The sequence below is a fragment of the Tardiphaga robiniae genome, assembly GCF_013359755.1.
Lineage (GTDB): Bacteria > Pseudomonadota > Alphaproteobacteria > Rhizobiales > Xanthobacteraceae > Tardiphaga > Tardiphaga robiniae.
The window spans coordinates 114651-172321 of record NZ_JABMCJ010000083.1; the positions used below are offsets into that span (position 1 = coordinate 114651).

A 57671-nucleotide genomic window follows, 5' to 3' on the forward strand; every position below is an offset into this window, starting at 1 on the left:
CTCATCAAGCGACTGACACGACCGTTACCATCCGGAAAAGGATGGATGTAATTGAAGCGATGATGGGCGGCGGCAATCGCCATGATGCGGCCCGCAGTCTTCAAAGATTTGAACGCATAACGCTGCTCGAAATATTTCATGAAGTCATCGACGCGCGCGCTTGATGGCGGCACATGCCGTCCAACTGCCACGTCGTGCCCCGGCTTCGAGCGCCACGCACCCGGCATCATGATGAATTCGGAATCCTTGCCGCTGATGCGCAACATATCTTCCGGCGCATCGCGATAGAATTCGAGGTGGAGCCATTTGATGAATTCGATTGAGGCCGGCTCGCCGAGTTTGCCGTCGGAGACAAGACGGTCGATCTCGGTTTGCACGCGCACATGCGCGGCAGCCTCAAGCTGAAGGTTCCTGCGGCCCTCGTCCTGGTCGAGCTTGCCTTCCAGTGCACGGGCAATATCTTTCGGGCGCGTGTTATGGCCTTCAATCAGGTTGCTGTAATAGGTGTTCATCAGCCGCACGAGGTCGGCGAGGTTCGCAGCCGTGCGCGGATGCAACCCGACGCCGAGTTTCGTGGAGGCAACAGACAGATCGGCGATCACGTCCGCGATGGCCTCGGATGTCTCTTCCAGCCTCGCAGGCTCAATGCGCTGTGGGGTTTCTTCTGTCATTTTGGCCGATCACACGATATTGCAAGATATTGATAATTCGTACAAAATACGAAATTATTATTAATATTGGCCGATTTCTTGGCCGATCTTGAAGTTAGATTACTAACCGCTCTTCCGATACCTTAAGCAACTGATTTTACATTATAAATTTATTTTCCGAGTAGATTTTGGCCGATCCTGTGCAAGGCGGGAAATACGATGAGGTCCTTTCCCTAACTCACTTTTCTCGAAAGCGGGTTTGCGGAGCAAAACTACGGCGCAATATCGTCCTTCGGGAACGTCGCCACCTCGATGCGATTACCATCGGCATCGGCGATGAAAGTCGCATAGTAGCGCACGCGATCATGCGGCCGCAGCGAGGGCACGCTTTCCGAGACGCCGCCAGCGGCCATGGCTGCCGCATAAAACGCATCAACCTCATCCATCGTCCTCGCACGCAGACAAAGATGCACACCGCTATCAAGCGGTAGCGGCGCCATGCCTGCACGCAGATTGAGCCAGACTTCCGGATAGGTCTTGCCGAACCCGACCATTGCCGGACGTGTCACCAGTCGGGTCATGCCAAGCGGCGCGAAGCTGCGCTCGTAGAATGCTACGGCCCGTTCGAGATTGCTGACCGCGATGGAGATGTGATCGATCATCGGTCTTCCTCCCCCGCCTTCGTCATTCGATTTACGACGCCCCGGATTCGCCCAGCGTCTTCTGCATCGTGGTGTTGGCAAGCCACTCGTCATTCAGCGGCACGCTGTTGCGCTGTGTCGGGATATATCCGCGTTTCTTGAAGAAGGGCTCGGCGGTGTCGCTGGCATCGACGGTCAGCAGCTTGGCGCCGCGTGCACCTGCCAGCTTCTCGATCGCATCGATCAGCAGCGATGCCACACCCTGGAGGGCCGCATTCGGATGCACGTAAAGCAGATCGATGTGATTGGCGCCTTTCAGCGATGCAAAGCCGACCGGAACGCCGTCCAGCGTCGCAATCAGTGTGAGTTGCGACGCCAGCCGCTTGCCGAAGGCCACTTCGTCGTCGACCGTTGCAGCCCAGGCTTCCTGCTGCGCTTCGCTGTAGTCGTCGCCCGTCAATTCCTCGATGCTGGCCACGAAGATCGCAGCCGCAATTGCGGTGTCATCCGGCAGGAACGGTCGCAATGCCGGTTTCGCCTCGCCCATCGCGCTCACCAGAAATCCACCAGCTTCAGCGCCAGCGCGATGGCGCCGATGATCAATGCCCACTTGAGGGCGATGTAATATTTCCAGTGCTTTGGAAACGGTGTGTCGGGTCGGCTCATCGCGCGATCTCCCAGGTGGTGCCTTCCTTCGAGTCCTTGATGACGACGCCCATGGCGGCAAGTTCGTCGCGAATACGATCCGACTCCTTGAAGTCCTTGCGGGCCCGCGCGGCTGTGCGATCCGCAATCAAACCATCGACCTTTGCTGCATCGATCCCGCTGGCCTGTTGTTTGCGTCCATTCCATGCAGCAGCCGTTTCCGACAGGAAACCGAGCGCACGCAACGACGCTGCAAACTGGCTACGATCGCCGTCATTGCCTGCGGCCGCACTGTTGCGAAGACCGTGCAGCGCTGCAACAGCCAGCGACGTGTTCAGATCGTCGAACATCGGCTCCATCACCTTGTCGGAGACGTCGCCACCTGTTGCATCCGCCGCGACCCAATACCAGTCATCGAGCGTCTTGGCGCTCTCTTCCAAACCCTTCACGGTCCAGTCGATCGGCGAGCGATAATGAGTCTTCAGCATGTTCAGGCGCAACACTTCGCCTGGCCAGTCATTCAGCAATTCCCGGATAGTGAAGAAATTGCCGAGGCTCTTCGACATCTTCTCGCCTTCAACCTGCAGGAAGCCGTTATGCATCCAGTAATTCGCCATCGCATGCGTACCGTGCGCGCAGCGCGACTGGGCGATTTCGTTTTCATGATGCGGGAAGATCAGGTCGAGGCCGCCGCCATGAATGTCGAAGATCGTGCCGAGATAGGCCTCCGCCATCGCCGAGCACTCGATGTGCCAGCCCGGACGGCCCCTGCCCCACGGACTGTCCCAGCCGGGCTCTTCCGCGGATGACTGCTTCCACAACACGAAGTCGGTCGGATGCTTCTTGTGCGCATCGACTGCGACGCGCGCACCGGCCTGCTGGTCTTCCAGTTTGCGGCCGGAGAGTGCGCCATAGTCGGCCATCGACTGGGTGTCGAACAACACTTCGCCCGCAGCCTCATACGCATGGCCGCGCGCGATCAATTCCTTGATCAGCGTCACCATGTCGGTTTTGCCGTCGGCCCGCGGCAGCACGAAGTCCGTCGCCCGCGGCTGCACCGTCGGCGACAGGCAACCCAGCGCTTCGACGTCGGCCTGAAACTGATTGGCCGTGGTCTCGGTGACCCGGCGGATCGCCTCGTTCAGCGGCAGGCCCGGAAAGTCGCGCAACGCGCGATCGTTTATCTTGTCATCGACGTCGGTGATGTTGCGGACATAGGTGACTTTATCAGTGCCGTAGATGTACCGCAGCAGCCGGTACAGCACGTCGAACACGATCACCGGACGCGCATTGCCGATATGGGCGAAGTCGTAGACCGTCGGCCCGCAGACATACATCCGGACGTTGTCGGCATCGATCGGCGTGAAGACGCGCTTCTCGCGGGTCAGGGTGTCGTAAAGGCGCAGTTCCATGGATGTCCGTCCCTAGCGGCCGGGCGTCCTCTCATCCCTCTTGAGATTGATCTCGTGTGAGAAAAGACGGCCTCAGCCAGCGAATCGCTAGCTCTTAATCTCGCGGCAAATGCCACAAATGGCGAGAGAACCGTTCATCGGGGCACCATGGGGCAACCCCAGGTGGCCCGTCAAGGGTGTGGAACTATGCCGCAAAGGGCTGATTTCGGCCTCAATCCATCGCTACCCCGCCCATGGTTAATGATTGTTAATCTTTGGGGCGTATCGAATGAGGGCGAATTTCCTCATTCATTCGGTGAGTTATGAAATCCATTTCAGTCGTTCTGACGGCGGCATTTGTTCTGGCCGCTTCCTCGGCCTTTGCCGATTCCCGCGTCTTCATCATCGCCAACCAGTCTGACGGTTATGGTATCGACCAGTGCCTCGCCCGCGGCGAGAAGTGCGGCGCGCATGCCGCCCTGTCCTATTGCAAATCACGCGCCTTCGACCAGGCGGTGGCCTATCGCCGCGTCGATCCCGATGAAGTGACCGGCTCGGTCCCGACGTCAGGCAGCGCCTGCCATCACGGCAAATGCGACGAATTCGTTGCGATTACCTGCCAGCGCTGACATCCCGCGGCCTGCGACTTTCTCGCGTCGCGCTTGCGGCCACAGTGAGGCCCCGGAAACGACGTGACCCTGCCGCGAGAAGCAGCTATGGAAAGCCGCGTTCGCCGCCGCATTTTCATCGCGCGCGTCTGGCAACGTCGGCGAGAGGTTGGCGGCGGTATCGACGCGCGATGCCGCACCACTCCGCTTGTTTCTGTCTCGCTCGCTTCTGACTCGCGCATTGGCCGGATATGTCTGACACTGTGACTGCTTCCCTTTCTCGCTGGGCTTTCGTTGGTGCCGCACTGGTTGGTGCGCTGTCGCTGGGCACTCCTGCATCGGCGCAGAACGGACCGCCCCCGGCCTATCCCGCGCAGCAGGTCTATCCGCCGAGTCAGGCGCAGCAGCAGGGCTCCGCCAATCCGATGTGCGGGCGCCTCGAGGCGCAGCTTGCGACCATCGATCGCGGCAACGGCCTCGATCCCGCGCGCGCCGAGCAGCTTCGCCGCTATGAGGACGCCGCGTCCAAGCAGCAGAGCGAGCTCGATCGCGTTTCGGCGCAGGCCAAGCGGATGGGCTGCGACAGTTCCGGCTTCTTCTCGCTGTTCAATGGCCAGTCGCAGCAGTGCGGCCCGGTCAACAACCAGATCCAGCAGATGCGCGGCAATCTGGATCAGATCACCAGCAATCTCGAACGCCTGCGCGTCGGCACGCCCGGCAGTTCGGACCGTGATACCCAGCGCCGCTCGGTGCTGCTGGCCCTCGCGCAGAACAATTGCGGCCCGCAATACGCCGCCGCTGCGCAGCGCGCGGCGCCGCAGAACTCAGGCCCCGGCGGTTTCCTGAGCAACCTGTTCGGCAACAACGAGCCAAGCCCCGGCGCGGCGCCGCTGGACGGCAATATGTCGCCCGTTCCGTCCGGCACCTATCGGACCGTCTGCGTGCGCACCTGCGATGGCTTCTATTTCCCGATCTCGTTCGCGACGATCCCGGCGCGTTTCGGCGATGACGAGCGGACCTGCAAGAATCTCTGCCCGGCCTCCGACGCCAACCTGTTCACCTATCGCAATCCCGGCGAGGATATGAACTCGGCTGTCTCGGTGTCGGGTCAGCCCTATTCGTCGTCGCCGAACGCTTTCAAGTATCGCACCGAATTCAACCCGTCGTGCTCCTGCAAGGCGCAGGGCCAGACATGGTCCGAGGCGTTGAAGAATGTCGACGACAAATCGGCAGCGGAGAATGGCGACATCATCGTCACCGAGGAACGTGCCAAGCGGATGTCGCAGCCGCAAAAGGGCACGCCTGCCGCCTTGAAGAAGGGCGCAGCACCGGAGGCGCCTGCAGCAGCAGTTCCCGCGCAACCGACGGCGCCGTCGACTCCTGGCCAGATCCGGACCGTCGGCCCGCAATTCCTGCCAAATAACGCGCCGCGTTAAGCCTCGTGTCCTCGCCCGGCCAGGCAGAGCGACGACGGCCCAGCCCTAGCGTCCAGCTTCGGACAACCTCCGAACGGTAGGCTCACGCCAAACCGCGAGGGTGTTCGGATGGTCTCGACTTATCTCAACTATAATATCGTCTCCCGCAATCTCACCCAATCGCTGACGCGGATCTCGCAACAGGCCACCGTCTCGCGGGATACGGCCTATTACAAGGAGAACATCGGCAAGGTGAAAACCGTCGATGATCTCCTGAACGACTATCGGCTCTATACCTATGCAACGACGGCCTATGGTCTGGAGGACATGGCCTATGCCAAGGCCTTCCTGCGCAAGGTGCTGGAAAGCGATCTCTCCGACGCCAACAGTTTTGCCAACAAGCTGAGCGACAAGCGTTACCGGGATTTCGCAGCGGCCTTCCCTTTCGGGACCACCAGCAGCAGCACCAACACCGCCCAGTCCGAGAACCAGGCCGACGACATGATCGGTCTGTACACGGCCGTAGCGCAGCGCGGGGTCGATGCCATCGACGCGAACAAGAACTACTACAATCTCACGATCGGAAAGATCACCAACGTCAATGGCCTGCTCGCCGACGACAAGCTGCGGGATTATGTTTTCTCGGCCTTCGGCATCGACAAGAATCGCTGGTCCCACGACACGATCAGCAAGGTGCTGAGCAGCGACCCGTCCGATCCGAACAGCTATGTCAATTCCGTTTGGGTGTCGCAGAAGGACGACATCAATGCGAATATCACCAAGGCCCAGGCAGCGATGCTCGATGCCGCCGGCAAGATCGACACATACATGGCGGCATTGAAACAGCCGGGCGCCGATATGGCCGATCTGCGCCGGAAGATCGATCTGGAGCGCACGCGCGGATCGATGAATGAGGTCAGTATCCTCAGCTATAAGGATGCGCTCAAGACGATCGACAGCTATGTGGCGCTTGCCGGCGCTTTCGAGTTCTCGCCCGACGGCACATTGCCCACCGGAACGTCTGCCCAGACAGCCGCGCAGCTGAGCGACACCCATACCAAATATGTCAACAGCCAGGGCGCGGCCTATCTCGCAGCGGATGAAAATTACGCGGCATCGCTGATCAAGCAGTATCGCGCGGGCATCGCCAATGTGACTACGGTCGATGCCTTTCTCAAGACGCCAAACGTCTATAATTTTGCTCTGAAATCATTTGGCCTCGATCCCGAAGAGGTTTCGCCGACGATCATCAAAAACGTGCTCAAAAGCGATCCGGACGATCCGAAGAGCTACGTGAACAAGCTGCACGACGAGCGATACGTTCAGCTCGCTCGGGCATTTAATTTCGACAGCAGCGGAAATATCACGACGCCTGTGGTGGCGCAGGACGCGGCGGAAGTCACCCAGGTGATGAAGGACTACATCATCGCCAAGACACGCTTCACGAAGGACAAGGAACAGGCCGAGCTGCGCAAGGCGGCCGACAAGGACGCGGTCTATTATCAGAAGAACATCGCCAATATCGAGAGCGTGAAGGATCTGCTTGCCGACAGGAAGCTCATCGACATCGCGCTCGTCGCCAAGGACCTCGACCCCGCCAAGGTGACCACCGCCGATCTGCGCAAGATGTTCGATTCCGACCTGAACGACCCCAAGAGCTTCGTCAACACGCAGAAGGATCCGCGTTTCGCGGAGCTGGTGGCCTCGTTCAATTTCGACGACGACGGCGAGATCGCGCGGCTGCCGAAATTCGGGCCGCAGACCCGCGACCAGTTCATGGAAATCCAGCACAAATATCTGCAGCAGACGCTGGAGACGCAGCAGGGCGAAAGCAATCCCGGCGTGCGGCTCGCGCTCTACTTCGAGCGCAAGGCGCCGAGCATCACCTCGGCCTATGACCTGCTTGCGGACAAGGCGCTGGCGGAAGTGTTCCGCACCATCTTCAGCCTGCCGGACGAGGTGGGCGCGATGGATATCGATCAGCAGGCCAAGGTGGTGGAGAAACACCTCAATCTGAAGGACCTCGCCGATCCCGCCAAGCTGGCCAAACTGCTGAACCGTTTCTCGGCGCTGTATGACATCAAGAACAGCACCAGCGCCGCATCCTCACCCGTCGTCACCCTGTTTCAGGGCGGTGGCGTCCTGAGCGATTCAACCTTTGCGGCGGTGGCCAAAACGGCGCGGTGACGGGATCACGCGCAGATACACGACGGGTTTGTAGGGCGTCATTCGCCCTACAGCTTCACTCAAACGCTTCGCTGGTGCCCCTGCCGGGCCGCGTCACCAGGTCCTCATCGGGCTTCGGCAACGGATTGGCCAGATCGCGAAACTTGTTGGTGATCGGATAGCGGCGATCCCTGCCAAAGTTCTTCCGCGTCACTTTCACGCCCGGCGCCGCCTGCCGGCGCTTGTATTCGGCGATGTTGAGCAGCCGATCGATGCGCGTCACGACGTCCTTCTCAAAACCGGCAGCGACGATCTCTGACAGCGGTTCCTCACGCTCGACCAGACGTTCGAGAATGCCATCAAGAATATCGTATGGAGGTAGCGAGTCCTGATCGGTCTGGTTCTCGCGCAATTCGGCCGTGGGCGGACGGATAATGATGTTGTTGGGGATCACTTCGCCATCAGGACCGAGCGCGCCTTCGGGCTTCCAAGAATTGCGCAGGGTCGAGATGCGGAACACCTGGGTCTTGTAGAGATCCTTGATGGGATTGAAGCCGCCATTCATGTCGCCATACAGCGTGGCATAGCCCACCGACATTTCCGACTTGTTGCCTGTGGTCACGACCATGGCACCGGTCTTGTTGGAGACGGCCATCAACAACGTGCCACGGGTGCGGGCCTGGAGGTTCTCTTCGGTGATGTCGCGCGCGAGACCCTTGAAGGTATCGGCGAGGATTTTCTCGAAACCATTCACCGCGCCCGCAATGGGCAGGACCTCGTAACGGAAACCCAGCGCCTTCGCGAGCTTGTCGGCATCGTCGAGCGACACCTGCGCGGTGTAGCGGAATGGCAGCATGATGCCGCGCACGCGGTCGGCGCCGAGCGCATCCACGGCGATCGCGGCGCAAAGCGCGGAGTCGATACCGCCGGAGATGCCCATCAGTACGCCGGGGAAGCCGTTCTTGTTGACGTAATCGCGCAAGCCAAGCACACAGGCGGCGTAGTCGCCCTCGTCGCCTTCCGGCACCGGTGCGATCGGTCCGTCGCAGCGCCAGTGGCCGTCGATCTTCTCGAATGTCAGCGTCGTGATGCTCTCGGTGAAGGACGGCAATTGTGCCCCCAGCGAGCGGTCGGCATTGAGCACAAAGCTCGCGCCGTCGAACACCAGTTCGTCCTGACCGCCGACCTGATTGAGGTAGACCATCGGCAGATGGCTCTCGGTAACGCGGGCGACCTGCACCGACAAGCGCAGATCCGTCTTGCCGCGGGCATATGGCGAACCGTTCGGCACGATCAGGATTTCGGCGCCGGTCTCGGTCAGCGTCTCGACCACGTCTTCGTAGTCGGCGGACTCTTCCATCCAGGTGTCTTCGCAGATCGGCACGCCGACGCGCAGACCGCGGATGGTGACGGGTCCCGAGACCGAGCCGCGCGCGAAGACGCGCTTCTCGTCGAACACACCGTAATTCGGCAGATTGACCTTGAAACGGATCGCGCTGATGCGGCCGTCGTCGAGCAGCGCGCAGGCATTGTAGAGCTTGCCGCCATCGACCCAGGGCGAGCCGATCAACACAGCCGGACCCCCGTCCGCGGTCTCGCGCGCCAGCTCCTCGATGGCCGCACGGCAGGCCGCCTGAAATGCCGGTTTCAGCACCAGATCTTCCGGTGGGTAGCCGGCGATGAACAATTCAGGAAACACGATCAGCGTCGCGCCGTCGGCTTTGGCCTGCGCCCGCGCAGCGCGCGCCTTGGCGGCATTGCCGGTGATGTCACCGACGATGGGATTGAGCTGGGCGAGTGTGACGGTGAAGCGCGTCAATTCTGTCATGGAAACATCCAAGCCTACCGGCTCACCCTTCGCAACTGCAGGATTAGAAGATGCCTATGCGCTCACCGAGCGCATACAGCCAGGTCATGCCGGCGATCACAAGTGCGACGCCGACGGCCGCCGATCCCATATCCTTCACACGCCCGATCTGCGGATCGTGTTCGGTGGTGAGCCGGTCGGCCAGTTTCTCGATGGCGGTGTTGAGCAGTTCGACGGTGAGCAGCAGCAAAACCACCGCCACCAGCTCGAGCCGACGCGCTGCGGTGGTGCCGATGAGAAATGACAGCGGCACCGCGAGGAGCAGTGCAAACAGCTCCTCGCGAATGGCCTGCTCCGATCGCGTCGCGAAGGTCAGGCCATTCCAGGTATTGATGCAGGCCCGCCAGAGGCGCGACAAGTTTAGAGACCCGATGCCACCGGCAGCGGCTCCGCCCTGTCGACGCGGGACGTCTTCAGCAATTCGGCGATCAGGAACGCCATGTCGATGGATTGCTCGGCATTCAGACGGGGATCGCAGACCGTGTGGTAGCGGTCGTTGAGGTCCTCGTCCGAAATGGCGCGCGCGCCACCGGTGCATTCCGTCACGTTCTGGCCGGTCATCTCCAGATGCACGCCGCCCGGATGGGTGCCTTCGGCGGCATGGATCTGGAAGAACGACTTCACCTCGGACAGGATACGATCGAATGGACGGGTCTTGTAGCCGGAATTCGACGTGATGGTGTTGCCGTGCATCGGATCGCACGACCATACCACCGAGCGCCCTTCCTTCTGCACCGCGCGGATGAAGCCCGGCAGATGCTCCCCAACCTTCTCGTGGCCGAAGCGGTTGATCAGCGTCAGGCGGCCGGGCTCATTGTCCGGATTGAGGACGTCGATCAGCTTCAGCAGTTCATCCGGCTTCAGCGACGGGCCGCACTTCAGGCCGATCGGATTCTTGATGCCGCGGAAGTATTCCACATGGGCATGATCGAGCTGCCGCGTACGGTCGCCGATCCAGATCATGTGGCCGGAGGTCGCGTACCAGTCGCCCGTCGTGGAATCGACGCGCGTGAAGGCCTGCTCATAGCCGAGCAACAGCGCTTCGTGGCTGGTGTAGAAATCCGTCGACCGCAGTTCCGGGTGGCTTTCCAGATTGAGGCCGCAGGCGCGCATGAAGTTCAGCGCGTCCGAGATGCGGTCGGCCAGTTCCTTGTAACGGCGCGACTGCTGCGAATCCTTCAGGAAGCCGAGCATCCACTGGTGCACGCTGCCGAGATTGGCGAAGCCGCCGGTCGCGAAAGCGCGCAGCAGATTCAGCGTCGCCGCCGACTGGCGATAGGCCATCAGCTGGCGCTGCGGATCGGGCACGCGGGATTCTGGCGTGAAGGCGATGTCATTGATGATGTCGCCGCGATAGCTCGGCAGCTCGACGCCGTTGAGCTTCTCCATCGGCGACGACCGCGGCTTGGCGAACTGGCCGGCGATACGGCCGATCTTCACCACGGGCAGCGCGCCGGCATAGGTCAGCACCACCGACATCTGCAGGAAGGCGCGGAAGAAATCGCGGATATTGTTGGCGCCATGCTCAGCAAAGCTCTCGGCGCAATCGCCGCCCTGCAGCAGGAAGGCCTCGCCGGCAGCCACGCGGGCGAGCGACTTCTTCAGATTGCGGGCCTCGCCTGCAAAAACCAGCGGCGGAAACGTGGCAAGCTGCGCCTCGACATCGCCAAGGGCCTTGAGATCCGGGTATTCCGGCATTTGCAGCACGGGCTTGCCGCGCCAGCTATCGGGCGTCCACCGCTCGGACATCACTTCTCTCCTGAAAACCGCGCTTTATGGCTGCGGAGGCCGCGTTATACACAGCACAGATGGGGATCGCCAGTTCGAAATCCACATTGCGCCCCAAGCCCTTGCAGCCAAAGCCGAATTCGCATTTGCTAGGCCCGGGTAAGGAACATATGGGACACCATGGGAGAAACTGCGGTGTCGGAGGCTGCACTGGACGACGCTTTTGCCGATGACATCACCTTCCAGGCGACCGACGGCTATTCGTTGGGCGCGACGCTATACCTGCCCCGCGGCGCCCGTACCCACGCGGTTCTGATCAATTCCGCAACCGCCGTTCCCCGCAAAATCTACAGAGGCTTCGCCAGCTACCTCGCCAGCCGCGGCTGCGCCGTGCTGACCTATGACTACCGCGGCACCGGGGATTCGCGGCCCAAGGCCGATCCCCTGTCCGACCGGTCGAACGCGCTGGTGGGCTTCAAGGCGTCCATGACCGACTGGGCTGCGCTCGATGTTACCGCCGCGGTGACCTGGATGCGCGAGCGCTACAAGACGATGCCGCTCGCCTTTGTCGGCCATTCCTTCGGCGGTCAGGCGCTCGGCCTGATCCCCAACAATTCCGAAGTGTCGCGCGCCCTGCTCATCGCGGCACAAGCCGGCACCTGGCGACTGATGACGCCGCCGGAGGGCTACCGCATCTATGCGCTGATGAAATTCGTCGGCGCGCCGCTGGCGCGCGTCATCGGCTATGCGCCCGGCAGGATAGGCCTTGGCTACGATCTGCCACGCGACGTGTTTCTGGAATGGGCCAATTGGGTGACCAGCGACCGCTATTTCTTCGACGACAGCAAATTGCGGGCACTCGTGAATTTTCCACGTTACCGCGGCGAGATGCGGGCCCTGAGCTTTTCGGACGATCCATGGGCGACACGCGCCGCCGTCGAAATGCTCTGCGCCGGCTTCACGTCGATCAAGCCGGAGATCGACAGTATCCGCCCCATCGAGGCCGGCTCGAAAAAGGTCGGCCATTTCGGCTTCTTCCGGCCGGAGCACCGCGACACACTGTGGCGCGGCGCGGCTGAGTGGATCCAGATGCAAGATTAGGGGCACATCATTGAAGCCGCAGATCATCGATCCGCCCTCATCCTGAGGAGCGGTCGTCTTCGACCGCGTCTCGAAGGATGGCCACAAACACCGATACGTTGCATCTCATGGTTCGAGACGCGCGCAAGGGCGCGCTCCTCACCATGAGGGCTGGTGTTACTCCGCGGCTTCGCGCACGTAGCGCGCGGTCGGCGTGCGCATCGTCACGAGTTCCTCGGCCGCACTCGGATGCACGGCCACGGTGGCATCGAAATCAGCCTTGGTGGCCTTCAGCTTCACGCAGATGCCCAGCACCTGGATGAGTTCGGCCGATTCCGGTCCGACGATATGGGCGCCGACCACGATATCCGTCGCGCCGTCGACCACCAGCTTCATCAATACACGGCTTTCGCTGCCGGAAATCGTCGATTTGATCGACCGGAAATTGGTCTTGTAGATATCGACGTGGCTGAAGGTGGCGCGCGCCTCTTCTTCGCTCATGCCGACAGTGCCGACTTCCGGCTGGGTGAACACCGCGGTCGGGATATTGCTGTGATCGACCTTCACGGTCTTCTTGCCGAAGACCGTATCGGCAAAGGCGTGGCCTTCGCGGATCGCCACCGGCGTGAGGTTGACCCGATTGGTGACGTCACCGACCGCGTAGATATGCGGCACATTGGTCTGCGAGAACTCATTGACGATGATGCCGCCATGGGCGGGCTTGAGTGCAACGCCAGCCTTCTCGAGACCGAGATTGGCGGTGTTCGGATTGCGGCCGATCGCGAACAACACCTGATCGGATGCGATGCTTGCGCCGCTGGACAGATGCGTCGTGAATTCGTGCCGGTGTTTCTCGACCTTGGTCACCGTGCAGCCGGTCAGGATGGTGATGCCATCCTTTTCCATCTCGCTGCGGACATGGGCGCGCACGTCTTCATCGAAGCCGCGCAGGATGTTGTCGCCGCGATAGATCACCGTCACGTCGGAGCCCAATCCTGCAAAGATGCAGGCAAATTCGAGCGCGATATAGCCGCCGCCCTGGATCACGATGCGCCTCGGCAGTTCGGGCAGATGAAACACCTCGTTGGAGGAAATCACATGCTCGATGCCGGGAATCGCCGGCCCATGATTGGGCGCGCCGCCGGTCGCAATCAAGATATGCTTGGCGTTCACCGTCTCGCCGGTGCCGAGGCGCAGCGTGTGCGGATCCTCGAACACTGCGCGGGTCTTGACGGTCGTCGCGCCGGTCTTCTCCACATTGGACTGATAGATGCCCTCGAGCCGGGCGATCTCCTTGTCCTTGTTGGCGATGAAGGTCGACCAGTCGAACGTCGCCGTCGGGATGGTCCAACCGAAACCGGCGGCATCGTCGATCTCGCGCTGGACATGCGAGGCATAGACCATCAGCTTCTTCGGCACGCAGCCGCGGATCACGCAGGTGCCGCCGAAGCGATATTCCTCGGCCACCATGACCTTCGCGCCGTAGCCGGCCGCGATACGGGCGGCGCGCACGCCGCCAGAACCACCACCAATGACAAACAGATCGACGTCGACGTCAGCCATGATCGCTCCGAACTGGGGGCTGAGACCCGGGATGACGGGCCTCAGCTTACGCCCTTAGATTTCCTTGCCGCGCTTGCGCATTTCAGCGCGGAACAGGCCGTTGACCTGCTCCGAAAACTGCTGCGCCCACTGCTGCATATAGGTCATGCTGGCGGAAATCGACTGGGGCTCCTGCACCAGAAGTTTCTGGCCGAGCGGCGACTTGTAGAAAGTCGCAAGGTCCTTCAACTCCGCCTCGGTGAAGTCGCTGGCATAGATCTTCGCCATCTGCTCGGTGATCTCCTTGTCGCGCCCGGCCATCGTCTGCGCGATGGTGATGGCGACCTCGTTGAGATCCTTCTGATAGTTCAGATTGCTCTGCAGCAGCGAATCCTTGACGCGCTGAACCATGTTCGGCACGGCATTGGCATACATCGCGCTGGCGTTCTTCATCGCCAGAATTTCCTTGGCGTAAGCGATCGCAGCTGGCGATGCCGGCTTGATCGGACGAGCCTGTCCTTCCGGAGATGCCTGCTGCGCGGAGACCGGCAGCGCGATCACTGCAACGCTGAGCGCCAGACCGGCGGACAGCAGCATGTGCGAGAGCTTCTTCATTCCAATTCTCCTTGATTGCGCCGTTACGGACGCTCGAAAACGCGAATTCCCTGCGATCCTGCCAGCATGGCGGTGCTTGCCAGACCGATAAACAAACCGTGCTCGACCACGCCCGGAATGGCGCCGAGCAGCCCGGCCAGTCGGGGCGCATCGGTGATGGTCCCGAGCCGGGCGTCGATGATCCAGTGGCCACCATCGGTGACGAAAGCATGGCCGTCCTTGCCGCTGCGAATGGCCATTTCGCCGTGCAACCCGCACTTGGCGAACACATCGGCAATCGCGCGGCGTGTGGCCGACAGGCCGAACGGGATCACTTCCACAGGCAGCGGGAAGCGGCCGAGGGTCGGCACCCATTTGGAATCGTCGGCGATGACAATCATGCGGTCGGACGCCGCCGCCACGATCTTCTCGCGGAGCAATGCGCCGCCGCCGCCCTTGATGAGATTCAGCGCCGGATCGACTTCGTCGGCACCGTCGACCGTGAGATCGAGCCGATCGACCTCGTCGAGTGTGGTCAACGGCACGCCGCAACGTTCGGCATCGGCCCGCGTGGCCTCAGACGTCGGAACGCCAATAACCTTGAGACCGCCCGCCACGCGTTCACCCAGCAGTTCGACGAAGTGCTTTGCTGTCGATCCCGTGCCGAGTCCGAGCTTCATGCCATCACGCACATGTTCGAGCGCCTTTGCGGCAGCCTGTCGTTTCAGCTCGTCCATATTCATCGGCGCAGCGGTCCTTGCGGTTCACAATCGGTCCCGCGGACGGGATGCGCCGCATATCTAGCGACGTTTGGGGGCAAGGAACAGGGCGAAGGACGTGCTTTCCCGGGGAATGCAGACCTGCATTCCAAGGGATGCCGGACCGCATCCGGGACCCCTTGCGGGATCGGCCGATGACCGGTAGCGATCCCTGCATGACAGATGCTTCCCCTGCTCCCCTCGTCGTTTTCGACCTCGACGGCACCCTCGTCGATACCGCCCCCGATCTCATCAGCGCGCTGAATCATGTGCTCCATCAGGAGGGGTTGGCCCCCGTCCCGCTGGAATCTGCGCGGAAAATGATCGGCCAGGGCGCCCGGCGCCTGATCGAACGCGGGCTCGAGCTTGAAGGGCGGGAAATGACCCCGGACGAGGTCACACGCCTGACCGGGGATTTCATCGCTTATTACGCGGAGCATATCGCTGACGAGTCGCGCCCCTTCGAGGGGCTGATTGGCGCGCTCGACGAGATGGCGGGGCGTGGCTACCGCTTCGCGGTTTGCACCAACAAGCTGGAATGGCTGTCGAAGCTGCTGCTCGACAAGCTGGAGCTGACGGACCGATTCGCGGCGATCTGCGGCGCCGACACCTTCGGCGTCGCGAAGCCCGATCCCGTCATCCTGCAGCAGACGGTAGCGCGTGCCGGTGGCGTGATGTCGTCCGTTGTCATGGTCGGCGATGCCGGCCCCGATGTCGGTGTGGCGCGGCGGGCCAACGTCCCGGTGATCGGCGTTACATTCGGCTATACCGATGTCCCGATTATCGAACTCAAGCCCGACATCGTGATCGACCATTTCCGCGATCTACCGACGACTGTCGACCGCCTGTTGCCACGCCGCCTCGCCTAGCCTGTTCAGATAATTGAGTTTCTCAGGTTGTTCGGCGGCTTCGTTAACCATCAATTAACTATAAGCGGCCTGCGTGTTGCGTCATATGTACGACGCTCCTATGGTTGCCGGGGGATGGCGGCTAGCCGCAAAACGTGACGGATATACCCATGCGTAGAGTAATAGTTTTGGCAGCGGCAGGCCTGAGCCTGGCCGGTTGCACGTCGTTCTCCATGGACGCATTCAAGTCGGCACCGGAACCGGTTACCGTACAATTCGACTCGGTTCCGCCCGGCGCAGAGGTGGTCACGTCGATTGGCCCGAGCTGCAAGACCCCGTGCTCGCTGCCTCTGGCAACGGAAACCGGGTTCAGCGCAACCTTTACCCTCGCAAAATTTCAGCCGATGACAGTTCCGGTGACCATTACCCGCGTTCCCGGGGACTTCACCTCGCCGGCACGGACCACGGTCGATCCGAGCCCGGTCGTCGCCGAGTTGCAGCCTGCGACACCGCCACGCCGCGCCCGCAAGGCTGCCAAGCGCGCAGCAGCGCCTGCCGCGGCCCCGGCGGCCGCCGCATCTGCGGCGGGCTCGCCGTTCCCCGCGCCTCGCTGATCCACCAAACATATACGTTGGCGTGATTGTGCCAGCTGCAACACGTGACTAGATTGAACGTGCGGCGTTTTTCGCCGCGCGAGCAATTCATGTTTTGCAGTCAGGCATCTGAATGACCGTCTCCGAGTTGAGCCCCGCCCTGGCCTCCTCTGCCATGACCGATCCGTTCGGTCGGCGGATCAACTATTTGCGTGTCTCGGTGACCGACCGCTGCGATCTGCGCTGCTTCTATTGCATGTCGGAAGACATGACGTTCCTGCCCAAGGCCGACCTGCTGACGCTGGAAGAGCTCGACCGGCTCTGCTCGGCGTTCATCGCCAAGGGCGTTACCAAGCTGCGGCTCACTGGCGGCGAACCGCTTGTCCGGCGCAACGTCATGGGCCTCGTGCGTTCGCTGTCGCGCCACCTCAAGACCGGCGCGCTGAAAGAGCTGACGCTGACCACCAATGGCTCGCTGTTGTCCAAATATGCCGCTGAGCTCGCGGATTGCGGCGTGAAGCGCATCAACGTCTCCCTGGACACGCTCGATCCCGCGAAATTCCGCGCCATTACGCGCTGGGGCGACCTCAACAAGGTGCTGGCCGGGATCGACGCGGCGCAGGCTGCGGGCCTGGCCGTGAAGATCAATGCCGTCGCCTTGAAGAACATGAATGAGGACGAGATCCCCTCATTGATCGAATGGGCCCACGGCCGCGATATGGCGCTGACGCTGATCGAAGTGATGCCGATGGGCGATATCGGCGAAGGCCGTATCGACCAGTATGTGCCGCTGTCTATGCTGCGCGCACGCCTCGCCAGTCAGTTCACGATGACCGATCTGCCCGACGATACCGGCGGTCCTGCCCGCTATGTTCGCGTTGCTGAAACTGGCGGCAAGATCGGCTTCATCACGCCGATGACCCATAATTTCTGCGAGGCGTGCAATCGCGTGCGCATCACCTGCACCGGAACGATCCATACCTGCCTGGGCCACGAGGATGCCTCCGACCTCCGCAAGCCGCTGCGGGCTTCCGCCGACAACGACCTCCTGAACGCCACGATCGACCGCGCCATCGGCCTGAAGCCGAAGGGGCATGATTTCATCATCGATCGCCGCCACAACCGGCCGAGCGTCAGCCGGCATATGAGCGTGACCGGGGGGTAACCCACCGGCGGTGCTCCGTCCTTCCCCCTCGACCAATGGCCTGCGACAAACCGTCAATTTCCGATTGACGATTGCATGACGCGCTGAAATGGTGCCGCCGAATTCTTTCGCCCAGCGGAAAAAGCTGCGCTTTCTCAGTGAGAAAGACGTGATGAGCGGACAGCGGGGCGACTTTCGGGGGGAACTGTGGACGTACTCAAATTCACACGTGCGATCGATGCACTGAGCGATGTGTTCGGCTTCATCGCCAAGTGGCTCGTGCTGCTTGCCTGCCTCGTCAGCGCCGGCAACGCCACGATCCGTTATCTCTTCAACTATTCGTCGAACGGCTGGCTCGAAATCCAGTGGTACATGTTCGCGGGCATCGTGTTCTTCGGCGCGGCGCAGACACTGCGCCTCAATGAGCATGTGCGCGTCGATCTGCTCTATTCGGCCGTCTCCGATCGCGCGCGGCTGTGGATCGACATCATCGGCCTCTGCATCTTCCTGCTGCCGGCGATGACATACCTCACTTACATGACGTTCCCGTTTTTCCTGAATTCCTGGAATTCGCAGGAAGTCTCCAGCAATGCGGGCGGCCTGATCCTGTGGCCGGTGAAGCTTGTGCTGCCGCTCGGCTTTGGTCTGCTGCTACTGCAGGGTGTGGCCGAACTCGCCAAGCGCATCGCCGCGCTCGCCGGCGTCGTCAAGATCGACACCCATTACGAAGCGCCGCTGCAATAGCGGCGTTCGCTTTTTCAGCCTCTCGCATTTCGACCAATCCGTTCGATAGAACCAGTTCGATAGTCAGGACCACCGATGTTTTCCTACGGCGTGTTCCCCCCGCTGATGTTCGGCACCATGATCTGCTTCATGGTGTTCGGCTTCCCGGTCGCCTTCTCGCTGGCCGCGGTCGGCCTGTTCTTCGGCATTCTCGGCATCTTCACCGGTCACTTCGATCCGTCCTTCCTGCAGGCGCTGCCGTTCCGCTTCTACGGCACGATCTCGAACGACCTGCTGCTGTCGATCCCGTTCTTCACTTTCATGGGCGCGATCCTCGAGCGCTGCGGCCTTGCTGAAGACCTGCTCGAAGGCACCGGCCAGCTGTTCGGCAAGATCCCCGGCGGCCTCGCTTATGCGGTGATCCTCGTCGGCGCCGTGCTCGGCGCCATCACCGGCACCGTTGCTGCTTCGGTCATCGCCATGGGCGTGATCTCGCTGCCGATCATGATGCGCTACGGCTACGACATGAAGCTCGCCACCGGCGTCATCGCCGCATCGGGCACCATCACGCAGCTCATCCCTCCGTCGCTGGTGCTGATCGTACTCGCCGACCAGCTCGGCCGTTCGGTCGGCGACATGTATCTCGGCGCCATCGGCCCTTCGATCATCCAGGTCGTGATCTTCATTCTCTATATCGTCGTATTGTCGATCCTGAAGCCGAGCGCGATGCCGCCGATCCCGGAACATGCGCGCGAGCCCATGAACTGGAAGCTCATCAGCCGTGTGCTGTGGGGCATGATCCCCTCGATCGTGCTGATCTTCCTCGTGCTCGGCACCATCGGCCTCGGCCTCGCGACGCCCACCGAAGCCGGCGCCATGGGCGCGGTCGGCGCGATGGTGCTCGCCGCGCTGCATCGCCGCCTGACCTGGCCGTTGATCGACCAGGCGATGACATCGACCATGCGCCTGACCTCGATGGTGGTGTTCATCCTAATCGGCTCGACCTGCTTCAGCCTCGTCTTCCAGGGCATGGATGGTGCGCGCTGGATCGAGCATCTGCTCACCGGCCTGCCCGGCGGCGCGATCGGCTTCCTGATCTTCGTGAACATCTTCGTGTTCTTCCTGGCGTTCTTTCTCGACTTCTTCGAGATCGCCTTCATCATCATCCCGTTGCTGGCGCCGGTCGCGGCAAAGCTCGGCATCGATCTCGTCTGGTTCGGCGTGCTGCTCTGCGTGAACATGCAGACGTCGTTCATGCATCCGCCGTTCGGCTTCGCACTGTTCTATCTGCGCGGCATTGCACCGCCCGAAGTGAAGAGCCGCGATATCTATCTCGGCGCACTGCCATGGGTCGGGATGCAGATCATCCTGGTGATCATCGTGATCTACTGGCCCGGTCTCGTGACCTACTGGATCGACAACACGGCTGTGGATACGTCCAACGTGAAAATCGAGATCCCGCAGATCGAGATGCCGGCAATGCCCGATTTCGGACCAGCAAAATAGCGGATAACGTTACTATTGCGCTTTACGATCAGGGGATAACCGATGCTGCATGAAGGAAGTTGCCATTGCGGCAACATCGCCTTTGAAGTCGAGGGCGACTTCAATTCGGCCATCGACTGCAACTGTTCGATGTGCCGGCGGCGCGGCGGCCTGCTCGCTTTCGTTCCACGCGACAAACTGGTGCTGAAGACCGCGAAAGAAAGCCTGTCGACCTATACGTTCAATCACCACGCCATTCAGCATCACTTCTGCAGCACCTGCGGCATTGCCCCGTTCGGCGAAGGAAAAGCCCCGAACGGAATGATGATGGCATCGGTCAATGTGCGCTGTCTGCCTGCGGTCGATCTGAGCGCTCTGAATATCCAGCAATTCGACGGCAAGGATCGCTAACGCGCTCAGCCGACAAACACTATCTCGGCTTCACCAAGCTTTTCAAATCGCACCACACAGCGATCACCGGGCTTCAGGAACGGCATGCCGGTCCAGCTGCCTGTCGTGACGATATGCCCTGCTTTCAAGCCTCCGGCATCCCGCCACATATTGGCCAGCGCGATTGCAGCGGCAAGCGGATCGTCGGTCGGATGGCCGCCTTTGCGCTCCAGCACCGTCTCGCCGTTCACAACAAACGTGATGTGCAGGTTCGGCAAATCGAGATGTGACCAGTCGGCCATCTCAGGCCCGAGCACCAGCCCGCCATTGATCCCGCAATCGGCGAGCTGCTCCAACCGCGGCCGGCTCGTCGGCTCCCGAAACCGGCTGGAGACCACCTCGATGGCCGGCAGCACGGCCACGGATTGCGCAATCTCTTCGCGCGTATAAGGCGCGGCGCGCGCCGGCATATCGCGGGTAAAGCGGAAGGCTACCTCGCCTTCGACGCCGAGATGCGGGACTTCGGCCACCGACATATGCGCCGGGCTCGAACGGATCATCCGGGCTTCGATCAGACCACGTGTCGGTTCGCCCTCGGGCGGCGCACCGGCCTTAAAGGCACCAATGGGCTGTCCGACGAGAGTGGCCACGCGATCCTGAATCTCGTGCGCCTCTCCTACCGAAGACGGCGTTACCGGAAGTCCTTCGATCTGCGTCCCGTTGCGGCGCGCTTCGGCAAGAATGTCGGCGGCCGTTTCGATTTCAGATTCGGTCATGGCAAATTCGGCTCCCTCCAGGAACAGAACACTTAGCGGATTCGCGGTCCGCGCACCGGCTAAGGGAGACCGCTTCAACAAGAAGCCTGGCCTTCTCACGAAGGCCGGGCTCCTTTTTCCGAAACAGTCTTCGATCAGCTGCGGGTGCGCGAGCGGATCATGAAACTGTCGAAGCTGTACTCGGCGACCTGCCACCAAGTGTACTGGTCGCCGCGGAAGGCCACCATGCTGTCATAGACTTTCTTGAACGCCGCATTGCTGGCCGAGGTCTCGGCATAAACCTCGTTGGCAGCCTTTAGCGACGCATCCATGATGGATGCGGGGAACGGCCGCAGCTGCGTGCCACCGGCCACCAGGCGCTTCAGCGCCGGCGGATTGTAGGCGTCGTAGCGTGCCTGCATGGTTTCGTTGGCGAGCGACGAGGCGGTCTTGATGATCGACTTGTAGCTGGCAGGAAGCTGCTCCCACTTAGCGAGGTTGACCATGTTGTGCAGTGTCGGACCGCCCTCCCAGAAGCCGGGATAGTAGTAATATTTGGCGACCTTCTGGAAACCGAGCTTTTCATCATCGTAAGGTCCGACCCATTCGGCGGCGTCGATGGTGCCCTTTTCCAGCGACGGGTAGATATCGCCGGCGGCCACCTGTTGCGGAACGAGCCCGAGCCTGGTGAGCACACGGCCGGCGAAGCCGCCGATGCGCATTTTGAGACCACTGAGGTCGGATGGCTCCTTCAGCTCCTTGCGAAACCAACCGCCCATCTGGCAGCCGGTGTTGCCGGCCGCGAATCCGATGACGTTGTAGCCTTTGAGAAATTCATTGAAGAGTTCGGCGCCACCGCCTACCTGCAACCATGAGGTCTGCATCCGGCTGTTGAGTCCGAACGGAACCGCCGTACCGAACGCGAAGGTTGGATCCTTGCCTACATAATAGTAGGCTGCCGTGTGGCACATCTCCACGGTGCCGTTGGAGGCCGCATCCAGCGCCTGCAGACCGGGCACGATCTCACCTGCGGCAAACACCTGGATCTGGAATTTGTTGTCGGTGGCCTCGGCAACGGCCTTGGCGAATACCTCGCTGGCGCCATAGATCGTATCGAGCGATTTCGGAAAGCTCGACGTTAACCGCCATTTGATTTCCGGCGAAGATTGCGCGATGGCCGGCGCGGCAATGGCCGCACCGGCAGCCCCCAGACCGGCAGCCTTGATGAACTCACGACGCTTCATGATGTGCTCCCTGGATGTGAATGTGTCAGCGCCCTTCTTGGCGAGGGCGTTGGGGAGCAGCATGGGCCAGGTTCCAGCGAGAAGCCACGGCGATTTGAGTGACGCAATGCAAAAAGCCCGACCTTCTCGCGAAGGCCGGGCTCCATGTTTGATCGAGGCTTAAGATCAGCCGCGGGTACGCGAGCGGATCATGAAGCTGTCGAAGGTGTATTCAGCGACCTGCCACCACAGATATTCGTCCGAACGATAGGCCTGCATCGCGTCGATCGACTTCTTGAAGTCGGCGTTCTTCGCGGAGATTTCAGCCCAGAGTTCGTTGGTGGCCTTGAGGCATGCATCCAGAACTTCATTGGTGAACGGACGCAGCTGCGTGCCACCGGCGACGAGCTGCTTCAACGCCGCCGGATTCTGCATGTCGTAACGAGCGGCCATCCAGCTGTTGGCATTGGCGCAGGCATTGGTGAGGATCGCCTGATAGCTCTTCGGCAGCGCATTGTACTTCTCGAGGTTGGTGAAGGCGTGGACCGTCGGACCACCTTCCCAGAAACCTGGATAGTAGTAGTACTTCGCGACCTTTTGGAAGCCGAGCTTCTGATCGTCATAGGGGCCGACCCACTCGGCAGCGTCGATGGTGCCTTTTTCCAGCGACGGATAGATGTCGCCACCGGCAAGCTGCTGCGGCACGACGCCGACCTTCTGCAGCACCTGACCGGCGATGCCGCCGATGCGCATCTTGAGGCCGGAGAGATCGGCAACGGTCTTGATCTCCTTGCGGAACCAACCGCCCATCTGCGTGCCCGTATTGCCGCAAGGGTGACCGATGACGCCAAATTTCTTGAAGAACTCGTTGCCGAGCTGCTCGCCGCCGCCCTGGTACCACCAGGAATTCTGCTGACGTGCGTTCAGGCCAAACGGCACCGACGCATAGATCGCGAAGGTCGGATCCTTGCCGACATAGTAGTAGGACACAGTGTGGCACATTTCGACGGTGCCGTTCGAGGTCGCATCGAGCGCCTGCAGACCGGGGACCAGTTCACCGGCCGCGAAGACCTGGATCTGGAATTTGTTGTCGGTCATTTCGGCGACCTGCTTCGCCATCATCTCGGCGCCGCCATAGATGGTGTCGAGCGACTTCGGGAAGCTCGATGCGAGGCGCCATTTGACCTCGGGCGCGGACTGCGCGATCGCCGGCGAGGCAACGGCGGCCACCGCGGCGCCGGCCGTCGAAACCTTCAAAAACTCACGACGCTTCATTCAAGCTCTCCTTTTGCGGGCGTTTTCCCTAGAATTCCTTTGAGCATATTCAGCGGCAAATCGTTGCGCGATTCAACCGAAGACGCTCTGGTGCAGAGGCTGTCTAACACGGTTATTCGGCCGCGGAAAACACGACGAACGTCGTTGCCAGCCCAATTGAACGAAAGTTCTATGCGACATCTCGGCCCCGGCCACCGGCCGGCTTACGCTGCCGCAATAACGCCCTGCAACCGATCGCGGATCTGCGTGCCGATGGCCCGATAGATCGCGGCGTGCGGGCCGTTGGGCTCGCTCACGACCACCGGCGTGCCGGCATCCGACATGGCGCGGATGGACATATGCAGCGGCACCTCGCCGAGGAACGGCACCTTAAGCCGCTCTGCCTCATGACGGGCGCCGCCATGGCCGAAAATGTCGGATCGGGTGCCGCATTCCGGGCATTGGAAATAGCTCATGTTCTCGATGATCCCGAGCACGGGCACATTGACCTTGGTAAACATCGCAAGGCCGCGCCTCGCATCGATCAGCGCCAGATCCTGCGGCGTCGAGACGATCACGGCGCCCTTCAGGGGCACGTTCTGCGCCAGCGTGAGCTGTGCATCTCCGGTGCCGGGGGGCATGTCGACGATAAGGACGTCGAGCGTGCCCCAGGCGACATCGCGCAACATCTGGGTGATCGCCGACATCACCATCGGCCCGCGCCAGATCATCGCGGTCTCTTCCTCGACCAGGAAGCCGATCGACATGATCGACAGACCGAAGCGTTCGATCGGGATCATCTTCCTGTTGTCGTCCAGGGTCGGCTTTTCATTGATGCCGGTCAGCCGCGGCACCGAAGGACCATAGATATCGGCGTCGAGCAGACCGACCTTCAGGCCGAGATCGCGCAGGCCCAGCGCCAGATTGAGCGCCGTCGTGGACTTGCCGACACCGCCCTTCCCCGAGGCCACCGCGATGATCGCGGCAACGCCAGGAATTTCAGCCTGTTTTGACATTGGCGAGTTGGCCGGGTTCGCATGCGGGCGATGCGCCGAGACCGGCTGCACGCCGCCGGACTGCGGACCATGCGAATGCCCACCGGGACCATGGGAATGCCCTGCATGGTCGTGGCGCTGCGGCGCAGGCGGTGCGCTGCCCGGCTTGCGCTCGGCGGTCAGCGCGACCATTGCACCTGTGACACCAGGGATCGCTCGCACTGCGGCTTCCGCCTGCGCGCGCACGCTTTCCCAGGCCCGCGCTTCAGCGGCGTCCACATTGATCGAAAACAGCACCTTGCCGTCGGTCACGACGATCTCGGACAAAACATCCGCATGGATCAGCGGCACGCCGCGCGGCGATGTCACCTTGGCCAGACCATCCAGAACCTGCTGCTGCGAAACGCTCAATGCGTGTCTCCCGATCGACGGACAAACTAGACCGCACAGATAGAGAACTTCCGCCCTAAGTCCATGCCGTTTCTAGGCTATGTTGAGAATTCCGAGATTGCTCTGGCACAAGACCGGCACCAGATTTTCTTTTGCAGCGCACCATAAGCGGCTGCAGCCATGAGCGGTAACGGGGGCTTTGCCGCGTCCTGTGCAGCGACTATGCTGGCGCTCCTCATCACCAGCGATCTCGCCGCCACCAACCAGGGCGGCGCCTCACTTCCCAACAGTCGACGTTCGGCAGCAAAGCCGACAGCATCCAAAGGGTACGGACATGGCCAAAGTTGCATTTATCGGTCTCGGCGTCATGGGTTTCCCCATGGCCGGTCACCTTGCCACCAAGGGCGGCCACGAGGTCACCGTCTACAACCGCAACGCAGCCAAGGCCAAAGCATGGGTGGAGAAGTTCGGCGGCAAGTCCGCAGCAACCCCGAAAGCGGCTGCCGAAGGCCAGGACTTCGTGATGTGCTGCGTCGGCAATGACGACGACCTGCGCTCGGTCACCATCGGCGCTGACGGCGCATTCAGCGGCATGACCAAGGGCGCGATCTTCGTCGATCACACCACCGCCTCCGCCGAAGTGGCCCGCGAGCTCGATGCTGCGGCGACCAAAGCCGGCTTCCAGTTCATCGACGCGCCAGTGTCGGGCGGCCAAGCTGGCGCAGAGAACGGCGCCCTGACCGTAATGTGTGGCGGCACCCAAGCGGCCTATGCCAAGGTCGAGCCGATCATCACCGCCTACGCCAAGATGCAGAAGCTGCTCGGCCCCGCGGGCTCCGGCCAGCTCACCAAGATGGTCAACCAGATCTGCATCGCCGGCCTTGTCGAGGCGCTGTCCGAAGGCATTCACTTCGCCAAGAAGGCCGGTCTCGATGTGAATGCGGTGGTCGAGGTGATCTCCAAGGGCGCCGCGCAGTCGTGGCAGATGGAGAACCGTCACAAGACCATGAATGACGGAAAATTCGACTTCGGCTTCGCCGTCGAATGGATGCGCAAGGACCTCTCGATCTGTCTCGCCGAGGCCCGCCGCAACGGCGCCAGCCTGCCGGTCACGGCCACTGTCGATCAGTTCTACGGCGAGGTCGAAGCGCTCGGTGGCAAGCGGTGGGACACTTCAAGCCTCTTGGCAAGATTGCCCCGGTAACCATCTAGGTTTCCTGAACAAATCACGGCGGAACGGCGTCCTGCAGGCGCCCTCCGTCGATACCATTTTTATTGAATATTAACCGGATTACGTCGTTCTTTAAGGCACCTCTTAATGATTGTGCGGCACAGATAGGGTCTGTGAAAAACCGCGCGCGTTTGCGTGCAGGATTTGTGTACGAGTGATGAGTGAGCCCGCCGCCAGGCCCGAGGTCGTCCAGCTTCCGGCTGAAACGCCCGTCGCTGTTCCGCCGCGCAATCGCCGGGCGGCACAACAGCGGGTGCGCGAAGCGCGCGACCGGCTGACCTCGACATCGGGAACGCGACCCGCTTTCGATCGCGAACTGCTCCGCCAATACGCCCAGACCCGCCTCTCCGCCTCGCTCGTCATCACGCTTCTGGTGGTCGGCACAGGCATCCTGTTCGGGTTCTGGATGCAGCCGCTGCCGGCCGCCGCATGGTCATGCGGAATGCTGTGCATTCACGCGGTGATCCTGCGCGCCTGCAATCGCTATCTGGCGGAAACACCGACACCCAGCAGCACGCATAAATGGCGGCTGCGCTTTATCTTTCTGGACCTGCTCTACGGCCTGTCGTGGACGGTGATCCTGGTGCATCCGACCGGTGTCGACGTCGTCTCCAATTCGCTGATGATGTTCCTGATGCTGCTGGTGGTCGCGGTCTCCAGCATGCTCGCCGCGAGCCTGCCGATTGCCGCCTTTGCCGCCACCGCGCCGGTGACCCTCGGCGTGGCGCTGAGCTTCATCCTGCGCGGCACCTTCGACAACTACGTGCTGGCCGTTTTGGCTGTCGCAGCCGAAGGCTATTTCGCGCTTCTGGCGCAGCGGCTGCATTCGACCACGCTCGCGACGCTGGAAGCCCGCGCCGAGAAGGACGCCCTGATCGGCGAGCTCGAACAGGCCAAGGCGATCTCCGACGAAGCGCGCCACCGCGCCGAAGCCGCCAATGTCGCCAAGTCGCGCTTCCTTGCGCAGATGAGCCATGAATTGCGCACGCCGCTGAACGCCATTCTCGGCTTCTCCGAAGTGATGAAGAGCGAGATCTTCGGTGGCCATGCCGTGCCGGTCTACAAGGACTATTCCGCCGACATCCATAATTCCGGCGTGCACCTTCTGAATCTCATCAACGAGATCCTCGATCTGTCACGCATCGAAGCCGGCCGCTACGAGCTGAACGAAGAAGCCGTGTCACTCGTGCATGTCGTCGCGGACTGCCATCACCTCCTGAAGCTGCGCGCATCGAGCCGCGGCATTACCATCCACGAAGTATTCGAACACGGCATGCCGCGGGTCTGGGGCGACGAGCGCGCCTGCCGCCAGATCGTGCTGAACCTGCTGTCGAATTCGATCAAGTTCACGCCGCAGGGCGGCGAGATCTGGCTCAAGGTCGGCTGGACCGCCTCCGGCGGCCAGTATCTGAGCTGCAGGGACACCGGCTCGGGCATCGCCGAAGACGAGATCCCGATCGTGCTGGCCTCCTTCGGCCAGGGATCGAACTCGATCAAATCGGCCGAACAGGGTGCCGGTCTCGGTCTGCCGATCGCCAAGAGCCTGATCGACATGCATGGCGGCACATTCACGCTGAAATCGAAACTGCGAGTCGGCACCGAGGTGATCATCACTTTCCCGCCGGAGCGTGTGATGTCTGCGCTTGCGCCGATGGCGCCCGATGGGCCACCGCTGCAGCCCGATTACGAGATGAACGTCGCCGACGAAAAGCGTCGGGCCCGTAACAAACCCATCATGAATGCAGGAACAGGGCTGTGATTTCGACGCTTGCGCAAGCGAGCCGATCCGCTTCAATATTACTGGATGAGCAAAGAAACGCCGTGCATCGCAGTCTGCTTCATCGACCCCAAGACCAAGCTCTGCCTCGGCTGCGGACGCACGCTGCCGGAGATCGCGCGCTGGGGAAAAATGGACAGCGCGGAGCGTCTGGATACGATGGCACTACTGCCGGCCCGCATGGCCGAGGCGGGGCTGGAGCCTTCGTCGACATACGCAGCGAAGAGGACATCCGCGGCCACCTGAGAGGCTCGCCATGAGTCGGGTCTTTCTTCTCGTCATCGTCATTGTCGCGACGGCAGGCGCCGCCCTCGCCTATGGCGATCCCAAGCAGATCTCCAAGGCCGGCAATCTCGTCACAGAAATTTTGCGCAAGCAGAGCCCGCCGCCACTGCGGCTGGTCGACGTCCCGCGCGGCAACACTGGCGAGTTCGGGCTTCAGGTCAAGATCAACGGCGTCCAGACGGCGATGGTGATCGATACCGGCGCAACCTCGGTGGTGCTGACTTATGAAACCGCAAAGGCCGCGGGCCTGCCGCTCGAATTGCTCGACTACAATGTCGACGTCGAGACTGCGGGCGGCCGCACCAAGGCGGCGCGATTGACGCTGGATCGTCTGGCGGTCGGCAAACTGGTCGAGCGATCCGTCCCGGCACTGGTGGTGCCGCGCGGCCAGATGAAGACCAACCTGCTCGGGATGAGCTTTCTCGATCGCCTGGAAAGCTGGGAAGTACGCGCCGACAGACTGATGCTGCGCGGCTATCCGTAACTAAGCCGCGACCGACTCCGCAGGCTCGTCCTCGACCTGCGCAATGGCTTCTCGGAGCACATTGATGCTCGCACCATGCTTGACGCCATTCTCCGCCAGATAACGCCGGAATGCGCGTGCGCCGCGCACGCCGTGGAATGCGCCGACGAAATGCCGTGTGATCGAATGCAGCCGCGTGCCCTGCGCGAGTTGATCCTCGATATAGGGCATCATCGCCGCGAAGGCGTCTTTCATCGTCGCATGCGGCGCGGGCTCGCCGAACAATTCGGGATCCACCGACAGCAGCCGCCACGGCTCCTGATAGGCCGCGCGGCCGAGCATCGCGCCATCCACATGCGCCAGATGTTCGGCGGCTTCAGTGATGCCGATGATGCCGCCATTGATGACGATCGGCACGTCGGGCATTGCCGCCTTGAGCCGATAGACGCGGTCGTAGTTCAGCGGCGGAATGTTGCGGTTCTCTTTCGGCGACAGGCCATTGAGCCACGCCTTGCGCGCATGGACGATCAGACCATCGGCGCCGGCGGCGACCACCGCGCGTGCCAGCGTATCGAGTGCGACTTCGGGATCCTGATCGTCGATGCCGATGCGGCACTTGACGGTGACCGGCACGTCCACGGCCTGCTTCATCGCGGCCACACCGCGCGCCACCAGATCCGGCTCGGCCATCAGGCACGCCCCGAAGCGCCCGTCCTTCACACGATCCGAGGGGCAGCCAACATTGATGTTGATTTCGTCATAGCCGAAATCCACGCCGATCTTCGCAGCCTCCGCGAGGTGCGCCGGCTCCGAACCACCAAGCTGCAGCGCCACCGGATGTTCACTGTCGTCAAAGCCAAGCAGCCGCGCACGGTCGCCATGGATCACGGCGCCCGTCGTCAGCATCTCCGTATAGAGCCGCGCCCGTCGCGACAGCAGACGATGGAAGACGCGGCAATGCCGGTCAGTCCAGTCCATCATCGGGGCAATGGAAAAGCGCCAGTCTAACATATTGTTTTCATTGAACTTTGTGATTTTAGTCCGTGTATCTGATTTTTGGGCTGACATATGGTCAGAGCCACAGAGCTAAAGCATTTTCCTTTCTTTTCAACTGCTTGATCAGATCTCAGTCCTGTTCGCGGAGATTTCCCCTCGCCGGCACAGTATTGCGGTACCGGATGACCCAAGAGCAGCGATTACATGTCCACGGTCATCGACAGGAGATACGTACGCGGTGCTCCCAGGAAGAACGTTCCGAATGAGGCCACGCTGGACCAGTAATTCGCACCGGTCACATTCTGAACGTTCGCGCGGAAAACCGTCTTCCTGCCGTTGATTGCCGTCGTGTAACGGGTACCGAGATCGAGTCGCGTCCAGTCCGGAATCGGTTGCTTGTTCGCTGTATCGACGAACTGCTTGCCCGTGTAGATGACTGCCCCATTCAAAGTGAGCCCCCTCACCCACGGGAGATCCCACTCGGCGCCAATATTGGCCTGTACGTTCGGAACGCCGATTGGCGTGTTACCCACGTTAGCCGCGACAGCGGTCTTCGTCAGGGTGCCATCCAGCAGCGACAAGCCTCCGAGGACACGGATATCGGGCATGAGTTCGCCATAGACGTTGAATTCGAGCCCACGGACTTGCTGTTCGGCGGTCGCCGCGAAGCGTCCGCCGGACAGCTCGCCGCTCGCCTTCGATATCTCGAAGGCGCTGAAGGTGGTGGCGAACCGACCGAAGTCCAGCTTGATGCCGGCCTCGTACTGCTTGGCGATGTAGGGCGAGAGTACTTCGCCGAAATTGGAAGCGGTCTGGGGCGCGACGTCGCCTCGGCTTAGACCTTCGATATAGTTCGCGTACAGAGAGACGTTGTCCCGGGGCCGGATGACGAGACCAACCACTGGGGTAGTCGCGCTCCTGTCGTAGGACGACGTGAGCGTTCCGACATTGGAGAGATAGTTGTTCGCCTCGATGCCCTGGCGCCGGACACCCAAAGTCAACAAGACACGCTCATCGAGCACGGACAAGGTGTCAGCAATCGAGAGCCCCGTGAGTTCACTGTCCGAGAGCCGAGGGCGCTCGCTGATCTCGTTCGCGAACTGGGTCGGCGCCACCGTCGGATTATAGATGTTCGACGTGACCAGACTGCCATTGGTGAGTCGCCGGTACAGCGCGTCATGATAGACCGAAGCCTGGAAGGCGACCGCGTGGTGGACGACGCCGGTATCGAAGCGGGCGCGGACGCCACCATCATATGTGGTTCGATCGATGCTAAGCCCGAAAAATTGAGGCGTTGCGGTCGTGTCACCGCTCGTATTGATGATCGTCGGAAGACCGAAGAATCGCTCGACGTTAGTCCGAGATCCGCCCACGTCGGCGAACAGCGTAACCTGATCGCTTACATCGTATTCGGTCCGCAGCAAGGCAGATTGATCGTTGATGTGCGACCATTCCCATGGTTGCGTCATGTTCAACCGACCATCCGGCGCCTTTGATACTTGCAGGCCGGGAGCCATGAGAAAGGGACGTGACGGAGCGTCGAACCGATCGGTCTGGGCGATGAGGTAGAGCCAGGACCTGAACCGTTCGCCCTGATAGTCAAGGGCCAGCGATCCGACACCTGTCGTTTCGGACTGGCGGTCAATGGGCGTATCGCCGTCGCGCAGGCTGCCGTTGACGCGCACGCCCCATTCCTTGCTGTCACCGTAACGCCTCGCAATATCCCAGTGGCCACCGAACTGTGCGGCAGAACCGTAACTTGCGGTGAAGCGGGTCAAGTCCTCTCCCGCGCGCTTGGGCACGACATTGATGACGCCGCCGACGCCGCCATTGGGCGCAATGCCCGAGAGCGCGGCTGAGGGGCCCTTGAGCACTTCGATGCGCTCGACGTAATCCGTGAAGATGCGGTATGTCGGCGCGATCCCATAAAGGCCCTCGAAGGCGAACTCACCGCTGTTGCCTTCGTTGACCGGGAAGCCGCGAATGTTGAAGGAATCGAGCACACCGCCCGTTGGGTGGGAACTGCGCACGGAAGGATCCAAGATCAAGGCATCCGCAGCCGTCGCCGCCTGCTGATCCCGGATGAACTTGTCCGTGTAACTCGTCATATTGAACGGCGACTTCATCGTATCGGTGTTTCCGAGCAGTCCCAGCCGTCCGCCTTGAGCGACCTGGCCGCCTGCAAAGGCGGGCACGACACCCGGCTGCGACGGCCGCGATTGCGCCGCGACGATTTGCGTTTGCGGGGCGTCAGACACCGTGGCGCGCCGCGAAGTTGATCGGACCCCGGCGACATTTCGTTTGATTGGTGCGCGGCGGACCAACCGCTGCGTCGGAGCATCGACGGTCACAGGAGGAAGAGCGGTGGCGCCTTGCGGTGTTTGGGATTGAGCAGGCGATTCAAACCACGCCACAAACGCCACGCCACCTAGTAGTGTCACGCCAAAGCGAGCCACCGTCCGAACCCCACCTGCAAGTCGCATTCCCAGAAAGTCCTTCATCAACAGCACGTCGGCCGACGCGAAATGGTTCCGCACGTGGCCTGCAACGACCATAGCTCCGAGATCCGCTCTCCGCGTCCGAGCAGGGCCGACACTCAACGTGAATCATTTTCTCCGCAGAATCGCATTCCGCGTTAGCCGCCTGTGCCTCATCGGCAACGTCCGATTGCTCGTGATCTGCAGCGCTTCACTAGAGAGACGCCATCGTCACCGCAACGCTAATGCACGCGCTGCGATTTAGAATGCCTCGATCATCGACGAATCGAGTCAGTTGAAATCGTGTCTGGAAAGATTCCAAAGGTGCTTTGAAAGACTCAAAATCAGTGCCGTTGAAATTTGGCAGGAAGATAGACGCAGCGCTCTCGTCAGCGAGCCATGCTTTTCCTGGACGCGGCAACGTAATAGGCTGCGCTTTTCTGGAACGCTCCAGACATCGTCACGGCCGACTGTTGCGCGCAACCATTTCGTTCCTGTCGCTGTCATTACGACGACAATCTGCAGCAGCTCAAGATGCGCAAATCAAAGGGAACGTGAAGAGCTCTGGCGATGGTTCGATGGGCCGCCGTCGTCTACTAATATGGTCGCCCTGTTTTCATAGCGGCGAGCAGCCTGACTGGCGCCGCGGCCCGTGCAGAGAAATCGACTTTCGATGTCGTTCGTGGAGCCGAACTACAGCTCAGTCCTTGTATTCATACAACAAGCGGGCGCGGATCGTACCTTCCAGCGCCCGAATATCTGCCAGCACCCGCTCGCTATCCGCCGCCGATGCATCGGCATCGAGAACGACATAGCCGATGTCGTTGTTGGTCTCGTAATATTGCGCGGCAATGTTGACTGCGTGGCGCGCCAGCACCTCGTTCAGCCGTCCCAGCATACCCGGAACGTTGCGCTGGACCTGGATGAATCGGGTACCTGACGGACGCGCCGGCAGTTGCACCTGCGGGAAGTTCACCGTGCCCATAGTCGACCCGCTGTCGCTGTAGTCGATCAGTTTACGTGCGACTTCCGCACCGATGCGCTCCTGAGCTTCTTCGGTGGAGCCGCCGACATGCGGCGTCAGGATGACGTTCTCCAGACCCTGCAGCGGGGTCACGAAGCGCTCCTGATTGGAGCTGGGCTCGACGGGGAATACGTCGACGGCCGCACCGCGCAATTTGCCCTGGCGCAGTGCATCGGCCAGCGCATCGAGATCGACCACGGTGCCGCGGCTGTTGTTGATGAAATAGGCGCCGTCCTTCATGGCGGCGAATTCGTCGCGACCGATCATCCCCTGCGTGGCCGGGGTTTCCGGCACATGCATGCTGACCACATCGCTCTGCGCCAGCAGTTCCTGCAGGCTTCCGACAGGTTCGGTGTTGCCGTGACGCAATCGATCGGTGTGATCGTAGAAGATCACGCGCATGCCCAGCGCTTCCGCCAGGTTCGAGAGCTGCGAGCCGATGCTGCCGTAACCGACGATGCCGAGCGTCTTACCGCGCACTTCATAGCTGTTATTGGCCGATTTCTCCCAACCGCCTTCATGCGCCAGGTTGGAGCGCGAGATGATCCGGCGGAACAGCATGACGATCTCGCCGATCACCAGTTCGGCAACCGAGCGCGTATTCGAGAACGGCGCGTTGAACACGGGAATGCCGCTGCGGCGCGCCGCGTCGATATCCACCTGATTGGTGCCAACGCTGAAGCAGCCGATCGCGATCAGCCGGTCCGCGGCATCGAGCACGTCCTGGGTGATCTGCGTGCGCGACCGGATACCGAGAATGTGTACGCCCTTGAGTGCTTCCTTCAGCTCATTGCCACCGAGCGCCTTGGAGAGCCGCGTCACGCTCGAATAGCCCGCCGCCTCGATCAGCTCGACCGCGCTGTCGTTCACGCCTTCGAGCAGAAGGATTTTGATCTTGTCTTTCGGGAGGGAAAGCTGCGGCAAAGGCAGGCTGTTCATGGTCACGGTCGCGGAGTCCTTTGAGCAATGAATGAGATAGAAACCACGCTGGAGCGGTAAAGCCCCGGTTGGTCCGGCTCACATCGTCTGGTTTGGTTTGGCGCCTGTTTAACGTCACCGCACCGATCTTGCTACGGGTATCTAACCCATTGAAATCACTTATCTCTGATCCAAGGTCATAGAGAAGCCGGCTCGGGACCGCGCTGTGGCCTGCGAGAATCTGGAGCAGCCTGCGCGCCCGCGCGCTCCCTCGGGGAACGGAACAGGACCCGGGAAATTGTCACGTGACTTCAGTACGAGGCGCGGACAGCGCCTTCCTTCCCCAGCCTCAAGGTGCCCCATTTCCGATCTCGATCCCGATACCACCGAGCATGCTGATTTGCGCGGCGGACATTCGCCGTGGTTTGCCGGCCTGCAGCATGCCCCCCGTCAGCCCCTCACCGAAGACATCACATGCGATGCCCTGATCGTCGGCGGCGGCATCACCGGCGCCCTGATGGCCGAGCAACTGACGCGGCAGGGACTGGATGTGGTGATCGTCGATCGCGAATTGCCTGGGCGCGGCAGTACAGTAGCGAGCACGTCGATGCTGCTGTGGGAGATCGATCGATCGCTGCAGGAGCTGACACATCTCTATGGCTATGAGCGCGCCGCGCGTGCCTATCGCGCCAGCTATGACGCCGTCCATGGATTGAAGGCGCTGGTCCGGACGCTCGACCTGCGATGCGACATGCGCGCGAAGGACTCGCTCTATCTTGCCGCAGGCGAGAGTGCCAAAGGGCTGATCGAGGAACACGCGCTTCGCGCGCGCGCCGGTCTGCCCGGCACACTCCTCGATCACAAGACCCTCCTGTCCGAATACGACATTGCCCGGGCCGGTGCCATCATCTCGCCGGACTCGGCAGATTCCGATCCGTTGCAACTGGCACTGGGGCTGCTGAATGTCGCGACGGCGCGCGGCGCGCGATTATTCGAGGCGGAGACGACCGCGTTCGACTCCGCAGGCCACGCCGTCGGCGTTCAATTGACTGACGGCCACACCATCGAGGCCCGCCACGTCGTGCTGGCCACCGGCTATGTGATGCCCGATATCGTGCACACAACGGTACAGAAACCCTCTTCGAGCTGGGCGATCGCGACGAAGCCGCAGCCGGACAGACTCTGGCGCGACGGCGTGCTGATCTGGGAAGACAGCAAGGATTATCTCTACGCCCGAACCACCGCATCCGGCCGCATCATCATCGGCGGCGAAGACAGCGACGAGATCATCGATCCTGATGCACGCGATGCCCTGATCCCTGCCAAGGCACGAGCGCTGAAGGAGAAGCTCGCATCACTCTGGCCACGCGCCGAACTTGCCATCGACTATCGCTGGGCCGGTACTTTCGACACCACGCGCGATGGCCTGCCCCTGATCGGCCCTGTCCCCGGCCATCCGCATCTCTATGCCGCCTATGGTTATGGCGGGAACGGCATCACCTTCAGTTATCTCGCAGCGCAACTGATCGGCGGGATGATCGCGGGCAAACGCTCGCCATTGCTAGATGACTTCGCGCTGCAGCGCGATATCGCCTGAAACTTAGCGCGCTCGACTCGGCGAATTCAGCTATCCCCATGTGATCAAAACGCAGGCGGCGAACGCCCCGTTTTGCGTCAGCGACACTGATTGACTTCCAAAAGACGATTGTTAGCATACAAGTGAATTTTGGCCCTCCTGCCCGGGGTTTTTCCATATGAAGCCGGCGCCGTTCACGCGACACGTCCCACGCACCGTGGATGAAGTTGTGAGTGCATTGGCCGAGTTTGCGCCGCTCGATGGCCGCATTCTGGCGGGCGGCCAGAGCCTGGTGCCGATCATGGCGTTCCGCATGGCGCGGCCAGCACACTTGATCGATATCAATGAGGTCGAAGGGCTCGACCGCCTCGCTGTCGACGGCGACTATCTCTCGATTGGCGCGCGGGTGCGCCACGGCGCATTCCACAAGCCTGTCATCGACGGTCCGCTCGGTAAGCTCCTCGCTTTCGTGGTCAGCCACATCGCGCATTATCCAATCCGCATGCGCGGCACGTTTTGTGGCAGCCTCGCCCATGCCGACCCTGCATCGGAATGGTGCCTCGTCGCGGCAACACTGGACGCCAGTCTGGTGGTGAAGAGCGTGCGTGGCGAACGCATCGTGCCGGTCACCGATTTCCTCGAAGGCATCATGTCGACGTCGCTGGCCGAGGATGAGTTCCTCGCCGAAGCGCGGTTGCCGCTGCTACCCGACGATACCAAATTCGGCTTCTATGAATTCAGCCGCCGTGCCGGCGATTTTGCAATGTCGGCAGCGCTCGTCACCTATCGCCTTGTTGATGGCGTGATCGCCGATGCACATGTCGGCATCGGCGGTGCCGAGGATCGTGCGCGACGCATTCTCGAAGCCGAAGATGTCTTGAACGGTAACGCTCCCTCGCCGGACCTGTTCGTCGCCGCCGGTGAAGCCGCAGCGAATGCAATCGAACCGCTGGAGGATATTCAGACCACGGCCGAATATCGCTGCGATCTGGTCCGCGCCGTGACGCGCCGCGCGCTGGAGCGGTCATTGCTATGACGGTCCATACCAAGGGCTCCGGTACGACCTGGGTCGGGCGTTCGATCCGCAGACTCGAGGATCCCGCCCTCGTCACCGGCCGCGGCCGCTTCACGGCGGATATGCCGGCCACACACTGGGTGCGCTTCGTCCGCAGCAGCGTGGCTGCCGGAACGATCGAGAACATCACGGCACCGGAGCGCGCAGGCATCGTCACGGCCAAGGACCTCGCAAAGCTGAAGCCGATCCGGCCGATGCTGAGCAAGTTCAACTATGTCGCCGTGGGTCAGCCGATCCTTGCCGATGGCGTGGTGCGGTTCACAGGAGAGTCCATCGCGGCCGTCTACGCGCCGAGCAAGGATCAGGCGGAGGACATTGCCGATCAGGTCGAGGTCGAGATATCCGAAGGCGCACCGCTGATCGATGCGATGGATGCGCTCGCCGAAGGTGCTCCGCTGGTTCACGCCGACACCAAGCACAACGTGATCGTCGAGGGTCGCATCGCGACACCCGGCTTCGAGGATGTTTGGAAGACCGCACACAAGGTGCTGCACGTTGAAGCGCGCTCGCATCGTCAGAATGCGACGCCGATGGAAACCCGCGCAGGTCATGCCGCCTATGACGGATCGACCGGCCGCGTGACGCTGACCTGCACCACGCAGATGCCGCATCTGACACGCACGGCGGTGTGCGATATCCTCGGTATTCCCGAATCCGATCTGCGCGTCGTCGCTCCCGATGTCGGTGGCGGCTTCGGCCAAAAGATGTCGCTGGCGCCGGAATATGTGCTGCTGGTCTGGCTGGCGCGCAAATTGCGCAGCTCCGTGGCCTGGACCGAGGATCGCCGCGAAAACCTGATTGCGAGCTTTCACAGCCGCGATCAACACGTCCAGCTCGAAGGCGCATTCGACAAGAGCGGAAAGCTGCTCGCTTTGCGCGGCGACATTGTCGCCAATATCGGCGCCTATTCCTGTTTCCCGACGACCTGCGGCGTCGAGCCCTTGATGGCACTGGCCGAGCTCCCCGGCCCCTATGACGTCCGCGCCTATGACTGTCGCTCGCGCGGCGTGATGACCAATACCTGTCCGATGGCGCCCTATCGCGGCGTCTCGCGGCCGGTCATCACCTTCGTGCTCGAACGCTTGATGGACAAGGCTGCCGCAGCCTTCGGCATAGAGCCGACCGAACTACGCCGCCGCAATCTGATCGACAAGTTCCCTTACACGTCGGCGACCGGGCTCGTCTTCGATGACGGTAGCTACAAGGAAACCATGGAGATGGCCATCAAGGCCATCGACCTCGACGCATTCCGCAAGCGCCAGAAGATCGCGCGCGATGCCGGCCGCTATCTCGGTATCGGCTTTGCCACCTTCTCCGAGCGTACTGGCTATGGCAGCCCGGCTTTCGCGGCACGCGGGATGGAGATCACTCCGGGCTTCGAGACCGTGTATCTGACCATCGATCCCTCGGGCTTCGTCGAAGCGCGGATCGGCTCGTCGCCGCATGGCCAGGGACTGCGCACATCACTGGCGCAGATCATCGCCGACGAGATCGGCATCGATCCGGAATTCATCAAGGTGGTTCACGGCGACACAGACCGCTCGCCCTATGGCTGGGGCACATTCGCCAGCCGCTCGCTGGTGCTCTCGGGCGGCGCCAGCTTGCTTGCGGCGCAGAAGATCCGCGCCAAACTGCTGAAGATGGCGAGCCATTTCCTTGAAGCAGCGCCCGAAGACATCACGCTGCAGTCCGGCTCGGCGCATGTCATCGGCACCGATCGCTCCGTCACCATCGCGTCGATGGCGCGTGCGGCCTATCACCAGACCCACATCTTCAAGGGCGAGATCGAACCGGGTCTCACCGAAACCGGCACTTACGATCCATCCGGAACCTTCTCCAATGCCTGCCATGTCGCCATCGTCGAGGTCGATATCGAGACTGGCCGCGTCGAGATGGAGAAATTTCTGGTCGTAGAGGATGCCGGGCTGATCATCAATCCGATGATCGCCGACGGCCAAGTCCATGGCGGCGTCGCGCAGGGCATCGGCAACGCGCTGCTGGAAGAGATCATCTATGACGAGACCGGAAACATCCTGACCAGCACGCTGGCGGATTTCCTGCCGCCGACGACACACGAAATTCCCGAGATCGAGCTGCATCACGTCGAGACCCTGACCGGCAATTCGATCACCAAAGCCAAGGGCCTCGGCGAAGGCGGCGCCATCGGCGCGCCGGCAGCGGTGATCTCCGCAATCAACGATGCGCTGTCGCCATTCGGAATCTCCATCGACGAAATGCCGGCAACGCCGCAGCGCATTCGTGCGGCCCTGCGCAGCAGCGGAAAATTGCCAAGCAACGGAAAACTTGCATGAGCGACAAGACCGACATCACCCTCATCATCAACGGCCAGTCCCACGCCATTCGCGTGGAGTCGCGCCGGACCCTCGCCGACGCGATCCGCGAGGATTGCGGTCAAACGGGTACGCATATCGGCTGTGAGCACGGCGTGTGCGGCGCGTGCACCGTGCTCGTGAATGGCGAGCCCGTGCGCGCGTGCCTGATGTTCGCGCAGCAGGCGGACGGCAAGCAGATCCGCACCGTCGAAGGCCTCGCCAATGGCGACGAGATGCACCCGATGCAGCGCGCCTTCATGGAGAACCACGGCCTGCAATGCGGTTTCTGCACACCCGGCTTCCTGATGCTCGCCGTCGGCGTGCTGGAGCGCGAGCCGGATATTTCCGACCGTGATCTGGTCGACGTGCTGTCGTCGAACCTGTGCCGCTGCACCGGCTATCAGAACATCATCAAGGCGGTCCGCGCCGCCGCGGTGGAGATGCGCCAGTCGTGAGTGCTGCCGCGAAAGCGACCTTGGTCGGCAAGTCCGTCCTCCGCAAGGAAGACGGCCCGCTGCTGCGCGGCCAGGGTAAATTTGCTGCGGACATCAATTTCCCGAACCAGCTTTACATGCGCGTGGTGCGTTCGACCTATGCCCACGGCAACATCGTCTCGGTCGACCTCGCGCCGGCGCTCGCCATTCCCGGCGTGGTCGCCGCATGGAGCTTTGCCGATGTCTCCGAGATCCCGCCAATCGACTTTCGCCTGACCCGGCTGGAGCAGCTCGCCGCCTATCGCCAGACTATTCTGGCCAAGGACAAGGTGCGCTATGTCGGCGATCCCGTCGCCGTCGTGTTCGCCGAAGACCCCTATCTTGCCGAAGATGCCGCCGAGCATGTCGAGGTCGAGATCGAGGAACTGCCGGTGATCCTGCAGGCCGATGGCGAGATCGGCGAGTTCCGCGACGGACTACCGACCGAGACCGCGCTGATCGAGAAAGGTTATGGCGACGTCGATGGAGCGTTCGCCAAAGCGCATGCCGTAGTCAGCCTTTCGCTCTCCATCGGCCGTCATTCCGGCGTTCCCCTGGAGACGCGCGGGGCCATTGGCCGTTACATCGCCGAGACAGACATGCTGGAAATGTACGGCGCGGCAAAGGTCCCGCACTGGAATCGCGACCAGCTCGCCAAGATGTTTGGCCGCACCGCTGCCAACACCAATCTGTTCGAAGGCCATGTCGGCGGCGGCTTCGGCATTCGCGGCGAGATGTATCCCGAGGACGTACTGGTGTGTCTGGCCGCGCTGCGCCTCGGCCGCCCGGTAAAATGGATCGAGGATCGCCGCGAGCATCTGATCGCGGCCAATCACTCGCGGCAGCAGACCCATCACATCCGCGCGGCGATCGATCACGACGGCAATATTTTGGCGATCGACAACGAGTTCTTCCACGATCAGGGCGGCTATATGCGCACGCATGCCGCCACCGTGCCCGACCTCGCCGCTGCGATGCTGCCCGGCCCCTATCGCATTCCCGCCTATCGCGTGCTCGGCCATATCCGCCTGACCAACAAGACGCCTGGCGGCACCTATCGCGCGCCCGGCCGCTATGAGAGCACTTTCGTGCGCGAACGCTTGCTGGATGCGGTCGCGGCCAAAGTGGGGATCAACGGCGTCGAGGTCCGCCGCCGCAACCTCATCGCGACCAGCGAGATGCCGGTCACGCGTGCATTGGAAACGCTCGGCACCGACATCGTGCTGGATTCAGGCGATTATCCAAAGTTGCTGGACAAGGCGCTGAATGGCATCGGCTGGGACGACCTGCAGACGCAGATTACGTCGCGTCGCAAGGCGGGCGAACTGGTCGGCTCCGGTGTCGCCATGTTCGTCGAGAAAAGCGGTCTTGGCCCGTTCGACGATGTGCGGATCAATGTCGGGACCGACGGGCTCGTGGAAGTCGTCACCGGCGCCGCTTCGGTCGGCCAGGGCGTCGAAACGGTCATCGCTCAGATTTGCGCAGAGAAACTCGGCGCCAGCTATGACAATGTCAGCGTGATCCACGGCCAGACCAACCGTATCGCCAGAGGCCTCGGCGCCTTCGCCTCACGCGTCTCCGTGATGACGGGCGAAGCGACGCGGCAAGCCGCACTGAAGCTGCGCGACAGGGCTCTCGCGGCCGCAGCCGAATTGATGCAATTGACGGCCGATCAACTCGATATCGTCGATGGCGAGATTGTCCGCCTCGATGGCGGTACCGGTCCATCCATGACGCTCGCCGAGATCGCAAAGGCGCTGGAACCGGGAGGCAATCTGGTTGGTGATAGCGAACCTGGCCTGTTCGCCGAAGCGTCGTTCGAATCCAAGCATATGACTTACCCATACGGCGTCCATGTCGCCGTCGTCTCGCTCGCCCGCGACACTGGCGGCATCAGCGTCGAGCGGTATCTTGTCGCCTATGACATCGGCAAAGCGATCAACCCGATGCTGGTCGATGGCCAAATCGTTGGTGGCGTTGCCCAAGGCATCGGTGGTGCGCTTTATGAAGAGTTCACCTACGACGACCGCGGCGAACCGCTGGCGGTAACCTTCGCCGACTATTTGATGCCGACGGCCCGCGAAGTACCTGATGTCGAAGTGATCATTTCCGAGGATGCGCCGAGCCCGCTCAACCCAATGGGGCTCAAGGGCGCCGGCGAAGGCGGCACCAATGCCGTCGGCGCGGCGATTGCAGCGGCGATCGACGACGCGCTCGGCCAGCCCGGCGCCATCACGCAGCTGCCAGTCTCGCCGCAACGGATCAAGGCGCTGCTCAATAGCAAAATGTGATCAGGTAATCTTCTTCAGCAACCGCGTCAGTGTGCGTTGCTCTTCGGCGGTCAAGGGGCGCAGCGTCTTGGCGCTGACGTCCGCTGCAACACGGATTGCCGCATCGACCACACGGGCGCCCTTCTCGGTCAGCGACACCGCACGGCGACGGCGATCCGTAGGGTCGCTACCGGTGGTGATGAAGCCGCGCAGGCCCAGCCGATCCACAACCCCCTTGATGGTCGCGGCATCGAGATAGACCAGCCGCCCCAGATGGTTCTGTGAACTCGGGCCGACCTCATGCAGCTTCGCCAGCACGGCGAATTGCGTCTGGGTCAGATCCTCGATCATGTTGGACATGAAGATGGAGGTGTGGCGCTGCATCGCCACGCGCATCAGGAAGCCGACTTGGGAGTCGAGGACATAGTCCGGCGATGGCTCCGCGGTCGGAAGGGCCTTCAGCTTGGTCGGTTTCTGCGCCATGTCGTCCCCGATGATCTCTTGCTAGTTATGAACGATCTTCGGTTGCCGCGACAGTTGAAGTTTTGGTCGTTACACCGTCAAATAAGCGCGTTGAATGTCAATATTCTCCGCCAGCTCGGTCATGGTGCCGTTCCATTGGATCTGGCCCTTTTCGAGGACGTAGGCCCTGTCCGAGACCAGTTCGGCGAAATGCACGTTCTGCTCCGACAGCAGGATCGACACTCCAGCCTTTTTCAGTTCGAGAATGGTATTGGCCATCAGTTCGACGATCAGCGGGGCGACCCCTTCGGACGGTTCATCAAGCAGGATCAGCAGCGGATTGCCCATCAGCGTCCGCGCCACGGTGAGCATCTGCTGTTCGCCACCGCTCATCCGCCCTCCCGGACGGTTCGGCATTTCGCCCAAGTTCGGGAACAGCGCCAGCAGCTTCTCTTCGGTCCAGACCGGCGCCGGCACGCCGTCGCTGAACTTGCGTGGCGGCTGGCGGCCGATATCGAGATTTTCCAGCACCGTCAGATCGGAGAAAATACGACGGTCTTCCGGCGTGAAGCCGAGGCCGAGCCGCGCGATCTCGTAAGGCTGCCGGCCGGAGATATCGTGGCCATCGAACCGGATCTTGCCGGTAGACTGCGCCATCAGGCCCATGATGGCTTTCATGGTCGTGGTCTTGCCGGCACCGTTGCGGCCCATCAGTGCGACGACTTCGCCGCGCCCGACATTCAGGCTGAGGTCATAGAGGATCTGCGCGGCGCCGTAAGACGCACCGAGATTTTCGACCGAGAGCATCGGGGCACTCATCAATGCGCCTCCGATTTCTGGAAAGTCTTGCCGGTGCCGAAATACACTTCCCTCACCTGCGGATTGTCGCGGATCGACTTCGCATCGCCGTCGGCGATCAGCCGGCCCCGCGCCAGAACGATTATGCGATCGGCGAAGGCGAACACCACATCCATCGAATGTTCGGTGAACAGCACGGAGATGCCCTTCTCGATCACCAGACGTTTCACCAGCGCAATCAGGTCGTTGCGCTCCTTGGGCGCCATGCCGGCCGTCGGCTCGTCCATCAGCAGCAGCCTTGGATCGTTCGCGAGCGCAATCGCAAGCTCGACACGCTTGACGTCGCCATAAGCCAGTTCACGGCTCGGCCGATCAGCGGCGTCCTGCATGCCGACCTGGGCCAGCAACTCCAGCGCGCGCTCGCGATGCAGCGAGGATGCCGGCTTCCACAGCCGGTAGACCTGATTGGCGTGGGAGATCAGCGGCATCTGCACATTCTCGACGACCGTCATCGAGTTGAAGGTGGCGGCGACCTGAAAGGTACGACCAATACCAAGGCGCCAGATATCGCGCGGTTTCCTGCCGTTGAGCTTGGCGCCCTCGAACCAGATCTCGCCGGAATCCGGCGGCAACTGGCCGTTGATCATGTTGAAACAGGTCGACTTTCCGGCGCCATTGGGGCCGATCAGCGCGAGGAATTCACCACGCTTGATGTCGAACGACACTTCGTTGACGGCACGCACGCCGCCGAAGGATTTCGAGAGGGAACGAATGGCGAGGTCGCTCATGATGCGGCCTTCGATGTTGTCTTTCGTCGTGAGATCAGCTTGACGAAGCCGCCGACGATGCCACTCGGGAAGGCCAGCACCAGCAACAGGATGATGCCGCCAAGCAATGCACGCCAGTATTCCGTCGAACGCATCATGAAATCTTGCAGCACCGCATAGACCGACGCGCCGACGATTGGGCCGGTCAGCGTCTGGATGCCACCGAGCAGCACCATGACGAGACCATCAATGGAGCGGCTGACACCGATGGTCTCCGGCGAAATCGAGCCCTTGGCGAAGGCGAACAATCCACCAGCGATGCCGCAGATGCCGCCAGCAATGGCGAAGGCCAGCCAGTGCACGCGCTTGACGTCGAGACCGATCGCTTCGGCGCGCAAGGGAGAGTCGCGCCCTGCCCGCATCGCGTAACCGAATGGCGCGAACAGGAATTTGCGGAGTAGCAACACCCCGAGCGCAGCGAGTGCGAGTGTCAGGAAATAGAATGCTCCACGGCTGTCGAATGGCACCGACGGCCACACCCCGAGCACGCCGTTGGAGCCACCTGTGAGTGTTTCCCACTGGAACACCGCCGCCCATACGATCTGGGCGAAGGCGAGTGTGAGCATCGCCAGATAGACACCAGACAGACGCACGGCGAACCAGCCGAACAGCAGCGCGCCGACCAACGCCAGCACTGGCGCGGCTGCCAGTGCGAGCCCCATCGGCGCAGCAAACCATTTCACCAGCAGCGCTGCGCCGTAAGCACCGAGGCCGAAATAGGCCGCATGGCCGAAGGAATGCATGCCACCCGGCCCCATGATGAAATGCAGGCTGGTTGCAAACAGCACGGCAATCAACACGTCGATGCCGAGCACGAGCGTATAGGGCGAGTTCTTGGCGATCAGTGGCAGGCACACGAGAACGACAAGAAGGATGAGGCCCGCGATCTTCGTAGCTGCTGTCGCAGAACGCAGCGGCTCTTCGGGCTCCGCGACACTGCGCACAGCCACCTGCTCCCGACCGAGCAAGCCGTAGGGCCGCGCGATCAGCACCGCGGCCATCACGAGGAATTCCGCCACCAGCGTGAGCTTCGAGAAGTTCACCGTGAAGCCGCCAAAATTCACGACGCCAAGGCCGATGCACAACGCCTTCACCTCGGCGATGATGACCGCCGCAAGATAGGCGCCGGAGATCGAGCCCATGCCGCCGACCACAACGACGACGAAGGCGTCGCCGATCACGATCAGATCGGTCGCCAATGTTGCGGGCTCACGCGCGATCTGCAGCGCGCCGCCAAGGCCTGCGAGCAAAGCGCCCAGCGCGAACACGCCCGTAAACAGCATGGCCTGGTTGACGCCAAGCGCGCCGACCATCTCACGGTCCTGCGTGGCTGCACGCATCAAGCGACCGAAGCGGGTCTTGGCCAGCGCCAGATGCAGCATCCACAGCACGAAGGGGCCGACGAAAATCAGGAAGATATCGTAAGTGGGCAGCCGGCGGCCGAGCACCTCGATGGAGCCGGTCAGGCCTGGCGCGCGCGGGCCAAGCAAATCCTCAGGACCCCAGATACACAGCGTCGCGTCGTTGATAACGAGCACCAGCGCGAAAGTGGCGAGCAATTGAAACAACTCAGGTGCGCGATAGATCCGCCGCAGCAGAAGGATCTCGATCGCAGCGCCGATCAAGGCCACCAGCAATGCGGTCAGAACAATGCCGCCCCAGAAGCCGACGGCACCGCCGACCTTGGTGGCGATGCTATAGGCGATATAGGTCCCGATCATATAGAGGGACCCGTGAGCGATATTGACGATCCGGGTGACGCCGAAAATCAGCGACAGCCCGGCGGCCACGAAGAACAGGCCGGAGGCGGCCGACAGGCCGTTCAGCGCCTGAAACAGAAACGCGTTGAAACTCATCGGAGGAATCCCCCTCCCCGCGTTGAACGTGCGGGGAGAGTATCAACGGCGATCATCGTCGTACTTCCTGTTACTCGGTCGCGGGACGGAGCTTCTTCACTTCAGCGTCGCTGGGCAGCACCGATGCACCATCGACATATTTGAAGTCGCTCATGGTGCCCTTGCCGCCTTCAAGCGCGATCTTGCCGACATAGGCTCCCATGGTCGCCTGGTGATCGCTGGCGCGATACATGAACGGACCGAACGGGCTGTCGAGCTTCAGACCTTCAAAGGCCGTAATCAGTTTGTCAGTGTCCGTCGAACCTGCCTTGGCGATACCGGCAGCCAGAGAAGTCATCGTGACATAGCCGACGATCGACCCGAGACGCGGATAGTCGTTGTACTTCTTCTGATAGGCCGTCAGGAACGCCAGGTATTCTGGGGTCTTGATCTTATCCCAGGGATAGCCGGTAACGATCCAGCCGACCGGCGCTTCTTCCTTCACCGGATCGAGATATTCCGGCTCTCCCGACAGCAGGCTCACGACGGTGCGATCCTTGAACACGCCGCGTGTGGTGCCTTCACGGACCAGCTTGGAGAAGTCCGCGCCGAACAGCACGTTGAAGATCGCGTCCGGCTTGGCATCGTCGATGGCCTGCACCACGGCGCCAGCATCAACCTTGCCGAGCGGCGGTGCCTGCTCGGTGACGAATTCGATGTCAGGCTGCTTCGCCTTCATCATTTCCTTGAAGGTCGCGACAGCCGCCTGGCCATATTCGAAGTTCGGATAGACCAGTGCCCAGCGCTTCTTCTTGGCAGCCAGCGCATCCGGCAGCAGCATTGCGACCTGCATATAGGTCGTGGCACGCAGGCGGAACGTATACTTGTTGCCGTTCTGCCAGGTGATCTTGTCGGTCAGCGGCTCTGCGGCAAGAAAGAACACTTTCTTCTTGCCGGCGAATTCGGTCACCGCGAGACCGATATGCGAGAGGAACGTGCCGGCGATAATGTTGACGCCTTCGCGCGTCACCAGCTCATCAGCCACGCGTACTGCATCGCCCGGCGTCGAGCCATCATCGCGCGAGATCACTTCAAGCTTCTTGCCAAGCACGCCGCCCTTGGCATTGATCTGCTCGATCGCCAGCTCCCAGCCCTTCTTGTAGGGATCGAGGAACGCGGTCTGTGTCTTGTAGCTGTTGAGCTCACCGATCTTGATCGTGTCCTGCGCAAGAACCGCGTGGCCGAACGACAATGTCAGTGCGCCGGCCATTGTGCCGGCAATCGCGAGTGAGTGAAGGGAACGAGCCGTCATCATGATCGAACTCCGTTGTGATCGACGTTTGCGATAGAAGTGATTCTCGCCGAAGCCTTCGCAAGAAACGGATCAACCGTTCGCTCTTGCGTCGCTTGCAGCCCCATGTTTGCAACGCGAATTAGTTTGTACGCAAATAGTCCGGCGCACCCTCTTCGTTGTCAAGACCGGTCTTGGTGCAACATGCCTAGCACATCGCCGAAGTTTTGATCATCTGATGTCGGCCGATGCGCACGCATCTGCGACCGAATTTCGCAGAGCTGCGCGGCAGCGATATTCCGCCGCCGCGCGTTCTGTTTTGACGACTACCGGTCGCGGAAGCGATCCATCAGCGCCTTGTCCTGACCGCCATCGATTTCGATCATGGTGCCGTTCGCCATCTGCACCAGAGGCGATGCGAGCATGACAACGAGGTTTGCAACTTCCTCGACTTCGGCGATACGGCCGAGTGGGATCGAAGCGGGCGCCAGCTTGTCGGCTTCCTCGTAGGAAATCTTCATGTCGCGCGACATCGCGTTGACGAGGCCGGCCCAGCGCTCGGTACGAACCGGGCCCGGATTGACGGCGCAGAACGAGATGTTGTGACGGCCGTACTGACCTGCGAGCGACAGGGTCATGTTCTGGCCGGCAGCGTTCGCCGCACCCGGCGCGATTTCCCAATAGGACGGCTTGACACCGTCATTGCCGATCAGATTGACCACGCGGCCGCCACCCTGCTTGACCATGATCGGCAGCGCGTAGCGCAGGCAGCGCACATAGCCCATGAATTTGAGCTGCAGCGCCTGTTCCCAGTCGGCTTCGGTGAGCGTCTCGATCACGCCGCCCGGCGCCGAACCGGCATTGTTGATCATCAGATCGATGCTGCCGAGTTCCTTGGCGGCCTTCTCGACGAAAGCCTTGGCATCCGCATCCTTGGTGAGGTCGGCGGTGATTGCGACAACCGTCACGCCGTAGGCGTTGCGGATTTCTTCAGCAGTCTTTTCCAGTGGCTCCATGCGGCGAGCGCAGATGGCGACATTGACGCCCTCCTTTGCCAGCGTCATGGCGATCGCCTTGCCGATACCTTCGCTGCCGCCGGTGACGAGAGCGCATTTGCCTTTGAGTTGGAGATCCATGTGCGTGTCCTTCTGAGGTTGGCGGAAATGAAAACGAAAATTCTTAGGTCAATCAGCTTCCTGTAAAGCGCGGGGGTCGTTTCTCGGCAAAGGCCTTGCGGCCTTCGGCGTAGTCGGCGCTGGCGTCGGCCGCGGCATAGAACTGCTCGGCTTCAGCCAGGAGTTCGGCGTTGTTGGTGCTGAGTGCACGGATCGCAGCCTTGGCCGCCTTGATCGTCAGCGGCGCATTGCCCGCGATCTTCCTTGCAAGCTCGCCGGCCAGCGATTCAATGTCAGCCTTCGGTGCGATGATATGCACCGCGCCCAGCGCATGAGCGCGTATGGCAGGCAGACGATCCGCCGTGAACAAGACTTGCCGCGTCGCACCGGCGCCGAACACGCGGATAAAGCGCGCGATACCGCGCGGATCGTAGCCCAGACCAAGCTTGGCGGCGGGTACTGCGAAGAAGGCATCATCCGCAGCAACGCGCATGTCGCAACTCGCAGCAACGGATGACCCGGCACCCATGCAGCCGCCATAGATCAGGCCGATGGTCGGCTGCGGGATCGCCTCGATCGCCAGACAGGTATTCTCGACCAGATCGTCATAGGCCCGGGCATTGCCCTCGCCTGATCGAGCCGTGGCAAAGTCGGAAATGTCTGCGCCTGCGGAAAACATCAGGTCGCCCTCGCCGCGGATGACCACGACACGGATATCCTTGCGGGTGGCGACGTCGCCGGCAAAGGCGGCGATCTTGTTCCACATCGCCGTGGAGATCGCGTTACGTCGTGCCGGATTGGCCAGACGCAGCGTCGCGATGCCGTCCGCAATATCAATGACGATATCGCCGGGCGTGCTCATCGCTCAGGCCGCCGGCTTGTGCGACATCCAGCGACCGGACTCGGCCGCCGGGAAAAGCTCAGCCAGCGCTGCATTGAATGCCGCCGGCTCTTCGCTGGTGATGGTATGGCCGGCACGCGGCAATACCAGAAGACCTGCTGTCGGCACCGTACGCTTGAGAAAGATGCTGGGATCGAGGCACCAATCGTCCTCGTCGCCAACGATGATCAGCAGTGGCGGCGTGAATTTCTCGAGTTGCGGCTTCATCTCCCACAGCATCGGCCGCTTGGCCTGCAGCTCGCGCATGGTCAGCGCGTGCCCGACCGGAGAATGATCCGCCAGCATGCGCGCAAACTCGGCGAAACCACGCGGGTCCTTGTTCTTGTGCGTCTGACGCGTTGCACCATCGGCATAGCGCGCTGCAGCGGTCGGAAAATCGACCGTCTCGAACATTTTTGCGGTTTCGCGCGAGGCTGCACGGCCCTGCTCCACAAAAGCAGGATCGGGGCTGGAGCCGTAGCCGCAGCTCGCAGCCGTCACCGACAAGCAACGATCGGGATAATGAATGCCGACATGCAGCGCCGTCGACGCGCCCATGGAATGACCGACGATATGCGCCTTGTCGATCTTCAGTGCATCCATCAATGCGATGACGTCATCGCGTGCAATATCCTGGCCGTAACGCGCTGGATCGGTCGGTACATCCGATGGCGGATAACCGCGCTGGCTGTAGGTAACGCAACGATAGGAGCGCGAGAAGTAACGAAGCTGCGGCTCCCAGGTGCGGTAATCCCCCGCATACTCATGGACGAAAACCACAGGACTCCCGGTGCCGACTTCCTCATAATAGAGTTGCGTCCCGTCGGGCGTCGTCACGTGCGGCATCGTCGCCTCCTGCAGTCAGAGCAGATTTCATTTGCACACAAACGAAATGCTAGTAGCGTTATTTCACGACTGCAAGAGGATTTAGTGGATTCAATTTTGGCATATCATTTGCTTACAAACAAATATCGCAACGCCGCATAAACCGATCGAAAAGCCACGCGCCACAACGTTTCTTGAGGAGATGTCATGACCGGTCTTTCGCGACGCGCCTTCACAATGGGCACGGCTGCTACGCTGATGAGCACCGCGCTCGCAACAAATTCGCAGGCGCAGGCGCCGACAAAAATCCGCGTGGGTAGCCTGACACTTCCCGTCTTCGCGCCGATCATCATCAACATCATGAAGGCGCAGAAGTTCGATACCAAGAACGGTTTCGAGGCCGAAGTTCAGGTCTATCCTTCTTTCTCCTCTTATTATGCGGGCCTCGCCACCGGTGAAATCGACACGCTGATCGGCGGGCCCACCTACTTCCAGAAGCTGCGCCTCGAAGGCGTGCCGCTGCAAATCGTCGCAACAGGTGCCACACTCGCCGACCTCGTCATCATCACCAAGGACCCGGCCATCAAGTCGCTGGCCGACCTCAAAGGCAAGCAACTCGCCGCCGACATGGGCAGCGGGCAATTCCAGATCCTGTCGATCTACGCGAAGTCCAAAAAGATGGACCTGGCCAAGGACATGACATTGGTCAACGCGAATTTCGCTGTAGCGCGTGCGCAGCTTGCCGCCGGCCGCGTCGATGCCGCGATGATCATCGAGCCGATCGCCACCATGATGATGAAGGACGATCCGTCGCTGAAGATCATCTTCAACGCCAATGACGGATGGAAGGAGATTGCGGGCACCACCGGCTGGGAGCTGGTCTACGCCATGCGCGAGGATACCATCAAAAAGGCGCCGGACGCGCCCAAGAAATTCGTCGCGGCGCTTGCGGACGTCACCAAATATCTGCGCAGCGATCCGGACGGTGCCGACAAGATCGCAGTCGACACCGTGAAGCTGCCGCCCGGCATCTTGAAGGAAGCCGTGCTCGCCAAGCGCTGGGACTTCGACGCCAAGCCAGCCTGGGACACTACCGAACGCAAGAGCATCTGGGATACGTTCGAGCGCGCCGTCGCCGCCGGCTTCCATCCAAAGCTGCCTGACGAAGCGATCATCTATGTCCCCTGACGAGCCGAGACCTGCCACGCCATTCGAGGAACCGATCTTCGAAAGGTCACCGCGAAGCCTGATGATCTCCAGCCTGCCGCGCGAGACGATCATATCGATCGTGCTCTTCGCGATGGTCTGGCAGATCATGTCCTATCTGGCACCGTCACTGGGCATCCCCGCTTTCGCAATCCCGGGCCTTGGCCGTATTGCCGAAAGCCTGACCAAGATCACCCCGCTCGACGTCGCGGTGACGCTCGGCCGCGTGCTGCTGTCGCTGGTCGTGTCATTCGTCATCGGACTACTGGTGGCAGTGCTGATGTATCTGTCCGAAAGCCTCGAGAAATATTTGCGGCCGATGGTGCGGATCCTGATGGCGGTACCGGTCGTCTCCTGGATCCTGTTCGCGGTGCTGTGGTTCAAGGGCGTCGAATTCCGCATCGTCTTCGTGCTGGTCGTGGTCTGCGCCCCGGTCTTCACCGTCGATTCCCTCGACAACATGCGCGAGGTGTCGCGCGATCTGAAGCAGATGATCCGCTCATTCAGGCCGACGCCGTTGCAGTTCTTTCACAAGCTGATGCTGCCGGCGATCACGCCGGGGATCATCACGAGCTGGAAGATCACGCTCAGCCTGGCCATCCGCGTCGTGACCATCGCCGAGCTGGTCGGCGCAGTGACCGGCATCGGGCATCAGCTCTCGGTGGCGCAGGAATTGTTTTCGGTGGCCGACGTGTTTGCCTGGACGCTGGTGCTGGTCGTGCTGCTGTTCTTCCTCGAAGCATTGCTCGTCAGGCTCGAAACACACGTATTGCGGTGGCGGGCATGACGGCAGCTTCAGCGCCCATCGAGATCGCGCAGTTGCGCAAGGTGTTTCGCCAGACCACATCCGGCCAGTCGATCACTGCCATCGATCATTTGTCGCTGCGGATCGAGCCCGGCGAACTCATCGCCATCGTGGGCAAGACCGGTTGCGGTAAGTCGACCCTGTTCGACCTCTTGATCGGACTCGAACATCCTACCGCCGGCAGCATCACCATCGGCGGCAAGACGCCCTATGACGACTTCAACGCCTTCCGCGGCAAGATCGCGACGATCTTCCAGCAGGACCGGCTGTTTCCGTGGCGCTCCGCACTCGACAACGTCAAGCTTCCGCTCGAACTGATCGGCATCGCCGACGATGTTCAGCAGGAGCGCGCTCTGACGTGGCTGAAACGGCTGGGATTGGAAAAATTCGCCAATGCCTATCCGCGCGAACTTTCCGGCGGCATGCGCCAGCGTGTTGCGATTGCGCGCGCCTTTGCCGTACAGCCGGAGATCCTGCTGGCGGATGAGTCCTTCAGCGCGTTGGATGAAGTCACCGCCAACGAGCTCCGCAAGACCTTCGTCGATCTGGCTCGCGAGTTTAAATCGACCGCGATCCTGATCACGCATCAACTCGAAGAAGCCATGGCCGTGGGTGACCGCATTGTTGTGTTCGGCAAGTCGGCGACGCTTTTGGCGGACGTGCGAATGTCGGACTGGGATCGTGCGGACTATCCCCTGCTCCGCGAGGCGATTCAGAATACGCTGCAGGCAAACGTGCCAGATGCGAGACTGAGGCGCTAGACAACGATCCACCGACCTCTCCACGTCTTGCCCGGGCTTGTCCCGGGCATCCACGACTTGACCGCTAGTCCAGACGGACGTGGATGGCCGGGACAAGCCCGGCCATGACGGTGTGGAACTACACTACATCACCCCATGATCGCCTTCGCCGCGTTCCCCATGGCTTCCACCGAGGCATCGCCCGTATCCGTGAAGCACAGGATACGACACGGGCATGACTCAAGCCCATCATAGCGCCACGGGAATGCGCCGATCAGGCAACGCTGGTTCAGCATTAGCTCGATGTCGCCGCCGATATTCTCGGCATGCAACAAGCCTTCCTGGAACGCGTAATTATGGAACGGAAACATGTCGGCAGTCACGTGGCGGCCCGAGAGCTTGTGATTATACTCAAACGTGCCGAAGAATTCCGCCGGCGTCTTGCCGTGCTTCTTGGTGAACTGCGCAGCGATGTCCGGCCGCATGTTGCGGATCGAGGTGTTCATCGAGTGATCGCAGGAGCCGGTGTCCATGCCGAACCACTTGATCTTCTTCTCAAGCATCCAGTGCAGCGTGTCGAGGTTCGGACCGGGGTGATAGCAGAAGTACTTCACCAGATCCTGCTGCGCCTGGCCTTCGTAATATTTGTGCCAGCCGGTGTGCAGGATCAGAATATCGCCTTCGCGAATATCTGCCCCTGACTTTTCGAGCATCTCAGGCGTGATCACCGCCCAGTCGTGCATCTGGCTGGAGATATCGACGACAACGCCGCGATTGAACAGGTAGTCCAGCGGCAGCGAGGCCATGTCGCCCTTGCGCCCGTCGGTGGCGTGCATCGCGCCGTCGAAATGGGTGCCGGCATGCAGCGCCGTCTCGATCCGCTGCGCCACGATCATCTGCGTCTGCAGGTTCTGCGCATAATACATCTTGTTGCCGGCATAGCCGACCCAGCCGGGCGTGTGGATGTTCATGACGTGGGAGAGATCGACGACTTTCATGGTGCTGTCCTTCATCGTTTCGGGGCGCCCACCGGCAGGTGGAAATCGTAAGCATGCAAACAATTCTACGCAATGCCCGCAGATGCAGGATCAGGGCCAGAAAGGCCGGGCTGCCACGACAATCCTCGATTGTGAAAGCGCCGTTCAGCGCTTGCGTTGACATCGATAAACCCGGCGGATACGCCAATTTAATGAACTGCTGCAAAGACAGCGTCAGCGATGCGGCCACTGCCGTTTCGGTGCAGGTGCCACGATCAGGCACGTTACCAGGAGTGGCGTTGCCATGATGGATTTCGCCACCCGGGTCCACAATCACAACTACCGGCTTGATCCGATCATCCGGTCGCTGCTGGACACCGACTTCTACAAATTCCTGATGCACCAGTTCATCTGGATGCTTTATCCGAAGGTGCCCGTGACCTTCGGCCTGATCAACCGGACCAAGACCGTCCGCCTTGCCGAGATCATTCCGGAAGCGGTGCTGCGAGCGCAGCTCGATCACGCCCGCACGCTTTCATTCCGCGAGAACGAACTGATCTGGCTGGCCGGCAACCGCTTCTATGGCCGCCGCGACATTTTCCGTCCTGAATATATCGAATATCTGCGCAGCTTCAGGTTGCCTGACTACAAGCTTGAGACCATCGATGGTCAATATGTCCTCACCTTCGAAGGTGACTGGGCCGAAGTCACGATGTGGGAGATCTACGCCCTCGCCATCGTCAGCGAATTGCGATCGCGGATCGCCATGGCCACGCTGGACAAGTTCGAGTTGGATATTCTCTACGCACAGACCAAGACCAAAATCTGGAACAAGATCAAGAAGCTGAAATCCTATCCGGACATGCGGCTCGCGGAATTCGGCACCCGTCGCCGCCACGGCTTCCTGTGGCAAGAATGGGTGACGGACGCGATGGCCAACGAGCTTGGCCGCAGCTTCGTCGGAACGTCGAATGCCCTGCTCGCCTTCAAGCATTCATTCGAAGCCATCGGCACCAATTCGCACGAACTGCCGATGGTGTTCGCCTGCCTCGCCGAAAACGACGACCAGCTGAAGACCGCGCAATATGACGTGCTGGCGAAATGGCAGGAGGTCTATGACGGCGAATTGCTGATCATTCTGCCCGATACGTTCGGCATGACGCAGTTCCTGCGCGACGCACCGCCCTGGGCCTCACAATGGACCGGCATGCGCATGGACAGCAAGGAGCCGGTTGCGGCGGGCGAAGAGATGATCGCCTGGTACGCCATGCGTGGCGAGGATCCGCGCAAGAAGCGCGCGATGTTCAGCGACGGTCTCGAAGTCGATCTGATGATCGATCTGCATCAGCGTTTTCGTGGGCGCATCCGCGAGAGCTTCGGCTGGGGCACCATGGCCACCAACGACTTCCGCGGCGCCCATCCGCGCGGGCTCGATTCACTCGACCCGATCAGCCTGGTCTGCAAGGTCACCTATGCCAACGGCCGCTCGGCCGTGAAGCTGTCGGACAATCCCGCCAAGACCACCGGCAGCAGCCCTGCAGAGATCGAACGCTATCTACGCATCTTCGGCCGTGAGGGCGTCGCCGAACAGCCGGTGATCGTCTAGCCAGAACCACAAACGCAAAAAAGCGCCGCCCGGTTTCCCGGACGGCGCTTTGTTCTTGTGTATCGGAAGGCCGCTTACAGAAGCCCCGCTCCCCGCGCCCACTTGTACTTAGCGCCGAGCACCTCGACCGGAAGCTCGGTCGAATAAGCGTAAGCCGGAATGCCGTTCTGGTAGAGATATTCGGCGGCTTCCTCGACTTCCACGTCGCCCGCAAGCGAAGCGACCATCGGCTTCTCGATGCCCTTGGCCTTCATCTCGTTCTTGATCTCGACCATGTTGCGCGCGAACACCATCGGCGGCGTCACGATCGTGTGCCAGTAGCCGAGGATCAGCGAGTGGATGCGATCATCGGTGAGACCCAGCTTCACGGTGTTGACGTAAGTGATCGGCGGTTCGCCACCGGTGATGTCGACCGGGTTGCCGGCGGCACCGAACGGCGGAATGAACTTGCGGAACGCCGCATCCAGATCCGGCGGCATCGCCATCAGCGACATGCCGTTATCGACCACCGCATCGGACAGCAGCACGCCCGAACCACCGGCACCGGTGATGATCAGCACGTTCTCGCCCTTCGGCGTCGGCAGTACGGGAATGCCACGGGCGAATTCGAGCAGCTGGCGCAGCGAGCGGGCGCGAATGACGCCCGACTGCTTCAGCACGTCCTCATAGATCTTGTCGTTGCCGGCAAGTGCGCCGGTATGCGACGAGGCGGCCTTGGCGCCGGCCGAGGTACGGCCTGCCTTGAGGACGACAACCGGCTTCTTCTTGGAGACGCGCTTGGCGGCTTCGGCGAAGGCACGGCCATCCTTCAGATCCTCGCAGTGCTGCGCGATGATCGTGGTGTTGGGATCCTGCTCGAAGAACGCCAGCAGATCGTCCTCGTCGATATCCGACTTGTTGCCGAGGCCGACGATCGCCGACACGCCCATCTTGGCAGAGCGCGAGAAGCCAATGATCGCCATGCCGATGCCGCCGGACTGCGACGACAATGCCGCCGAGCCCTTCACGTCATACGCTGTACAGAAAGTCGCGCAGAGATTGGCCGGCGTATAATAGAAGCCATAGATATTCGGCCCCATCAGACGGACGTCGTATTTCTTGCCGATTTCGACAATCTCTTCCTGCAATGCAGGCTCGTTGGCTTCGGCAAAGCCCGACGGGATCAGCACCGCGCCCGGAATTTTCTTCTCGCCGCATTCGATCAGCGCACCTGCAACGAACTTGGCGGGAATCGCGAATACCGCGGTGTCGATCACGCCCGGAACATCCTTGACGCTCTTATAGGCCTTGCGGCCCATGATCTCTTCAGCCTTCGGATGGATCGGGTAGATGTCGCCCTTGTAGCCACCGTTGATGAGGTTCTTCATCACCGAATTGCCGATCTTGCCGTCTTCGGCGGAGGCGCCGATCACGGCGACGGCCTTCGGCATCATGATGCGGTTCATTGCCGTGACGATTTCGGCGTTGGAGCGCGGCGCGGGGCGCGGTTTGTAGTCGAAATCGACGACGATGCGCACGTCGGCGGCAATCGCGTCTTTCTTGGTGGCGAAGACCGGGTTGAGATCGAGTTCGACCATTTCCGGGAAATCGCTGACGAGCTGCGATACCTTGACGATGATGTCGGCCAGCGCTTCGCGGTTGGCGGGATCGCCGCCGCGTACGCCATGCAGCATCTCGGCGGCCTGAATGCCATCGAGCATCGACAGCGCGTCATCATTGGTGGCGGGCGCGAGGCGGAAAGTGACGTCCTTCAGCACTTCGACGAGCACGCCGCCGAGGCCGAAGGCCACCAGCTTGCCGAACGAACCATCGGTGATCGAACCGATGATCACTTCGGTGCCGCCCATCAGCATCTGCTGAACCTGGATACCTTCTATCTTGGCATCGGCCTTGTACTTCTTGGCATTGGCCAGAATGGTGTCGTAAGCTTTCTGCGCGTCTTCGGCGGTCTTAACGCCGACAATGACACCGCCCGCTTCGGTCTTGTGGAGAATGTCCGGCGAGACGATCTTCATCACGACCGGGAAGCCCATGCCGCTTGCCATCTTGGCAGCGTCAGCGGCTGAGGTGGCCACGCCTTCTTTCGGCACGGGAATGCCGTATGCGTCACACACAAGCTTGCCCTCGGGGGCGGTCAGGCTGGTGCGCTTGTCGGCTTTGACCGCATCTAGAACTTTGCGGACGGCCTGTTTCGCCGATGGTGTTGCTTCTTTGACGGCAAGATTCGATTGGGACATGGCTTCCTCCTTCACGTCTTTTCCAATAGACGGATTGATGGCATTTGGTATGCCAGAAACTTGATTGTCAAGGCGCGTTGCAGCGCAAAATTGCTGAAATAGCTGTCATCTTGACATGCTGGCATCTGGTATGCCAAAAATTCTTGACGTTATTTCTGTGGTAGGACATCTCGACTGGAGATGATTCATGCCCACGCGAAAACAAACCAAGGCGCCGTCCGTCATGTCTGAAGCCGATATCGCGATCGTTCGGATTGCACCGGAGACCAGCTTCAAGACCAAGG

Annotated in this window: 51 protein-coding genes (2 of these 51 cut by a window edge); 24 read left to right on the forward strand and 27 right to left on the reverse strand. The window is 61.3% G+C overall.

The window, feature by feature from the left end:
• The 4 genes from HP556_RS13705 to cysS form a co-directional block, all read right to left on the reverse strand.
• Positions 1 to 671, reverse strand: partial view of a Fic family protein gene (locus tag HP556_RS13705; RefSeq protein WP_175367376.1) — the 5' portion only. It extends 523 nt beyond the left edge of the window; only the first 671 of its 1194 coding nucleotides appear in the window; the start codon lies at positions 669 to 671; its stop codon lies beyond the left edge, outside the window.
• A 251-nt stretch (positions 672 to 922) separates the two neighbouring features.
• Positions 923 to 1312, reverse strand: a complete 390-nt coding sequence (locus HP556_RS13710) for a VOC family protein (protein WP_175367377.1) — start codon at positions 1310 to 1312, stop codon at positions 923 to 925.
• Positions 1313 to 1343: 31 nt separating this feature from the next.
• The gene (locus HP556_RS13715) at positions 1344 to 1838 is read right to left on the reverse strand and encodes a GNAT family N-acetyltransferase (protein ID WP_093758913.1); all 495 of its coding nucleotides are present in this window, start codon (positions 1836 to 1838) and stop codon (positions 1344 to 1346) included.
• Positions 1839 to 1953: 115 nt separating this feature from the next.
• On the reverse strand, positions 1954 to 3348 hold the full coding sequence (gene cysS, locus HP556_RS13720) for a cysteine--tRNA ligase (RefSeq protein ID WP_175367378.1): 1395 nt from the start codon (positions 3346 to 3348) through the stop codon (positions 1954 to 1956).
• Positions 3349 to 3650: 302 nt separating this feature from the next.
• On the opposite strand from cysS, the gene HP556_RS13725 reads away from it, so the two are divergent.
• The 3 genes from HP556_RS13725 to HP556_RS13735 all read left to right on the forward strand — a co-directional run bounded on the left by HP556_RS13725 (position 3651) and on the right by HP556_RS13735 (position 7537).
• A complete protein-coding gene (locus HP556_RS13725) occupies positions 3651 to 3956 on the forward strand; it encodes a Rossmann-fold NAD(P)-binding domain-containing protein (RefSeq protein ID WP_089267154.1) in 306 nt (101 codons plus the stop codon).
• A 230-nt stretch (positions 3957 to 4186) separates the two neighbouring features.
• Positions 4187 to 5371, forward strand: a complete 1185-nt coding sequence (locus HP556_RS13730) for a DUF2865 domain-containing protein (protein ID WP_175367379.1) — start codon at positions 4187 to 4189, stop codon at positions 5369 to 5371.
• Between the two features lie 108 nt (positions 5372 to 5479).
• The gene (locus HP556_RS13735; protein WP_175367380.1) at positions 5480 to 7537 is read left to right on the forward strand and encodes a DUF1217 domain-containing protein; all 2058 of its coding nucleotides are present in this window, start codon (positions 5480 to 5482) and stop codon (positions 7535 to 7537) included.
• A gap of 55 nt (positions 7538 to 7592) precedes the next feature.
• Here HP556_RS13735 and HP556_RS13740 read toward each other — a convergent pair whose 3' ends face one another.
• From HP556_RS13740 to HP556_RS13750, 3 genes are read right to left on the reverse strand one after another with little or no spacing between them, the layout of a single operon-like run.
• Positions 7593 to 9344, reverse strand: a complete 1752-nt coding sequence (locus HP556_RS13740; protein WP_175367381.1) for an NAD+ synthase — start codon at positions 9342 to 9344, stop codon at positions 7593 to 7595.
• Positions 9345 to 9387: 43 nt separating this feature from the next.
• A complete protein-coding gene (locus HP556_RS13745) occupies positions 9388 to 9741 on the reverse strand; it encodes a diacylglycerol kinase (protein WP_120291006.1) in 354 nt (117 codons plus the stop codon).
• 2 nt (positions 9742 to 9743) lie between these two features.
• On the reverse strand, positions 9744 to 11132 hold the full coding sequence (locus HP556_RS13750; protein ID WP_120291004.1) for a class II 3-deoxy-7-phosphoheptulonate synthase: 1389 nt from the start codon (positions 11130 to 11132) through the stop codon (positions 9744 to 9746).
• A 159-nt stretch (positions 11133 to 11291) separates the two neighbouring features.
• Between HP556_RS13750 and HP556_RS13755 the strand changes: the two genes are divergently transcribed.
• On the forward strand, positions 11292 to 12212 hold the full coding sequence (locus tag HP556_RS13755) for an alpha/beta hydrolase family protein (RefSeq protein ID WP_175367382.1): 921 nt from the start codon (positions 11292 to 11294) through the stop codon (positions 12210 to 12212).
• A 156-nt stretch (positions 12213 to 12368) separates the two neighbouring features.
• Here HP556_RS13755 and gor read toward each other — a convergent pair whose 3' ends face one another.
• From gor to rpiA, 3 genes are read right to left on the reverse strand one after another with little or no spacing between them, the layout of a single operon-like run.
• Positions 12369 to 13754 (reverse strand): glutathione-disulfide reductase, encoded by a 1386-nt coding sequence (gene gor, locus HP556_RS13760; RefSeq protein WP_175367383.1) that lies wholly within the window; start codon positions 13752 to 13754, stop codon positions 12369 to 12371.
• Positions 13755 to 13808: 54 nt separating this feature from the next.
• Positions 13809 to 14348, reverse strand: coding sequence for a DUF2059 domain-containing protein (locus HP556_RS13765; protein ID WP_093758922.1), 540 nt, complete (start codon positions 14346 to 14348; stop codon positions 13809 to 13811).
• 23 nt (positions 14349 to 14371) lie between these two features.
• Positions 14372 to 15070 (reverse strand): ribose-5-phosphate isomerase RpiA, encoded by a 699-nt coding sequence (rpiA, locus tag HP556_RS13770; RefSeq protein ID WP_175367384.1) that lies wholly within the window; start codon positions 15068 to 15070, stop codon positions 14372 to 14374.
• A gap of 191 nt (positions 15071 to 15261) precedes the next feature.
• On the opposite strand from rpiA, the gene HP556_RS13775 reads away from it, so the two are divergent.
• The 6 genes from HP556_RS13775 (at position 15262) to HP556_RS13800 (ending at position 20289) form a co-directional block, all read left to right on the forward strand.
• Positions 15262 to 15954 (forward strand): HAD family hydrolase, encoded by a 693-nt coding sequence (locus HP556_RS13775; protein WP_175367518.1) that lies wholly within the window; start codon positions 15262 to 15264, stop codon positions 15952 to 15954.
• A 149-nt stretch (positions 15955 to 16103) separates the two neighbouring features.
• Positions 16104 to 16547 (forward strand): hypothetical protein, encoded by a 444-nt coding sequence (locus tag HP556_RS13780; RefSeq protein WP_068730561.1) that lies wholly within the window; start codon positions 16104 to 16106, stop codon positions 16545 to 16547.
• A gap of 112 nt (positions 16548 to 16659) precedes the next feature.
• A complete protein-coding gene (gene moaA / locus HP556_RS13785; RefSeq protein WP_175367385.1) occupies positions 16660 to 17691 on the forward strand; it encodes a GTP 3',8-cyclase MoaA in 1032 nt (343 codons plus the stop codon).
• A gap of 186 nt (positions 17692 to 17877) precedes the next feature.
• Positions 17878 to 18414 carry a TRAP transporter small permease subunit gene (locus tag HP556_RS13790; RefSeq protein ID WP_089267141.1) on the forward strand — a complete coding sequence of 179 codons (537 nt, stop codon included), beginning with the start codon at positions 17878 to 17880 and terminating at the stop codon, positions 18412 to 18414.
• A gap of 75 nt (positions 18415 to 18489) precedes the next feature.
• Positions 18490 to 19899 carry a TRAP transporter large permease gene (locus tag HP556_RS13795; protein WP_120290994.1) on the forward strand — a complete coding sequence of 470 codons (1410 nt, stop codon included), beginning with the start codon at positions 18490 to 18492 and terminating at the stop codon, positions 19897 to 19899.
• A 42-nt stretch (positions 19900 to 19941) separates the two neighbouring features.
• Entirely contained in the window at positions 19942 to 20289 is a 348-nt protein-coding gene (locus tag HP556_RS13800) for a GFA family protein (protein WP_175367386.1), read from the forward strand.
• A gap of 5 nt (positions 20290 to 20294) precedes the next feature.
• Here the strand turns inward: HP556_RS13800 and HP556_RS13805 are convergent, their stop codons facing one another.
• The 4 genes from HP556_RS13805 to apbC form a co-directional block, all read right to left on the reverse strand.
• On the reverse strand, positions 20295 to 21239 hold the full coding sequence (locus tag HP556_RS13805; protein WP_338117571.1) for a 2-keto-4-pentenoate hydratase: 945 nt from the start codon (positions 21237 to 21239) through the stop codon (positions 20295 to 20297).
• Complete coding sequence (locus tag HP556_RS13810) at positions 21179 to 22267, reverse strand: TRAP transporter substrate-binding protein (protein ID WP_175367519.1); 1089 nt, start codon at positions 22265 to 22267, stop codon at positions 21179 to 21181. The genes HP556_RS13805 and HP556_RS13810 overlap by 61 nt, the downstream gene beginning before the upstream one ends.
• A gap of 165 nt (positions 22268 to 22432) precedes the next feature.
• Positions 22433 to 23521, reverse strand: coding sequence for a TRAP transporter substrate-binding protein (locus HP556_RS13815; protein ID WP_089267138.1), 1089 nt, complete (start codon positions 23519 to 23521; stop codon positions 22433 to 22435).
• Between the two features lie 203 nt (positions 23522 to 23724).
• Complete coding sequence (apbC, locus tag HP556_RS13820) at positions 23725 to 24906, reverse strand: iron-sulfur cluster carrier protein ApbC (RefSeq protein ID WP_068730555.1); 1182 nt, start codon at positions 24904 to 24906, stop codon at positions 23725 to 23727.
• A gap of 313 nt (positions 24907 to 25219) precedes the next feature.
• Between apbC and HP556_RS13825 the strand changes: the two genes are divergently transcribed.
• From HP556_RS13825 to HP556_RS13840, 4 genes are all read left to right on the forward strand, one after another.
• Positions 25220 to 26089 carry an NAD(P)-dependent oxidoreductase gene (locus HP556_RS13825; RefSeq protein WP_175367388.1) on the forward strand — a complete coding sequence of 290 codons (870 nt, stop codon included), beginning with the start codon at positions 25220 to 25222 and terminating at the stop codon, positions 26087 to 26089.
• Between the two features lie 184 nt (positions 26090 to 26273).
• The gene (locus tag HP556_RS13830) at positions 26274 to 27875 is read left to right on the forward strand and encodes a sensor histidine kinase (protein ID WP_089267135.1); all 1602 of its coding nucleotides are present in this window, start codon (positions 26274 to 26276) and stop codon (positions 27873 to 27875) included.
• 45 nt (positions 27876 to 27920) lie between these two features.
• Positions 27921 to 28139 (forward strand): DUF1289 domain-containing protein, encoded by a 219-nt coding sequence (locus HP556_RS13835; RefSeq protein ID WP_068730727.1) that lies wholly within the window; start codon positions 27921 to 27923, stop codon positions 28137 to 28139.
• Between the two features lie 10 nt (positions 28140 to 28149).
• On the forward strand, positions 28150 to 28662 hold the full coding sequence (locus tag HP556_RS13840; protein WP_175367389.1) for a TIGR02281 family clan AA aspartic protease: 513 nt from the start codon (positions 28150 to 28152) through the stop codon (positions 28660 to 28662).
• Here the strand turns inward: HP556_RS13840 and dusA are convergent, their stop codons facing one another.
• The 3 genes from dusA to serA all read right to left on the reverse strand — a co-directional run bounded on the left by dusA (position 28663) and on the right by serA (position 34077).
• Positions 28663 to 29652, reverse strand: a complete 990-nt coding sequence (gene dusA, locus HP556_RS13845; protein WP_210269180.1) for a tRNA dihydrouridine(20/20a) synthase DusA — start codon at positions 29650 to 29652, stop codon at positions 28663 to 28665.
• Between the two features lie 185 nt (positions 29653 to 29837).
• On the reverse strand, positions 29838 to 32192 hold the full coding sequence (locus HP556_RS13850) for a TonB-dependent receptor (protein WP_093758933.1): 2355 nt from the start codon (positions 32190 to 32192) through the stop codon (positions 29838 to 29840).
• A gap of 622 nt (positions 32193 to 32814) precedes the next feature.
• Complete coding sequence (gene serA / locus HP556_RS13855; RefSeq protein ID WP_089267132.1) at positions 32815 to 34077, reverse strand: phosphoglycerate dehydrogenase; 1263 nt, start codon at positions 34075 to 34077, stop codon at positions 32815 to 32817.
• A 379-nt stretch (positions 34078 to 34456) separates the two neighbouring features.
• Here serA and HP556_RS13860 point away from each other — a divergent pair, with 379 nt between their 5' ends.
• The 5 genes from HP556_RS13860 (at position 34457) to HP556_RS13880 (ending at position 41804) form a co-directional block, all read left to right on the forward strand.
• A complete protein-coding gene (locus HP556_RS13860; protein ID WP_246297689.1) occupies positions 34457 to 35653 on the forward strand; it encodes an NAD(P)/FAD-dependent oxidoreductase in 1197 nt (398 codons plus the stop codon).
• Positions 35654 to 35810: 157 nt separating this feature from the next.
• A complete protein-coding gene (locus tag HP556_RS13865; RefSeq protein WP_276509737.1) occupies positions 35811 to 36668 on the forward strand; it encodes an FAD binding domain-containing protein in 858 nt (285 codons plus the stop codon).
• Positions 36665 to 39019, forward strand: coding sequence for a xanthine dehydrogenase family protein molybdopterin-binding subunit (locus tag HP556_RS13870; protein WP_175367392.1), 2355 nt, complete (start codon positions 36665 to 36667; stop codon positions 39017 to 39019). The genes HP556_RS13865 and HP556_RS13870 overlap by 4 nt, the downstream gene beginning before the upstream one ends.
• Positions 39016 to 39495: a (2Fe-2S)-binding protein gene (locus HP556_RS13875; RefSeq protein ID WP_175367393.1), complete on the forward strand. Its 480-nt coding sequence runs from the start codon at positions 39016 to 39018 to the stop codon at positions 39493 to 39495. The genes HP556_RS13870 and HP556_RS13875 overlap by 4 nt, the downstream gene beginning before the upstream one ends.
• On the forward strand, positions 39492 to 41804 hold the full coding sequence (locus HP556_RS13880; protein WP_175367394.1) for a molybdopterin cofactor-binding domain-containing protein: 2313 nt from the start codon (positions 39492 to 39494) through the stop codon (positions 41802 to 41804). Before HP556_RS13875 ends, HP556_RS13880 begins: the two co-directional genes overlap by 4 nt.
• Here the strand turns inward: HP556_RS13880 and HP556_RS13885 are convergent, their stop codons facing one another.
• From HP556_RS13885 to HP556_RS13920, 8 genes are all read right to left on the reverse strand, one after another.
• On the reverse strand, positions 41805 to 42266 hold the full coding sequence (locus tag HP556_RS13885; RefSeq protein WP_175367395.1) for a MarR family winged helix-turn-helix transcriptional regulator: 462 nt from the start codon (positions 42264 to 42266) through the stop codon (positions 41805 to 41807).
• Positions 42267 to 42335: 69 nt separating this feature from the next.
• Positions 42336 to 43064, reverse strand: coding sequence for an ABC transporter ATP-binding protein (locus HP556_RS13890; protein WP_175367396.1), 729 nt, complete (start codon positions 43062 to 43064; stop codon positions 42336 to 42338).
• Complete coding sequence (locus HP556_RS13895) at positions 43064 to 43831, reverse strand: ABC transporter ATP-binding protein (RefSeq protein ID WP_175367397.1); 768 nt, start codon at positions 43829 to 43831, stop codon at positions 43064 to 43066. Before HP556_RS13895 ends, HP556_RS13890 begins: the two co-directional genes overlap by 1 nt.
• The gene (locus HP556_RS13900) at positions 43828 to 45726 is read right to left on the reverse strand and encodes an ABC transporter permease (protein WP_175367398.1); all 1899 of its coding nucleotides are present in this window, start codon (positions 45724 to 45726) and stop codon (positions 43828 to 43830) included. The genes HP556_RS13895 and HP556_RS13900 overlap by 4 nt, the downstream gene beginning before the upstream one ends.
• A 70-nt stretch (positions 45727 to 45796) precedes the next feature.
• Positions 45797 to 47017 carry an ABC transporter substrate-binding protein gene (locus HP556_RS13905; protein ID WP_089267318.1) on the reverse strand — a complete coding sequence of 407 codons (1221 nt, stop codon included), beginning with the start codon at positions 47015 to 47017 and terminating at the stop codon, positions 45797 to 45799.
• Positions 47018 to 47322: 305 nt separating this feature from the next.
• Positions 47323 to 48132, reverse strand: a complete 810-nt coding sequence (locus HP556_RS13910) for an SDR family NAD(P)-dependent oxidoreductase (protein WP_089267123.1) — start codon at positions 48130 to 48132, stop codon at positions 47323 to 47325.
• 52 nt (positions 48133 to 48184) lie between these two features.
• A complete protein-coding gene (locus tag HP556_RS13915; RefSeq protein WP_175367399.1) occupies positions 48185 to 48973 on the reverse strand; it encodes an enoyl-CoA hydratase-related protein in 789 nt (262 codons plus the stop codon).
• Positions 48974 to 48976: 3 nt separating this feature from the next.
• Positions 48977 to 49837 carry an alpha/beta fold hydrolase gene (locus HP556_RS13920; RefSeq protein WP_175367400.1) on the reverse strand — a complete coding sequence of 287 codons (861 nt, stop codon included), beginning with the start codon at positions 49835 to 49837 and terminating at the stop codon, positions 48977 to 48979.
• A gap of 186 nt (positions 49838 to 50023) precedes the next feature.
• On the opposite strand from HP556_RS13920, the gene HP556_RS13925 reads away from it, so the two are divergent.
• The 3 genes from HP556_RS13925 to HP556_RS13935 all read left to right on the forward strand — a co-directional run bounded on the left by HP556_RS13925 (position 50024) and on the right by HP556_RS13935 (position 52588).
• On the forward strand, positions 50024 to 51004 hold the full coding sequence (locus HP556_RS13925; RefSeq protein ID WP_175367401.1) for an ABC transporter substrate-binding protein: 981 nt from the start codon (positions 50024 to 50026) through the stop codon (positions 51002 to 51004).
• A 61-nt stretch (positions 51005 to 51065) separates the two neighbouring features.
• Positions 51066 to 51809 carry an ABC transporter permease gene (locus HP556_RS13930; RefSeq protein WP_175367402.1) on the forward strand — a complete coding sequence of 248 codons (744 nt, stop codon included), beginning with the start codon at positions 51066 to 51068 and terminating at the stop codon, positions 51807 to 51809.
• The gene (locus tag HP556_RS13935) at positions 51806 to 52588 is read left to right on the forward strand and encodes an ABC transporter ATP-binding protein (protein WP_175367403.1); all 783 of its coding nucleotides are present in this window, start codon (positions 51806 to 51808) and stop codon (positions 52586 to 52588) included. The genes HP556_RS13930 and HP556_RS13935 overlap by 4 nt, the downstream gene beginning before the upstream one ends.
• 128 nt (positions 52589 to 52716) lie before the next feature.
• On the opposite strand, the gene HP556_RS13940 is transcribed toward HP556_RS13935, so the two are convergent.
• The gene (locus HP556_RS13940) at positions 52717 to 53565 is read right to left on the reverse strand and encodes a cyclase family protein (RefSeq protein WP_170849696.1); all 849 of its coding nucleotides are present in this window, start codon (positions 53563 to 53565) and stop codon (positions 52717 to 52719) included.
• A gap of 283 nt (positions 53566 to 53848) precedes the next feature.
• Here HP556_RS13940 and pncB point away from each other — a divergent pair, with 283 nt between their 5' ends.
• On the forward strand, positions 53849 to 55150 hold the full coding sequence (pncB, locus tag HP556_RS13945) for a nicotinate phosphoribosyltransferase (protein ID WP_089267118.1): 1302 nt from the start codon (positions 53849 to 53851) through the stop codon (positions 55148 to 55150).
• Positions 55151 to 55224: 74 nt separating this feature from the next.
• Here pncB and HP556_RS13950 read toward each other — a convergent pair whose 3' ends face one another.
• The gene (locus HP556_RS13950) at positions 55225 to 57387 is read right to left on the reverse strand and encodes an acetate--CoA ligase family protein (RefSeq protein ID WP_175367404.1); all 2163 of its coding nucleotides are present in this window, start codon (positions 57385 to 57387) and stop codon (positions 55225 to 55227) included.
• A gap of 187 nt (positions 57388 to 57574) precedes the next feature.
• Between HP556_RS13950 and HP556_RS13955 the strand changes: the two genes are divergently transcribed.
• On the forward strand, positions 57575 to 57671 hold the 5' portion of the coding sequence (locus HP556_RS13955) for a GntR family transcriptional regulator (protein WP_068730533.1). 635 nt of this gene lie beyond the right edge of the window; only the first 97 of its 732 coding nucleotides appear in the window; the start codon lies at positions 57575 to 57577; the stop codon falls past the right edge of the window.

What these genes read in the sequence shown, in the direction of transcription:
- HP556_RS13710 (WP_175367377.1), bottom strand. Translation starts at nt 1,312, where the DNA reads ATGATCGATCACATCTCCATCGCGGTCAGCAATCTCGAACGGGCCGTA.
- HP556_RS13715 (WP_093758913.1), bottom strand. Translation starts at nt 1,838, where the DNA reads ATGGGCGAGGCGAAACCGGCATTGCGACCGTTCCTGCCGGATGACACC.
- cysS (WP_175367378.1), bottom strand. Translation starts at nt 3,348, where the DNA reads ATGGAACTGCGCCTTTACGACACCCTGACCCGCGAGAAGCGCGTCTTC.
- HP556_RS13725 (WP_089267154.1), top strand. Translation starts at nt 3,651, where the DNA reads ATGAAATCCATTTCAGTCGTTCTGACGGCGGCATTTGTTCTGGCCGCT.
- HP556_RS13730 (WP_175367379.1), top strand. Translation starts at nt 4,187, where the DNA reads ATGTCTGACACTGTGACTGCTTCCCTTTCTCGCTGGGCTTTCGTTGGT.
- HP556_RS13735 (WP_175367380.1), top strand. Translation starts at nt 5,480, where the DNA reads ATGGTCTCGACTTATCTCAACTATAATATCGTCTCCCGCAATCTCACC.
- HP556_RS13740 (WP_175367381.1), bottom strand. Translation starts at nt 9,344, where the DNA reads ATGACAGAATTGACGCGCTTCACCGTCACACTCGCCCAGCTCAATCCC.
- HP556_RS13750 (WP_120291004.1), bottom strand. Translation starts at nt 11,132, where the DNA reads ATGTCCGAGCGGTGGACGCCCGATAGCTGGCGCGGCAAGCCCGTGCTG.
- HP556_RS13755 (WP_175367382.1), top strand. Translation starts at nt 11,292, where the DNA reads ATGGGAGAAACTGCGGTGTCGGAGGCTGCACTGGACGACGCTTTTGCC.
- gor (WP_175367383.1), bottom strand. Translation starts at nt 13,754, where the DNA reads ATGGCTGACGTCGACGTCGATCTGTTTGTCATTGGTGGTGGTTCTGGC.
- HP556_RS13765 (WP_093758922.1), bottom strand. Translation starts at nt 14,348, where the DNA reads ATGAAGAAGCTCTCGCACATGCTGCTGTCCGCCGGTCTGGCGCTCAGC.
- rpiA (WP_175367384.1), bottom strand. Translation starts at nt 15,070, where the DNA reads ATGAATATGGACGAGCTGAAACGACAGGCTGCCGCAAAGGCGCTCGAA.
- HP556_RS13775 (WP_175367518.1), top strand. Translation starts at nt 15,262, where the DNA reads ATGACAGATGCTTCCCCTGCTCCCCTCGTCGTTTTCGACCTCGACGGC.
- HP556_RS13780 (WP_068730561.1), top strand. Translation starts at nt 16,104, where the DNA reads ATGCGTAGAGTAATAGTTTTGGCAGCGGCAGGCCTGAGCCTGGCCGGT.
- moaA (WP_175367385.1), top strand. Translation starts at nt 16,660, where the DNA reads ATGACCGTCTCCGAGTTGAGCCCCGCCCTGGCCTCCTCTGCCATGACC.
- HP556_RS13795 (WP_120290994.1), top strand. Translation starts at nt 18,490, where the DNA reads ATGTTTTCCTACGGCGTGTTCCCCCCGCTGATGTTCGGCACCATGATC.
- HP556_RS13800 (WP_175367386.1), top strand. Translation starts at nt 19,942, where the DNA reads ATGCTGCATGAAGGAAGTTGCCATTGCGGCAACATCGCCTTTGAAGTC.
- HP556_RS13810 (WP_175367519.1), bottom strand. Translation starts at nt 22,267, where the DNA reads ATGAAGCGTCGTGAGTTCATCAAGGCTGCCGGTCTGGGGGCTGCCGGT.
- HP556_RS13815 (WP_089267138.1), bottom strand. Translation starts at nt 23,521, where the DNA reads ATGAAGCGTCGTGAGTTTTTGAAGGTTTCGACGGCCGGCGCCGCGGTG.
- HP556_RS13825 (WP_175367388.1), top strand. Translation starts at nt 25,220, where the DNA reads ATGGCCAAAGTTGCATTTATCGGTCTCGGCGTCATGGGTTTCCCCATG.
- HP556_RS13830 (WP_089267135.1), top strand. Translation starts at nt 26,274, where the DNA reads ATGAGTGAGCCCGCCGCCAGGCCCGAGGTCGTCCAGCTTCCGGCTGAA.
- HP556_RS13835 (WP_068730727.1), top strand. Translation starts at nt 27,921, where the DNA reads ATGAGCAAAGAAACGCCGTGCATCGCAGTCTGCTTCATCGACCCCAAG.
- HP556_RS13840 (WP_175367389.1), top strand. Translation starts at nt 28,150, where the DNA reads ATGAGTCGGGTCTTTCTTCTCGTCATCGTCATTGTCGCGACGGCAGGC.
- dusA (WP_210269180.1), bottom strand. Translation starts at nt 29,652, where the DNA reads ATGTTAGACTGGCGCTTTTCCATTGCCCCGATGATGGACTGGACTGAC.
- HP556_RS13850 (WP_093758933.1), bottom strand. Translation starts at nt 32,192, where the DNA reads ATGGTCGTTGCAGGCCACGTGCGGAACCATTTCGCGTCGGCCGACGTG.
- serA (WP_089267132.1), bottom strand. Translation starts at nt 34,077, where the DNA reads ATGAACAGCCTGCCTTTGCCGCAGCTTTCCCTCCCGAAAGACAAGATC.
- HP556_RS13865 (WP_276509737.1), top strand. Translation starts at nt 35,811, where the DNA reads ATGAAGCCGGCGCCGTTCACGCGACACGTCCCACGCACCGTGGATGAA.
- HP556_RS13870 (WP_175367392.1), top strand. Translation starts at nt 36,665, where the DNA reads ATGACGGTCCATACCAAGGGCTCCGGTACGACCTGGGTCGGGCGTTCG.
- HP556_RS13875 (WP_175367393.1), top strand. Translation starts at nt 39,016, where the DNA reads ATGAGCGACAAGACCGACATCACCCTCATCATCAACGGCCAGTCCCAC.
- HP556_RS13885 (WP_175367395.1), bottom strand. Translation starts at nt 42,266, where the DNA reads ATGGCGCAGAAACCGACCAAGCTGAAGGCCCTTCCGACCGCGGAGCCA.
- HP556_RS13890 (WP_175367396.1), bottom strand. Translation starts at nt 43,064, where the DNA reads ATGAGTGCCCCGATGCTCTCGGTCGAAAATCTCGGTGCGTCTTACGGC.
- HP556_RS13895 (WP_175367397.1), bottom strand. Translation starts at nt 43,831, where the DNA reads ATGAGCGACCTCGCCATTCGTTCCCTCTCGAAATCCTTCGGCGGCGTG.
- HP556_RS13900 (WP_175367398.1), bottom strand. Translation starts at nt 45,726, where the DNA reads ATGAGTTTCAACGCGTTTCTGTTTCAGGCGCTGAACGGCCTGTCGGCC.
- HP556_RS13905 (WP_089267318.1), bottom strand. Translation starts at nt 47,017, where the DNA reads ATGACGGCTCGTTCCCTTCACTCACTCGCGATTGCCGGCACAATGGCC.
- HP556_RS13910 (WP_089267123.1), bottom strand. Translation starts at nt 48,132, where the DNA reads ATGGATCTCCAACTCAAAGGCAAATGCGCTCTCGTCACCGGCGGCAGC.
- HP556_RS13915 (WP_175367399.1), bottom strand. Translation starts at nt 48,973, where the DNA reads ATGAGCACGCCCGGCGATATCGTCATTGATATTGCGGACGGCATCGCG.
- HP556_RS13920 (WP_175367400.1), bottom strand. Translation starts at nt 49,837, where the DNA reads ATGCCGCACGTGACGACGCCCGACGGGACGCAACTCTATTATGAGGAA.
- HP556_RS13925 (WP_175367401.1), top strand. Translation starts at nt 50,024, where the DNA reads ATGACCGGTCTTTCGCGACGCGCCTTCACAATGGGCACGGCTGCTACG.
- HP556_RS13930 (WP_175367402.1), top strand. Translation starts at nt 51,066, where the DNA reads ATGATCTCCAGCCTGCCGCGCGAGACGATCATATCGATCGTGCTCTTC.
- HP556_RS13935 (WP_175367403.1), top strand. Translation starts at nt 51,806, where the DNA reads ATGACGGCAGCTTCAGCGCCCATCGAGATCGCGCAGTTGCGCAAGGTG.
- HP556_RS13940 (WP_170849696.1), bottom strand. Translation starts at nt 53,565, where the DNA reads ATGAAAGTCGTCGATCTCTCCCACGTCATGAACATCCACACGCCCGGC.
- pncB (WP_089267118.1), top strand. Translation starts at nt 53,849, where the DNA reads ATGATGGATTTCGCCACCCGGGTCCACAATCACAACTACCGGCTTGAT.
- HP556_RS13950 (WP_175367404.1), bottom strand. Translation starts at nt 57,387, where the DNA reads ATGTCCCAATCGAATCTTGCCGTCAAAGAAGCAACACCATCGGCGAAA.